At 27.1% G+C, this 57,671-nt stretch carries 56 protein-coding genes and 1 tRNA gene (2 of these 57 running past the window's edge); 36 read left to right on the top strand and 21 right to left on the bottom strand.

What is annotated here, in order from left to right:
* The 4 genes in view from ACH5BH_RS06765 to rsmA are tightly spaced (at most 23 nt apart) and all read right to left on the bottom strand, a layout consistent with a single transcriptional unit that may run on beyond the window.
* Positions 1–146, bottom strand: the beginning of a protein-coding gene (locus tag ACH5BH_RS06765) for a pseudouridine synthase (RefSeq protein WP_404304988.1). The gene continues 679 nt to the left of window position 1, outside the view; the window shows 146 of its 825 coding nt (coding positions 1–146); its start codon is at positions 144–146; its stop codon lies off the left edge, out of view.
* A complete protein-coding gene (locus ACH5BH_RS06760; protein ID WP_404304986.1) occupies positions 146–1,105 on the bottom strand; it encodes a KpsF/GutQ family sugar-phosphate isomerase in 960 nt (319 codons plus the stop codon). The genes ACH5BH_RS06765 and ACH5BH_RS06760 overlap by 1 nt, the downstream gene beginning before the upstream one ends.
* A 23-nt stretch (positions 1,106–1,128) precedes the next feature.
* Positions 1,129–3,045, bottom strand: a complete 1,917-nt coding sequence (locus ACH5BH_RS06755; protein ID WP_404304984.1) for an RNase J family beta-CASP ribonuclease — start codon at positions 3,043–3,045, stop codon at positions 1,129–1,131.
* Positions 3,032–3,826, bottom strand: a complete 795-nt coding sequence (rsmA, locus tag ACH5BH_RS06750) for a 16S rRNA (adenine(1518)-N(6)/adenine(1519)-N(6))-dimethyltransferase RsmA (RefSeq protein WP_423297853.1) — start codon at positions 3,824–3,826, stop codon at positions 3,032–3,034. The genes ACH5BH_RS06755 and rsmA overlap by 14 nt, the downstream gene beginning before the upstream one ends.
* Positions 3,827–3,899: 73 nt before the next feature.
* On the opposite strand from rsmA, the gene hisF reads away from it, so the two are divergent.
* From hisF to rbp, 6 genes are all read left to right on the top strand, one after another.
* Positions 3,900–4,661 (top strand): imidazole glycerol phosphate synthase subunit HisF, encoded by a 762-nt coding sequence (hisF, locus tag ACH5BH_RS06745; protein ID WP_404304980.1) that lies wholly within the window; start codon positions 3,900–3,902, stop codon positions 4,659–4,661.
* A gap of 2 nt (positions 4,662–4,663) precedes the next feature.
* A complete protein-coding gene (locus tag ACH5BH_RS06740; RefSeq protein WP_423297852.1) occupies positions 4,664–5,350 on the top strand; it encodes an SIMPL domain-containing protein in 687 nt (228 codons plus the stop codon).
* Complete coding sequence (locus ACH5BH_RS06735; protein ID WP_423297851.1) at positions 5,351–5,887, top strand: phosphorylase family protein; 537 nt, start codon at positions 5,351–5,353, stop codon at positions 5,885–5,887.
* Between the two features lie 12 nt (positions 5,888–5,899).
* Positions 5,900–6,982, top strand: coding sequence for a dual-specificity RNA methyltransferase RlmN (rlmN, locus tag ACH5BH_RS06730; RefSeq protein WP_423297850.1), 1,083 nt, complete (start codon positions 5,900–5,902; stop codon positions 6,980–6,982).
* Positions 6,983–7,082: 100 nt separating this feature from the next.
* Entirely contained in the window at positions 7,083–8,495 is a 1,413-nt protein-coding gene (gltX, locus tag ACH5BH_RS06725; RefSeq protein ID WP_423297849.1) for a glutamate--tRNA ligase, read from the top strand.
* Positions 8,496–8,559: 64 nt separating this feature from the next.
* On the top strand, positions 8,560–8,826 hold the full coding sequence (rbp, locus tag ACH5BH_RS06720; protein WP_404304970.1) for an RNA-binding regulator: 267 nt from the start codon (positions 8,560–8,562) through the stop codon (positions 8,824–8,826).
* A 59-nt stretch (positions 8,827–8,885) separates the two neighbouring features.
* Here the strand turns inward: rbp and ACH5BH_RS06715 are convergent, their stop codons facing one another.
* Positions 8,886–11,294: a methyl-accepting chemotaxis protein gene (locus ACH5BH_RS06715; RefSeq protein WP_423297848.1), complete on the bottom strand. Its 2,409-nt coding sequence runs from the start codon at positions 11,292–11,294 to the stop codon at positions 8,886–8,888.
* 194 nt (positions 11,295–11,488) lie between these two features.
* Here ACH5BH_RS06715 and ACH5BH_RS06710 point away from each other — a divergent pair, with 194 nt between their 5' ends.
* Entirely contained in the window at positions 11,489–11,689 is a 201-nt protein-coding gene (locus ACH5BH_RS06710) for a hypothetical protein (protein ID WP_423297847.1), read from the top strand.
* A gap of 75 nt (positions 11,690–11,764) precedes the next feature.
* Positions 11,765–13,942 carry a heavy metal translocating P-type ATPase gene (locus ACH5BH_RS06705; protein WP_423297846.1) on the top strand — a complete coding sequence of 726 codons (2,178 nt, stop codon included), beginning with the start codon at positions 11,765–11,767 and terminating at the stop codon, positions 13,940–13,942.
* 7 nt (positions 13,943–13,949) lie between these two features.
* Here ACH5BH_RS06705 and ACH5BH_RS06700 read toward each other — a convergent pair whose 3' ends face one another.
* Positions 13,950–14,618, bottom strand: coding sequence for a response regulator transcription factor (locus ACH5BH_RS06700; protein WP_404304962.1), 669 nt, complete (start codon positions 14,616–14,618; stop codon positions 13,950–13,952).
* A 250-nt stretch (positions 14,619–14,868) separates the two neighbouring features.
* Complete coding sequence (locus tag ACH5BH_RS06695; RefSeq protein WP_423297845.1) at positions 14,869–15,522, bottom strand: response regulator transcription factor; 654 nt, start codon at positions 15,520–15,522, stop codon at positions 14,869–14,871.
* Positions 15,523–15,654: 132 nt separating this feature from the next.
* Between ACH5BH_RS06695 and ACH5BH_RS06690 the strand changes: the two genes are divergently transcribed.
* The 11 genes from ACH5BH_RS06690 to ACH5BH_RS06640 all read left to right on the top strand — a co-directional run bounded on the left by ACH5BH_RS06690 (position 15,655) and on the right by ACH5BH_RS06640 (position 27,051).
* Complete coding sequence (locus ACH5BH_RS06690; protein ID WP_423297843.1) at positions 15,655–16,851, top strand: OprD family outer membrane porin; 1,197 nt, start codon at positions 15,655–15,657, stop codon at positions 16,849–16,851.
* A 72-nt stretch (positions 16,852–16,923) separates the two neighbouring features.
* A complete protein-coding gene (locus ACH5BH_RS06685) occupies positions 16,924–17,583 on the top strand; it encodes a response regulator transcription factor (RefSeq protein WP_423297842.1) in 660 nt (219 codons plus the stop codon).
* 49 nt (positions 17,584–17,632) lie between these two features.
* Positions 17,633–18,715 carry a sensor histidine kinase gene (locus ACH5BH_RS06680; protein WP_404304954.1) on the top strand — a complete coding sequence of 361 codons (1,083 nt, stop codon included), beginning with the start codon at positions 17,633–17,635 and terminating at the stop codon, positions 18,713–18,715.
* A 59-nt stretch (positions 18,716–18,774) separates the two neighbouring features.
* Entirely contained in the window at positions 18,775–19,158 is a 384-nt protein-coding gene (locus ACH5BH_RS06675; RefSeq protein ID WP_423297841.1) for a FixH family protein, read from the top strand.
* On the top strand, positions 19,158–20,354 hold the full coding sequence (locus ACH5BH_RS06670) for a TolC family protein (RefSeq protein WP_423297840.1): 1,197 nt from the start codon (positions 19,158–19,160) through the stop codon (positions 20,352–20,354). The genes ACH5BH_RS06675 and ACH5BH_RS06670 overlap by 1 nt, the downstream gene beginning before the upstream one ends.
* Positions 20,355–20,357: 3 nt before the next feature.
* Positions 20,358–21,377 carry an efflux RND transporter periplasmic adaptor subunit gene (locus tag ACH5BH_RS06665; RefSeq protein ID WP_423297839.1) on the top strand — a complete coding sequence of 340 codons (1,020 nt, stop codon included), beginning with the start codon at positions 20,358–20,360 and terminating at the stop codon, positions 21,375–21,377.
* 9 nt (positions 21,378–21,386) lie between these two features.
* Positions 21,387–24,503, top strand: coding sequence for an efflux RND transporter permease subunit (locus ACH5BH_RS06660; RefSeq protein WP_423297838.1), 3,117 nt, complete (start codon positions 21,387–21,389; stop codon positions 24,501–24,503).
* 97 nt (positions 24,504–24,600) lie between these two features.
* Positions 24,601–25,179 carry a YceI family protein gene (locus tag ACH5BH_RS06655; protein ID WP_423297837.1) on the top strand — a complete coding sequence of 193 codons (579 nt, stop codon included), beginning with the start codon at positions 24,601–24,603 and terminating at the stop codon, positions 25,177–25,179.
* Positions 25,180–25,208: 29 nt separating this feature from the next.
* Positions 25,209–25,535 (top strand): HvfA family oxazolone/thioamide-modified RiPP metallophore, encoded by a 327-nt coding sequence (locus ACH5BH_RS06650; protein WP_404304942.1) that lies wholly within the window; start codon positions 25,209–25,211, stop codon positions 25,533–25,535.
* A gap of 18 nt (positions 25,536–25,553) precedes the next feature.
* Positions 25,554–26,375: an MbnB/TglH/ChrH family RiPP precursor modification enzyme gene (locus ACH5BH_RS06645; RefSeq protein ID WP_404304940.1), complete on the top strand. Its 822-nt coding sequence runs from the start codon at positions 25,554–25,556 to the stop codon at positions 26,373–26,375.
* Entirely contained in the window at positions 26,368–27,051 is a 684-nt protein-coding gene (locus tag ACH5BH_RS06640) for an HvfC family peptide modification chaperone (protein WP_423297836.1), read from the top strand. Before ACH5BH_RS06645 ends, ACH5BH_RS06640 begins: the two co-directional genes overlap by 8 nt.
* A gap of 17 nt (positions 27,052–27,068) precedes the next feature.
* Here the strand turns inward: ACH5BH_RS06640 and ACH5BH_RS06635 are convergent, their stop codons facing one another.
* From ACH5BH_RS06635 to ACH5BH_RS06595, 9 genes are all read right to left on the bottom strand, one after another.
* Entirely contained in the window at positions 27,069–28,424 is a 1,356-nt protein-coding gene (locus ACH5BH_RS06635) for an MATE family efflux transporter (RefSeq protein WP_423297835.1), read from the bottom strand.
* A 102-nt stretch (positions 28,425–28,526) separates the two neighbouring features.
* Positions 28,527–29,789 (bottom strand): homoserine dehydrogenase, encoded by a 1,263-nt coding sequence (locus tag ACH5BH_RS06630; protein WP_404304934.1) that lies wholly within the window; start codon positions 29,787–29,789, stop codon positions 28,527–28,529.
* An 8-nt stretch (positions 29,790–29,797) separates the two neighbouring features.
* Positions 29,798–31,012, bottom strand: coding sequence for an LL-diaminopimelate aminotransferase (locus tag ACH5BH_RS06625; RefSeq protein WP_423297834.1), 1,215 nt, complete (start codon positions 31,010–31,012; stop codon positions 29,798–29,800).
* Positions 31,013–31,016: 4 nt separating this feature from the next.
* Positions 31,017–31,826 carry a hypothetical protein gene (locus ACH5BH_RS06620; RefSeq protein WP_423297833.1) on the bottom strand — a complete coding sequence of 270 codons (810 nt, stop codon included), beginning with the start codon at positions 31,824–31,826 and terminating at the stop codon, positions 31,017–31,019.
* 9 nt (positions 31,827–31,835) lie between these two features.
* Entirely contained in the window at positions 31,836–32,525 is a 690-nt protein-coding gene (gene rlmB, locus ACH5BH_RS06615; RefSeq protein ID WP_404304928.1) for a 23S rRNA (guanosine(2251)-2'-O)-methyltransferase RlmB, read from the bottom strand.
* Positions 32,526–32,562: 37 nt separating this feature from the next.
* The gene (rsmI, locus tag ACH5BH_RS06610) at positions 32,563–33,369 is read right to left on the bottom strand and encodes a 16S rRNA (cytidine(1402)-2'-O)-methyltransferase (protein ID WP_423297832.1); all 807 of its coding nucleotides are present in this window, start codon (positions 33,367–33,369) and stop codon (positions 32,563–32,565) included.
* A 5-nt stretch (positions 33,370–33,374) separates the two neighbouring features.
* The gene (rpmE, locus tag ACH5BH_RS06605; protein WP_423297831.1) at positions 33,375–33,572 is read right to left on the bottom strand and encodes a 50S ribosomal protein L31; all 198 of its coding nucleotides are present in this window, start codon (positions 33,570–33,572) and stop codon (positions 33,375–33,377) included.
* An 80-nt stretch (positions 33,573–33,652) separates the two neighbouring features.
* The gene (gene miaA, locus ACH5BH_RS06600; protein WP_423297830.1) at positions 33,653–34,528 is read right to left on the bottom strand and encodes a tRNA (adenosine(37)-N6)-dimethylallyltransferase MiaA; all 876 of its coding nucleotides are present in this window, start codon (positions 34,526–34,528) and stop codon (positions 33,653–33,655) included.
* Between the two features lie 31 nt (positions 34,529–34,559).
* Positions 34,560–34,757, bottom strand: a complete 198-nt coding sequence (locus ACH5BH_RS06595; protein ID WP_423297829.1) for a hypothetical protein — start codon at positions 34,755–34,757, stop codon at positions 34,560–34,562.
* A gap of 118 nt (positions 34,758–34,875) precedes the next feature.
* On the opposite strand from ACH5BH_RS06595, the gene mqnP reads away from it, so the two are divergent.
* The 3 genes from mqnP (at position 34,876) to ACH5BH_RS06580 (ending at position 36,744) form a co-directional block, all read left to right on the top strand.
* The gene (gene mqnP / locus ACH5BH_RS06590; protein ID WP_404304918.1) at positions 34,876–35,733 is read left to right on the top strand and encodes a menaquinone biosynthesis prenyltransferase MqnP; all 858 of its coding nucleotides are present in this window, start codon (positions 34,876–34,878) and stop codon (positions 35,731–35,733) included.
* Between the two features lie 80 nt (positions 35,734–35,813).
* Positions 35,814–36,617 carry a GGDEF domain-containing protein gene (locus ACH5BH_RS06585; protein WP_423297828.1) on the top strand — a complete coding sequence of 268 codons (804 nt, stop codon included), beginning with the start codon at positions 35,814–35,816 and terminating at the stop codon, positions 36,615–36,617.
* Positions 36,618–36,667: 50 nt separating this feature from the next.
* A tRNA-Arg gene (locus ACH5BH_RS06580) sits at positions 36,668–36,744 on the top strand.
* Between the two features lie 35 nt (positions 36,745–36,779).
* On the opposite strand, the gene ACH5BH_RS06575 is transcribed toward ACH5BH_RS06580, so the two are convergent.
* Entirely contained in the window at positions 36,780–37,421 is a 642-nt protein-coding gene (locus ACH5BH_RS06575) for a CBS domain-containing protein (RefSeq protein ID WP_423297827.1), read from the bottom strand.
* A 204-nt stretch (positions 37,422–37,625) separates the two neighbouring features.
* Between ACH5BH_RS06575 and ACH5BH_RS06570 the strand changes: the two genes are divergently transcribed.
* From ACH5BH_RS06570 to ACH5BH_RS06505, 14 genes are all read left to right on the top strand, one after another.
* On the top strand, positions 37,626–38,204 hold the full coding sequence (locus ACH5BH_RS06570) for a hypothetical protein (protein WP_404304912.1): 579 nt from the start codon (positions 37,626–37,628) through the stop codon (positions 38,202–38,204).
* A 64-nt stretch (positions 38,205–38,268) separates the two neighbouring features.
* Positions 38,269–38,904 (top strand): hypothetical protein, encoded by a 636-nt coding sequence (locus ACH5BH_RS06565; protein ID WP_423297826.1) that lies wholly within the window; start codon positions 38,269–38,271, stop codon positions 38,902–38,904.
* A 100-nt stretch (positions 38,905–39,004) separates the two neighbouring features.
* On the top strand, positions 39,005–39,727 hold the full coding sequence (locus tag ACH5BH_RS06560) for a hypothetical protein (protein WP_423297825.1): 723 nt from the start codon (positions 39,005–39,007) through the stop codon (positions 39,725–39,727).
* Positions 39,724–40,482 carry a hypothetical protein gene (locus ACH5BH_RS06555; RefSeq protein ID WP_423297824.1) on the top strand — a complete coding sequence of 253 codons (759 nt, stop codon included), beginning with the start codon at positions 39,724–39,726 and terminating at the stop codon, positions 40,480–40,482. The genes ACH5BH_RS06560 and ACH5BH_RS06555 overlap by 4 nt, the downstream gene beginning before the upstream one ends.
* The gene (locus ACH5BH_RS06550; RefSeq protein WP_423297823.1) at positions 40,482–41,198 is read left to right on the top strand and encodes a hypothetical protein; all 717 of its coding nucleotides are present in this window, start codon (positions 40,482–40,484) and stop codon (positions 41,196–41,198) included. The genes ACH5BH_RS06555 and ACH5BH_RS06550 overlap by 1 nt, the downstream gene beginning before the upstream one ends.
* 69 nt (positions 41,199–41,267) lie before the next feature.
* Entirely contained in the window at positions 41,268–44,480 is a 3,213-nt protein-coding gene (locus tag ACH5BH_RS06545; protein WP_423297822.1) for a hypothetical protein, read from the top strand.
* A gap of 9 nt (positions 44,481–44,489) precedes the next feature.
* A complete protein-coding gene (locus ACH5BH_RS06540; RefSeq protein WP_423297821.1) occupies positions 44,490–46,145 on the top strand; it encodes a hypothetical protein in 1,656 nt (551 codons plus the stop codon).
* Position 46,146: 1 nt separating this feature from the next.
* Positions 46,147–47,163, top strand: coding sequence for a hypothetical protein (locus ACH5BH_RS06535; RefSeq protein WP_423297820.1), 1,017 nt, complete (start codon positions 46,147–46,149; stop codon positions 47,161–47,163).
* 9 nt (positions 47,164–47,172) lie between these two features.
* Positions 47,173–48,894 (top strand): GspE/PulE family protein, encoded by a 1,722-nt coding sequence (locus ACH5BH_RS06530; RefSeq protein WP_423297819.1) that lies wholly within the window; start codon positions 47,173–47,175, stop codon positions 48,892–48,894.
* A complete protein-coding gene (locus tag ACH5BH_RS06525) occupies positions 48,882–49,634 on the top strand; it encodes a hypothetical protein (protein ID WP_423297818.1) in 753 nt (250 codons plus the stop codon). The genes ACH5BH_RS06530 and ACH5BH_RS06525 overlap by 13 nt, the downstream gene beginning before the upstream one ends.
* The gene (locus tag ACH5BH_RS06520) at positions 49,631–50,116 is read left to right on the top strand and encodes a hypothetical protein (RefSeq protein ID WP_423297817.1); all 486 of its coding nucleotides are present in this window, start codon (positions 49,631–49,633) and stop codon (positions 50,114–50,116) included. The genes ACH5BH_RS06525 and ACH5BH_RS06520 overlap by 4 nt, the downstream gene beginning before the upstream one ends.
* A 1-nt stretch (position 50,117) precedes the next feature.
* Positions 50,118–52,292, top strand: coding sequence for a hypothetical protein (locus ACH5BH_RS06515; RefSeq protein ID WP_423297816.1), 2,175 nt, complete (start codon positions 50,118–50,120; stop codon positions 52,290–52,292).
* A 16-nt stretch (positions 52,293–52,308) separates the two neighbouring features.
* Complete coding sequence (locus tag ACH5BH_RS06510; RefSeq protein WP_423297815.1) at positions 52,309–53,307, top strand: SH3 domain-containing protein; 999 nt, start codon at positions 52,309–52,311, stop codon at positions 53,305–53,307.
* Positions 53,308–53,316: 9 nt separating this feature from the next.
* Positions 53,317–54,402: a hypothetical protein gene (locus tag ACH5BH_RS06505; RefSeq protein ID WP_423297814.1), complete on the top strand. Its 1,086-nt coding sequence runs from the start codon at positions 53,317–53,319 to the stop codon at positions 54,400–54,402.
* 27 nt (positions 54,403–54,429) lie between these two features.
* Here ACH5BH_RS06505 and purT read toward each other — a convergent pair whose 3' ends face one another.
* The 4 genes in view from purT to coaE are tightly spaced (at most 3 nt apart) and all read right to left on the bottom strand, a layout consistent with a single transcriptional unit that may run on beyond the window.
* Complete coding sequence (gene purT, locus ACH5BH_RS06500) at positions 54,430–55,599, bottom strand: formate-dependent phosphoribosylglycinamide formyltransferase (RefSeq protein ID WP_423297813.1); 1,170 nt, start codon at positions 55,597–55,599, stop codon at positions 54,430–54,432.
* A complete protein-coding gene (locus ACH5BH_RS06495; RefSeq protein ID WP_423297812.1) occupies positions 55,596–56,345 on the bottom strand; it encodes a glucosaminidase domain-containing protein in 750 nt (249 codons plus the stop codon). The genes purT and ACH5BH_RS06495 overlap by 4 nt, the downstream gene beginning before the upstream one ends.
* A 3-nt stretch (positions 56,346–56,348) precedes the next feature.
* Complete coding sequence (gene dapF / locus ACH5BH_RS06490) at positions 56,349–57,089, bottom strand: diaminopimelate epimerase (RefSeq protein WP_423297811.1); 741 nt, start codon at positions 57,087–57,089, stop codon at positions 56,349–56,351.
* Positions 57,086–57,671: the 3' portion of a dephospho-CoA kinase gene (gene coaE, locus ACH5BH_RS06485; protein ID WP_423297810.1), read on the bottom strand. Its footprint extends 8 nt past the window's final position; only the last 586 of its 594 coding nucleotides appear in the window; its start codon lies off the right edge, out of view; its stop codon occupies positions 57,086–57,088. Before coaE ends, dapF begins: the two co-directional genes overlap by 4 nt.

Raw genomic sequence — 57,671 nt, 5'->3', positions numbered from 1 at the left:
TTCCCATTTACTTTTACTCTACCCTCTTCTATTAGCTTATCTGCTTCTCTTCTTGAGTAGTTACTATTATGAGATATGTATTTATTTAATCTTACTGGATCAGTAACTTCTTCTTTGTTACTAACCCAATTATTGTTTTCTTTCATTATTTTATTCCTGCTTCAATTAGGTCATGTATATGTAATACACCCACAAGCTCATCATCTTCTTGTGTAACTACTAATAATTGAATTTTATAATCTTCAATTATAGATAAGGCATCACTAGCTAATAAGTTTTTGTTTTTTAAAGTTTTTGGATTTAAAGTAGCTATTTTATCAACACTACAATCTAAACTAAAATCTTCATTCATTAAGGCTCTTCTTAAGTCACCATCACTTAAAAGACCAATAACTTTATTGTTTTCAGTGATAATTACATTTCCTAGTCTTCCTTCACTCATAACTACAATTGCATCTTTAAGTTTAGTTTCACGTGAAACTATAGGAAGACTATCTTTTCTTAGTAAATCATCGACTTTTACAAAAAGTTTTTTACCTAAACTTCCTCCTGGATGGAATGAAGCAAAGTCTTCTTTTTTAAAATCTCTTTTTTTCATAAGACACACAGCTAGTGCATCTCCCATTGCCATTGTTAATGTAGTAGAAGACATAGGAGCTGTATCTAATGGACAGCCCTCTTTATCCACTGAAATATTAATAAAAACATCAGAGTATTTAGCTAGAGTAGAGTTTTCATCTCTAGCCATTGAAATTAATGGAATATTAAATCTTTTTAAATGAGGAAGAATTTGAACTAATTCTTCACTTTCTCCACTATAAGAAATACCAAGAACAATATCATTCTCTCCTATCATTCCTAAATCCCCATGCATAGCTTCTGTTGGGTGTAAAAAGAATGATGAAGTCCCTGTACTAGCAAGTGTAGCAGCAATTTTTGAACCTACAAGGCCGGATTTTCCAACACCTGTAACTATTAATTTTCCTTTAGAGTTAATAATCATATCAACAGCTTTGTCTATATCAAAAGATAAACTATTCGCTGTTTTCTCTAATTCTCTTGCCTCAGTTAATAAAACATCTTTGATTATTTCATTAAAATTCATTTGCCCTACTCCTTTTAAGTAAATTATTGTACAAATACAGTTGGTACAATCATAGGATATTTTTTATATTTTCTAATACAGTGTTTTCTTACTACTTTTCTTAATTCATCTTCTAAAACTCTTGTATTTTTGAAAATTCCTGGTTTTGCATTTGTAAGGAAAGTTGTTAATAAGTCTTCAATTTCTTTTGCAAAGAATCTATCTTGTTTATCTGGTACTAAACCAAATGACGCAACTTTTGGTTTTTGTGCTAATGTTCTATCACTTTCATTTACCTGTGCTACAATCATTACAACACCTTCATTTGCCATTGTTTGTCTATCAATTACAATATCATCAGAGATTTTGTGGTTTAATTGATTATCGATATAAACCTTACCTGTTTTAACTGTTTTAACTTTTTTAAGATATTTTGGAGATACTTCAACTTGCTCACCATCACTCATGATATATAAGTTTCTTTCTAAAATACCACAATCAACACCTGTTTGACCATGTCTTAATGCATGATTGTATTCTCCATGAACTGGCATAAAGAATTTAGGTTTAACTAATCTTAACATTAATTTTTGTTCTTCTTGTGCTGCATGACCTGAAACATGAATATCAGCATAGTCTTGATATGCAACTTTTGCACCTGCTTTTAATAAGTGATTAATTATTCCAGATACGCTTCCTTCATTTCCAGGAATTGCTTTTGCAGATAAAATAATTTGATCAGTTGGTTTAATTTTGATATGTCTATGTTCATGAATAGCCATTCTATAAAGTGCTGACATTGATTCACCCTGAGAACCAGTAGTTACAATTAGTACTTCATCATCTTTATATTTATTAACCTCATGTGGATCAATAAATTGATCTTTTGGGAATTTAATATAACCTAAACTCATTGCTAAATCAAGATTTTTTTCCATTGATCTTCCAATAACACAGATTTTTCTGTTATATTTTAATCCCTTTTCAATAGCTTGAGCAACTCTATGAATATTTGATGAGAATGTAGACATAATAACTCTACCTTTTGCAGAAGCAAAAATTCTTTCAAATGTAGGCCCAACTGTTTTTTCAGTTTTTGTAAACCCTGGTGAATGAGAATTAGTTGAATCTGATGTTAATAATAAAACACCCTCTTCTCCATAATGAGCTAATCTATGTAAATCTGTTGGATATCCATCAATTGGAGTATGGTCGATTTTAAAATCACCCGTATGAATGATTGTTCCTGCTTCTGTTTTAACAGCAATAGCAGATGAATCAATAATTGAGTGAGTAATGTGCATCCATTCAACTTCAAAGTCCCCTATTTTGATAGGTGTTCTTTTTTGAATAGCTCTGAATAGTTTTCTATGTTCTCTCATTTTATGTTCATCAAATTTAGAACCAATCATTTCTAATGGTAAAGATGTACCATAAACAGGGAATTGCATTTCTTTAAATAAATAAGGCATTGCACCAATATGATCTTCATGTCCATGTGTGATAACAATACCAGCAATTTTATCTTTGATTTGTCTAATATAAGTAAAATCAGGAATTAAAATATCAACACCATGCATATCATCATCAGGGAAACTCATACCAACATCAACAATAATTGCAGACTTTTCAGTCTCCATTACCATCATGTTCCCACCAATTTCACCTAAACCACCAAGTGGCGTAATTCTAACTTTTGCATTAGTATTTAAGTTTAATTTATAGTGTGGATTTAATCTATCTTTATGAATTTTTTCATTTATTAAATGTGCTTTTTTAAGATCATTTATCCAACCTTGCCCTTTTAATGGTTGTTGTTTTGGCCTGGGTTTTCTTTTTTTATTTTGTGGATTTGGTTTTCTTTGTTCTTTTTTTTCTTGATTTTTAGGAGCAGATTTATTTTCTTCTTTTGCTACAACAGTCTCTTCTTGTTTAGTTTCTTCTTTCTTAGTCTCTTCCATTTTTAACCTTTGTATACATTTGGCTATACAAAGATGAACTTACTTCATGAGGTCTTATATTAGAATCTAATTCTAGCTCTTCATATATAGAAGATAGAGTTTGTTTATCAAATACTGATAATAGATTTTTTGAAAGTTTTTTTCTTGGTTGTGTAAAACAAGATTTTAAAAACTTTTTAAATTCTTTATCAATAGATTTACTCATATCTTTTTTTATATAAAGTATAGAAGACATAACTTTTGGTGGAGGATCAAATGATTCAGGAGGTACATCAAATAGTATCCTTGATTCACTTGATAAAAGCTCGCTTATAATCCCTAAAGATGAGTACTCTTTATCGTTTACTTTTGCTGTAAACTTTAAAGCAACCTCTTTTTGAATCATTACCATGATATGTTCACAGTTGTCATCTTCTAATGCTCTTAATATAATATTTGTTGCAATATAGTATGGTAAGTTTGCAATCATGTCATATTTACCATCAAACAGGGTTCCTTGCTTATCCCAAGCCTCTAAAACGTCAGTGTGGATCAGTTTTAGTTTCCCCTGCTCTATTTGCTCTTTAAATTTCGATTCTAAAATACCAATTAAATCGGTATCTACTTCATAAGCAGTTGTATCTTTGTACTTGACTAAGTATTTAGTCAAATCACCTAATCCAGGCCCAATTTCTACTACATGATTATTGTTATTGGGCATCGATTGGATGATCTTTCCTAAAATCGATGAATCTATTAAAAAATTTTGTCCGTATTTTTTCTTTGCTTTTACTTTTTCCATAATTGCGAAGAGTATATCTGTTTTTAACTTACAATTAGATAAGATAATTACTAGTTATAGTAAAGGAATTTATTTGAGTAATTTTGCAAAAAGAATAATACCATGTTTAGATGTTGATAACGGAAGAGTAGTAAAAGGTGTAAACTTTGTAGGTCTAAGAGATGCAGGAGATCCTGTAGAAGTAGCTAAAAGATACAACAATGAAGGTGCTGATGAAATAACATTTTTAGATATTACTGCAAGTCATGAAAATAGAGGAACTATAGTTGATATAGTAGAGCAAGTAGCAAAAGAGGTTTTTATTCCCTTAACTGTAGGTGGAGGAATTAGAAAACTAGATGATATTTATAAACTTTTAAATGTTGGTTGTGATAAAGTTTCAATTAACTCTTCGGCTGTTTCAAATCCTGACTTTATTAATGAAGGTGCAAAAAGATTCGGTTCTCAGTGTATTGTAGTTGCTATTGATGTTAAAAAAGTAGAAGATGGCTCTTACCATGTTTTTGTAAAAGGTGGTAGAGAAGATACTGGAATTGATGCATTACAATGGGCTAAAGAGGTTTATGATAGAGGTGCAGGTGAAATCCTATTAACTTCTATGGATACAGATGGAGCTAAAACAGGTTTTGAGCTTAATATCACACAACAAGTATCATCGCTAGTTGATATTCCTGTTATTGCAAGTGGTGGAGCTGGAACTATGGAACATATAAAAGAAGCCTTTGATTATGGAGCTAGTGCTGCTTTAGCTGCTTCTATTTTCCATTTTAAGGAGATTGATATTATGGATTTAAAAAGATATTTAAGAAATAACAATATACCCGTAAGGATTTAATTATGATTAAAAAAATTACAATGATGGCATTATTTGCCCTATTACCATTACAATTATTTGCATACGAAATTAGTTTTAATAAAAAGTTTTCAAAGGTTGTAACTCCTGATATTCTTAAAACATTTATTTCAATTAATGTTGAGAATGATGATGAAAACTATATAAATAGAAATATAGATAGATTTAACAATTTTATAAAAAATAACGATACTATTATTAAGAAAAATGGTTCATTTATTTTAAACCCAAAATATAGATATTATAAGAATAAGCAAGAGTTTATGGGATATGTAGGTACATTAAGATATGAGATTCAATCAAGTGATGCTAAAAAAATAAACAAATTTATAGATGATTTAATAGCTTTAAAGAAAAGAGTTGATGCTAGAGAAGTAAAAGTAAATATTTCAAACTTATCATGGAAAATAAGTGAAAACTTATATGAAAAATCTGTTGATTTATTAAGAATTGAAGTTATTACTTGGGCAAATAAATATAGTAAAAATTTAAGTACAAAACTTTTAAAGAATTGTGAAGTAAAAAACATAAATATAAACAATGTAGTAAGAAACAATTTTTTTAGAAGTGAAGCTATGTCAATGAATGCAAAAACAGTTTCTGATTTAGCTCCTGTAAATAGTGACAAAACTATATCTTTAAACCCAAATTTTTTAATGGAGTGTAAATAAATGATTGTTTGTGCTGGAAGAAATGAAGTATTTCCTTTTGCTACAACTATTGGAGTAGGGCTAATAGAATCAGCTATAAATCTAACAAGACAATGTTTATTTGATAAGCCTGAATATTTACTATTTGTAGGAAGTGCAGGTTCTTATGGTGAGCATAAAATATTTGATATTATTGAGTCAAAAAGAGCAGCTAATATAGAACTTAGTTTTTTAACAAATAGTTCATATACACCTTTAGATAATGTTTTAGAGTCTGAAAATAGATTTGCTAGAAATGATACTATTGTTAACTCATCAAACTATATATCAACAAATAGTGAACTTACAAAAAACTTTAAAGAGTATGGAATAGGTATTGAAAATATGGAATTCTTTTCTGTATTATCAGTGGCAAAACAGTTTGAAATTCCAGTTGCAGGAATTTTTGTAGTTACAAACTTCACAGATGAAAATGCTCATGAAGATTTTATGAAAAATCATAAAGTAGCAATGGAAAAATTAACTAATTATTTAGTAGAAAAACAAATTATAAAATAAAAAGTAGAAAATATGTCAAAATTTGCAGAACCATCAATATATGACTTTACTTTAGATGAATTAAAAGGCACTTTAAAGCCAGCATTTAGAGCAAAACAAGTATATAACTGGTTATATAAAAACTATGCTTCATCATATAATGAGATGAAAAATATTCCTAATGATTTAAAACAAACATTAGAAAATGAGTACCCAATAGATATTATGGAAATTGTGAAAAAAGAACAAAGTGGCGATGGAAGTATAAAATATCTATTTAAATTAAGAGATGGACATACAGTTGAGGCTGTATTGCTTTTAATGAAAAAGAAGAAAATTGATGAAGATGGAAATATTCAAAGAAGTGAACAATACACTGTTTGTATTTCTTCTCAAGTTGGTTGTAAAGTAGGGTGTACATTCTGTCTTACAGCAAAAGGTGGATTTGTAAGAAACCTTACAGTTGGGGAGTATATCGCTCAAATTGTAAATATTAAAAGAGATAATAATATTCCTGAAAACAAATCATTAAACATCGTATACATGGGAATGGGAGAACCTTTAGATAATTTCAATAATTTTACTAAAGCTGTTCAAATATTTTCAGATGAAGATGGTTTATCGATAAATAGAAGAAGACAAACTGTTTCAACATCAGGAGTTGCTTCAAAGATTGAAAAACTAGGTGAAAAAGATTTAGGAATTCAACTTGCTATTTCTTTACATGCTGTTGATGATGAATTAAGAAGTGAACTTATTCCTATGAATAAGGCTTATAATATTGCTTCAATTATAGATGCTGTTAAAAAATTTCCAGTTGATACAAGAAAGAAAGTTATGTTTGAATATCTTGTAATTAAAGGTAAAAATGACTCTATTGAGGCAGCTAGAAAACTTTTAAGCTTATTAAATGGTATTCATGCAAAAGTAAATTTAATTTACTTTAATCCATACCCAGGAACTACATATCAGCGACCAGAAGAAAAAGATATGATAAAATTCAAAGATTTTTTAAATGATAGAGGACTTATTTGTACGATTAGAGAATCTAAAGGACTTGATATATCAGCTGCCTGTGGTCAATTAAAAGAAAAGGAAGCAAATGGGAACACTTGAGATATCACTTTTAGCTTTTATTGTAGTAGTTGTAGTAGTATCAGCAATAGGTTTTTATATAAGTAATAAAGAAGATAAAGAAGAGGAGAATTAATTTAAAATGGCAATTACAAGATTTGCACCAAGCCCAACAGGATATTTACATATTGGAGGTTTAAGAACAGCTTTATATAGTTATTTATGGGCTAAGAAAACTGGTGGTGAGTTTAAATTAAGAATTGAAGATACAGATAATGCTAGAAATAATGAAGATGCTGTAAGAGCTATTTTAGAAGCATTTGAGTGGGTTGGAATGCCAAGTGACTGTGAAATAGAGTATCAATCAAAAAGAATAGATATTTATAAAAAATATATTGCTCAATTATTAGAAGAGGGTAAGGCTTATAAATGTTACATGAGTAGAGAAGAGCTTGATGCTTTAAGAGCCAAGCAAGAAGCCGCTAAAGAGAACTCAAGATATGATGGTACATGGAGACCAGAAGAGGGTAAAGTATTACCTCAAATTCCTGAAGGTGTTGATCCAGTTATTAGAATCAAAGCACCAACTGAGGGAACAATTGAGTTTGAAGATGGTGTAAAAGGGAAAATGAGTTTTGATGCTTCTCAAGTTGATGATTTTGTAATCGCAAGAGCAAATGGAATGCCTATTTATAACTTTGTTGTTGCTATTGATGATCATTTAATGGGAATGACTGATGTATTAAGAGGTGATGATCATTTATCAAATACTCCTAAACAAATAGTAATTTATAATGCTTTAGGTTTTGATGTACCAAAATTCTATCACATGCCAATGATTAATAATCCACAGGGTAAAAAACTATCTAAAAGAGATGGTGCAATGGATGTTATGCAATATAAGAAAGATGGATATTTACCAGAAGCATTACTTAACTTTTTAGTTAGACTTGGATGGTCTAATGGAGATCAAGAAATCTTCTCAATGGATGAAATGTTAGAGTTATTTGATCCAAATAATATTAATAAATCAGCATCAGCTTATAATGCAGAAAAATTATTATGGTTAAATGCTCACTATATTAAAAATGTATCAAATGAAAGATTAGCTAAAGAGCTTGAAGCTTTTGATTGTTATTTACATGGACATGATAAAAAAGAAATGCTATTAGATTTATCAAAAGAAAGAGCTCAAACACTAATAGAATTAAAAGAAGCTATTGAAAAAATTATTAATGTTCCTACATCTTATGAAGCTAAAGGTTCAAAGAAGTTTGTAAAAGAGGGAACTATAGAAATGTTAGAAAACTATTTATCTTTATTAGAAGAAAATAAAAATAGTTTACATCTTGCTCCTGATTATGAGCTTGTGACAAAGCCTTTTATTGAGGAAAAGGGCCTAAAATTCCCACAATTATTCCAACCAATTAGAATTGCATTAACAGGTGGAACACAAGCTCCTTCTGTATATGATATTATGGCAATTTTAGGATTAGATGAAGTAAAAGATAGAATAAATAACGCAATAGAAAAAAATTTTGGTAAAGAAGTTTAACTTCTCTTGATTATTATTTCATAATAAGGCATAATGTTTATACTTAAATAAAGGAAGAATTAAGATGAACATTTATGTTGGAAATTTGTCATATCAAATGGCAGATAAGGATTTAGAAGAAGTTTTTGCTAAATTTGGCGAAGTAAAAAGTGCAAAAGTTATCATGGATAGAGAAACTGGAAGATCAAAAGGTTTTGGTTTTGTTGAAATGCAAACAGCACAAGCTGGAAGTGATGCTATTGAAGCATTAAATGGAAATGATTGCCAAGGTAGAACTTTAAGAGTTAATGAAGCTAAACCAAGAGAAGAAAGACCTAGAAGACAATACTAGCCTTATTTTTCTTATCATAAAAAAAGCCTTAGATACAAAGTATCTAAGGCTTTTTTATTTTAGAAACTTTCCCATTCATCATCTGAACTATTTGTATTACTTTTTATTGGAGCACTACTTGAACTAGTTTTATTAATTTTAATTGGTTTTACTTCTTTTACTTCAATTTTAGAAGAGTCTAAAATAGGTTGTTTTACTTTAGCTTTTCCTTTACCTTCAAAGTTATTTTTATTTACGGCTTCTACTACTTCTTGGGCAATTGTATTTGTTTCTTGAGCAATAGAGTTTGTTTTATCTGCAATTGCTGCATTTTGTTGTGTAAATTGATCTAATTGACCTACAGCATCAGCAATTTGAGTCATACCAATTGTTTGCTCATTTGCTGCGTGAGTAACATCATCAATAAGTTTACTTGTTTCTACAATTTTTTCATCTAATTGATTAAAGCCTTCAATCATTTTACTACTGATGCTTTTACCTGTATTTGCTTTTACAGTTGCTGTTTCAACTAAATCTTTAATCTCTTTAGCAGCTTCTGCTGATCTACTTGCTAGGTTTCTTACTTCTTGAGCAACAACTGCAAATCCTTTACCAGCTTCTCCAGCAGTTGCAGCTTCTACAGCAGCATTTAAAGAAAGGATATTTGTTTGGAATGCTATTTGGTCAATAACTGAAATAGCATCATTAATAGCAAGAACTGTATCATTGATTTCATCCATTGATTTAACAGTTTCATTTGCTAAATTTTGACCTTCACTAGCTGAAGTTTTTGTTTCATTAGAAATACTTAGCATTTGCTGTGCTTTTTGATTTGTTTGTTCAATATTACTTGTTATTTCATCAATTGAAGCTGCTGTTTGTTCAAGTGAACTTGCTTGTGATGTTGCATTATTGCTTAATGTTCTTACATTTTGTGTTAATTCAGTTGAGCTATTTTGTAATGATATACCATCTTCTTCACTATCTTGTAGCATTCCTGTTATCATTCTGTTCATTTGAATGATTTCATTACCAATTTTTCCACAGCTTGAAGAATCAAGTCTTGCTGTAAAGTCTCTATTTGTATATTTACCTAATACTTCACTAATCTTATTTAAATCTTTACCAACTAAACTCTCTAATGTATCTAACATAGAGTTTAATAGTTGTTTTAATTCGTTTAAAGACTCTGTTGATGATGATTTAGATATTCTTTTTTCAAGGTAACCATCACTTACTCTATTTGCTACTTGTTTTACATCTTCAATTAGTGCATTATCTTGTTCTATACCTAATTTAATTTTTTCAACGTTTGTATTTATAGAGTTTGCCATTACTCCAAATTCATCATTTCCTGCAATTGAAATTGCTTTTGTATCTGATGATTCTTTATTTAGATATTTGAAGAAACCTTCAACTCCTATAGAAATTTCTTTTAAATTTAAGTTTAATTTTCTAACTGATAAATAAATTACTCCAGCTATTAATAAAAGACCTATAATACTTGCTATAATTGAGAAATTTCTTATGAAAATAGCATTTCCCATATACTCATCAACTGGAACCATAACAATAAAATTCCAGTATGTATCTGTACCTTTTAGCTCAAATGGAGTTGAATAATAAAATGATTCTTTTCCTGTGTTCTCTGATACTTTTGAGTAAGAATATGATTCACCATTTTTAGCATTTTTCATTAAATTTATATAATGAGGAGAGTTTTTAGTAATATCTAAAATATCTTTACCTAAATAGTCTTTGTTTTTATGTCCTAATACAGTTCCATAGTTATCAAGAATAAAAGTATATCCAGTATCAAATACTTTAATAGAATTTGCCATTTTAGCAAAAGTATCAAGTACAATATCTACACCAATAGAACCTATAAACTTTCCATTTTTATAAATAGGAAGTGCAATTGTTGTCATTAATACTTCTACGCCATCAACAGGATACATATATGGCTTTGTAATAAAAGTTTTACCTGATTCTCGTGGTCCTTTTATCCATTCTAAATCATCGCTATAAACTGAACCTGTATCAACTGCATAAGAATCTTTTGATCTAACTACATAAGGATTAAATTGACCTGTTTTATCATAACCTTCTTTTGTTTGACCTTCTGGTAAAACATCAAAGAATTGTCCTTTTTCTTTTACTTTAAACCAAATTCCAATAATACTTTCATTGTAATCTAAAATAGATTTGAAATACTCAATAGTTTCTTCTTCATGCATTCTTGTATCATGATTGATTGCTTGTTCAAATTTTGAAGCTAAACCTCTTGTAACAGTAATTGATTGCTCAATTTCACCTTTAATACCTTCTGCATGTTTACCTGACAGTTCTTGTAAGTATTTTTCTGCATCTTGTTGTGATGTTTTATATGAATAGCTTGATACAAAATACATTGTAATTGAAAAAACAAGTATTGTTGCACCTAAAACTTGAAGTAAAAGCTTTTTACCAAAGCTAGATTTCTTTTCCATATTAATCCTTTCTTACGTTATGTTAAATTATACCAATAAAAACCCTTATTTCTGTTATAAGAATTGTTATAAAACAAACAAATTTAAAAAAATAATTTATTTAATGTATTTAGTAATATAACAGATTTCAAATTACACGTTGCTTCCATCTTTGTTATTTATAATACGTTAAATCAAAAAACAAAGGACAAAAAATGAAAAAGTTAGTATTATCAGTTTTAGCTTTAGGTTTAGTAGCAGGAAGTTTATATGCAAATGATAGTCATAATATGAGCAAAGAAGAGTGTATAAATATGCATAAAGAATTTCATAAAAGTGAAAGTAAAAAGGTTGAAAAATCTTTAATTCCTCAAAGTGTATTAGATGCAATCTATCCAGAAGAGGATTTAGATTAATAAATTAATCATGTCTCAATTAAGAGACATGATTATAATGAAAGAATTAGATTTTGAAATTAATAAGGATATAACATGCCTAAAAAAAAAGTAAATTTGAATATTCTAGGAATGACATGTGCAAACTGTTCTAATGGAATAGAAAAATTTTTAAATAAACAAGAAGGTGTCATTTCTTCTAAGGTAAGTTTTGCTTCTTCCCAAGGTTACTTTGAAATTGATGAAAGTAAATTTGATGAAAATAAACTAATTAACTCAATAGAAAATCTTGGATATAAAGTAGAGAAAAATCTTCAAGCCTTAGAAAAAGAACAGTTAATGGCTTTTGAAAAATTAAAAAAACTCTTTTTTATATCTATATTTTTAACTATCATTATATTTATCATTGCTTTCTCAAGTTTATTTAGTGAATCTACAAATAATTATTTAATATTTTTAATAGCAACAATAGTTCAGTTTTATACAGGAGCTAGATTTTATAAACTCTCTTATAAGTCTGTAAAAAATGGTAACTATGATATGAATGTATTAGTAGCTTTAGGTACAAGTGCTGCTTATTTTTATTCGACATTTGTTGTGTTTTTTCCCTCTTTATTTCCTGAGAATTTAAGATTTTTATATTTTGATGGGGCTGCTGTAATTATTAGTTTTGTTTTATTGGGTAAATATTTAGAAGAAAACTCCAAACAAAAAGCTAGTACATTTTTAAAAAATTTGATGAAGTTAGCACCTCAATATGCAAATTTGGTGTTGGATGAAAAGGAAATAAAACAAGTTTTAATAAAAGAATTAAAAGTTAATGATATAGTCTTGGTAAAAACAGGAGAAAAAGTTCCTTGTGATGGTTTGATACTAGAAGGCTCTGCAAATATTGATGCTTCAATGATAACAGGAGAATCTTTACCTATTTATAAAGAAATAAATGATGAAGTATTAAGTGGTACTCTAAATACAGATGGTGTTTTAAAAGTAAAAGTATTAAAAGAATCAAATGATACAACTTTATCCAAAATTATTGATCTTTTAAAAAATGCACAAAGTAAACAAATACCAATAAGTAGATTTGCTGATAAAATTGCTAATGTTTTTGTTCCTTTAGTAATTATAACTTCTATTTTAACTTTTATTATATGGGCAATACTAGGAAATGTGCAAAATGCAATACTTGCGAGTATTAGTGTTTTAATTATATCTTGTCCTTGTGCTTTAGGACTAGCTACACCAATAGCAATAGTTAGTTCAGTTAGTAGAGGAGCAAAAGAAGGTATTTTAATCAAAAACCCAGAAATATTAGAGCAAATTAAAGAAATAAAATATGCAGTTTTTGATAAAACAGGAACATTAACAAAAGGAGAAATTTCAGTTGTTAATACTGATATAGAAGAAAAATATTTTAAACTATTAGGTTCTCTTGAAAAATATAGTGAACATCCTATTTCAAAAGCAGTTGTAAAGTATTTAGATAATCAAAAAATACCCTTAGATATAAAAATTGAAAATATTGAGGTTTTACCTGGAAAAGGAGTGAAAGCTTTTTATGAAAATGATGAAATCTTTATAGGAAATATAAAACTTTTAGAGCAAAATAATATTGAAATACATAAAAAACATAAAGAGTTTTATTTAGAAGAATTAGGAAAAGGTAATGGAGTTATTTTAGCTGCAATAAATAAACTTTCTATAGGGTCTTTTTCTTTAGCTGATGAACTAAAAGCAGGTGCAAAACAATTAATTATAAGTTTAAAAAATAAAGGAATTACTCCTGTATTATTAACAGGTGATAATAAAACTACAGCATTAAGTATTGCAAATAATTTAGGAATTGAAAAAGTTTATAGTGAAGTTATCCCTACTGAAAAGTATGAGATTATAGATGAGTTACAAAAAAATGCAATAGTAATGTTTGCTGGTGATGGTATAAATGATGCTGCCGCAATAAAAAAAGCTAATATAGGTATTACTTTAAAATCTGGTTCTGATATAAGTAAAGATGCAGGAGATATTATTTTAATCAACAATGAATTAAATTCAATAATAAAAAGTTTAAATTTATCTGTTGAAACTATGAAAATAGTTAAACAAAATTTATTTTGGGCATTTATTTACAATGCTGTTGGAATTCCACTTGCTGCAGGAGTTTTATATCCAGTATGGGGACTAATGTTAAGTCCTATGTACGCAGGAATTGCTATGAGTTTTAGTTCTGTTACAGTAGTATTAAACTCTCTAAGACTAAAACTTAAAAAAATATAAAAGTAGTTTAATCTACTTTTATATTTAATTTATATCCAATATTTTTTATTGTTGTAATACTATCTTTCTCTAGTTTTTTTCTTAAGTTCTTAATATAAGTTCTTATTGTAGTAGTTTCTGGTATTTCATCATAGAGCCATATATTAATGGAAATTTCATCAATTGATAAAGGTCTATTTTTATTTTTTAGCATATATTCAAATATTTTTGATTCAATATTTGATAAATTATATTCTGTAGAGTTTTTTATAATAGTTTTTGATTGGGAATTGTATTGAATATTTTCATCAATTTTGATTAAACCATAAGTATTTATTTGTCTTAATCTAGCTATATTTTCTATTCTTAATTGAAGTTCACTTAATTCAAAAGGTTTTTTTAGGTAGTCATCACATCCTAAACTAAAACCAATTTTTAAATCCTCGGGCAAGTTTCTTGAAGTAATAAAGATTATTGCTGTATTTATATTTTCTTTCTTTAATTCTTTTAATAAATCAAAGCCATTAATATTTGGTACATTAACATCAAATAAAAAAAGATCAAACTTTTCTTCATAAATCATTTCAAGAGCTTCTTGCCCATCATGAACTGAAACTACTTCATGATTTAAAGATATCAAAAACTCTTCAACAATTTCATTTAAAATCATATCGTCTTCTAAAAGTAAAATTTTCATTTTAGTTTTCTTGAATTAGTATTTTTTTAATTTTTTTATAACATGAGAACATAAGAACTCCTTATCTTATTTGATACTATTTTATATAAATCGTGTGGACTATGTGTGGAAAAAATAATGCCGAAGATAAGGTATAAGGTTCGCATTTTAAAAGATTTCGAAAATTTAGGAGTTTACTTCGGCATTATAATAAAGTCAAGAATTGACTTTTAAAAAGTATATATTTTTTAAATGTAGTTAACGTGTAGCTTTAAATTTTGAATATATATCCTAAACCTTTAGCAGTTTCAAGAAAATCATACTCAAGGTTTTTTCTAATATTTTTTATATATGTTCTAATTGTAGCAATTGAGGGAGTACTAGAGTAATCCCAAATATTGACTATTAATTCATTTATAGAGATAATTCTATTACTATTTGTTAAAAAATATTTAATTATCTCAGCTTCTTTTTTAGGAAGTTTTATTTTTTTCCCTTTTTTTTCTAAGCACATATTATAAAAATCAAATTTAATATTTTCATTTAAAATGAAAAATTTTGAAGATAAAAGGTTCTTTTGAATATATTCAATTCTAAGTTTTAATTCTTCTAATTTAAAAGGTTTTCTAAGAAAATCATTTGCACCAATTTTATATGCTTTTTCAAATTCTTTAAAGTCTGTAGAGGCACTTATAAAAATAATTGGTGTGTTAAACCCTTCATTTGAAAAATTTTCAAAAACTTTTAAACCATTTATATCAGGAACATTTATATCAAAGATTAATAAATCATATTTATTAAAAAAAAGTTCTTCTAAAGCCTCTTCCCCTGAATAAAAATGAGTTACACTATAAACTTGTTTTTCTAAATACTCTTTTAATAAATCAGCAAGAATAATATCATCTTCTAATAATAATATTTTCATTTTTATTCCTTTTTATATATTCATTGAATGATATATTTTAAATATGGAACCAAGGTGTAAAACTACATGCTAACTACATCTTTGTGAGTTAAACTACCAGTGTTTTGTAAATTAATAAAATTAGGAGAAGAAATGAAAAAGATAATGAAATTAAGTTTAATTACTGCAATGACAGTAGTTAGTTCAAGCTCACAGTTATTTGCAGCTGATTCAATTTCAGAAGCATTTTCAAATGGAAAATTAAAAGGAGAACTTAAGTCATATTATTTTGCACAAAATTTTGATGGTGCTAATAAAAATGATAGTTCAATTTGGGCAAATGGTGGATCTTTAAATTTTGTTACAGATTCATATAATGGATTAGTGTTAGGTGCTACTCTACAAACTTCTCATGTAACAAGTATAGATGATGAAGATGCTAAAACAGCAGGAAGTATGGACGCACAAGGATCTGTATTATCAGAGTCTTACTTACAATACACGTATAATAATACTACATTTAAAGGTGGTAGACAATTTGTAAAAACGCCTTTATTAGCAGGTTCAGGCTCAAGACTTATTAAAGAATCTTTTGAAGCATATTTATTAGTTAATAGTGATATTCCTGATACTACATTAGTAGCAGGATTAATTACAAAATATCAAACAAGAACTGATAAGTCTTCATATAGTGATAACTCTTTTGTTAACTTTGATTCAAATGGAACAGGTGAACCAGGTGATTTTTATAAAATTGGTAATGATGGTGTTAGAACAATTTATTTAAAGAACAATTCTATTTCAAATCTAACTATTCAAGCACAATATGCAGATGTAGTTGATGTAGCTGTAGGGATTTATGCAGATGCTAAATATGATTTAGGACCTGCTTATATTGCTGCTCAATATTATAATACAAATTATGATGCTGCATCATCTAATGATTCTTCAATGTATGGATTTAAAATTGGTGGTAATATTTCAGATGTTTCATTATTTGCAGGATATACTTCAACAGATGATGATAATGATGTAGTTAGAGGTATTGGACAAGGAGCTTATTCTCACTATACTGCTACAACTAAAACAGCTGGTTCTAAAGCATTTAAAGCAGGAGCAGATTCATGGCAAATTGGAGCTGCTTATAAGTTTGCAGATTTAAAAACAAAATTAAGATATTCTAGTTTTGATTTACCTTCAATTAATGCAGATTTAGATGAAACTACATTAAATTTAGAGTATAAATTTAATAGTTCATTAAAAGCTCAATTGGATTATTCGATTTTAGATTATGAAGATGATGCTAAAGATGCTACTGATTTAAGAACAAGATTAATTTATTCATTCTAAATTAAAAGAGATTACTTTAGTAATCTCTTTATATAATAATATTTATGTTATAATTTTTTCATAAGGAATTATATGAAAATATTATTATTAGAAGATGATTTATTACTAAATGAGATAATAGAAGAACATTTAGAAGAGAAAGGGCACGATGTAGACTGTGCTTATGATGGAAATGAAGCTTTAGAACTCATTTATTCTAAAAACTATGATATATTATTATTTGATGTTAATGTACCTTCTTTAAATGGTTTTGAATTATTAAAGCATTTAAGAGATGAAAATATAAATACTGCAACAATTTTTATCACATCTGCAAATTTATTGGAGGATGTGGAAGAAGGTTTTAAAACGGGTTGTGATGATTATATTAAAAAACCTTTTGAGCTAAAAGAGTTAGATTTAAGAATTAAAAATGTTTGCAGACTTCATAATATTTCTCCTAATAAACTTTTAAAAATTAGTGAAGATATAAAATTTGATGTAAATAATTTAGAAATAATAAAAGATAATGAAAAAATTCACATTAGACAAAAAGAGAGTGATGTGTTATTATACTTAATGAAAAGAAAAAATGTTACTGTAAGTGTAGATGAACTAAGTATGAATGTATGGGCTTATGAAGATAATCCAAGTCCTGCAACAATAAGAACATATATAAAAAATTTACGTAAAATTTTAAATGAGGATTTGATCTCAAATATTAGAGGAGTAGGCTATAGATTTAACAGCTAGTGAAAAGAGTACTTATTATAGATTTGTTGGTCTATTTTTAGGTTCTTCTTTGATTTTGATTTTATTTTTGGCTTTTTTTTATTTTCAGAATGAACAAAGACTTTATTTAGATTTAACAAAATCAAAAATGCAAAATAATTTATCAAAACTATCTTCTAAAATCACTTTAGCTCACATGTCAAATAGCAAGTTTGATACTTCTAATCTTTTAAAAAATAAAACTTATAAAATAGCTTTTTATGATAAAAACAAAAAAAAGCTTTTTGGTAATCTCAATACAAAATTAAATTTAGAAAAAAAAGTTATAGAAACAAAAAAAAGTTTAATTTTAGTTGATGATTCAACATTTGGACATTTAGGGGTCTATTTTTTAGCTATTGAAGATAATTCCTATCATGAAAAAATAGATAGTTTAAAACTAAATATTTTAGTATTTTTTTCTTTTATTTATTTGTTTATATGTCTCGTTGGTTTTTATCTTGGAAAGCTTTTTTTAAAACCAATAAAAGAAGAAAGAGTTAAGTTAAATAACTTTATAAAAGATACTACACATGAGTTAAATACTCCTATTAGTGCTATTATGATGTCTACTGAAAATAAAACTTTAAATGAAAAAAAGATTGAAAGAATAAGACTTAGTGCCCAAAGAGTATCTGAGATATATAAAGATTTAACATATATTTTTTTACAAAATAAAGATAAAAATAGAGATATAAAAAAACATAATCTAAAAGAGTTAATAGAAGAACAACTTGAGTATTTTATTCCATTATCAAGTAAGAAAAAAATTGAAATAAAAAAAGATATAAAAGATTTTTATTTTGAAATTGATAAAGATGATTTTATTAGAGTTGTAAATAATCTTATTTCAAATGCCATAAAATATAATAAAGTAAAAGGAAAGATTTATATTACTTTAGATGAAAATACTTTAACTATTAAAGATACAGGTATAGGAATAAAAAAAGAAAAAATAAATGATATTTTTAAAAGATACTATAGAGCAACCTCTCAACAAGGTGGTTTTGGTCTTGGATTAAATATAGTTAGCGATATTTGTAAATATTATAATATTAAAATAGATGTTTCCTCTCAAAATCAAGAATATACAATTTTTGAACTAAAGTTTTAACTCCACACAAACTCCATACAAAATAGCTAAGATTCTTAAAATAAAAATAGGAGTCTTAAATGAAATCAATTTTCAAAGTAATTGTAGCAATGTTATTTGCAGTAGGTATTTTAAATGCCCAACCTATTTCTCAAACAGGAGAAAAAGGTGGTTATACTATTAAACTTACGTCTGAAAAATCTTTAGTAGTTGGAGAAAATGATATTTTTGTTGAACTTTTTAAAGATGGACAAACAGTAACAAACGCAAAAGTAAAATCAAAGTTTTTTATGCCAGAAATGCCAGGTATGCCATATATGGAATATAAAGATAAAGCAAAACTAGTAAATGGTAAATATAAAATGATGATTAATTTTACTATGGGTGGAACTTGGCAGTATCAACTTAAATTTAAAACGAAAGAAGGAAAAGTTCATACTGTAAGAGGAAGCGTGAATATATAATGAAAAAGTTAGCTTTAACTCTAAGTCTTTGCACATCTTTAAGTTTTGCAGTAACAATTGATGAAATTGTATCAAATAGTTTACAAAATAGTAGTGATTTAAGAAGTTTAAATCACTCTATTAAAGTTGCGAATGAAAATATAAAACTTGCTTCAAAATGGAGTGATCCAGTACTTAGTTTTGGATTTAATGATATTCATTTTGATGAACCTTTTAAAAGAGATAAAGAAGCAATGCAGGCTACTTTTATTGGGCTTTCTCAAGTTGTTCCTACAAATGGGAAATTAGAAATAAAAGAAAAAATAGCTTTAAAAGATATGCAAATCAAAACTCTAGTACTAGAAAATAAAAAGTTAAAGTTAAAAGCAAAGATTTATGAGTTAGCTTACTCAATAGTAGTTTTAGAAAACAAACTAAAACTACTTGATGAGTATAAAAAAAATATCAAAACACTAGAGTCTTTATCTAAATCTCTTTATGAGTTTGGGAAAACTACACAAAATGAAGTAATAGACGCGAAGGTACTTTTTTTTAAAGTAGAGATTCAAAAACAAAAGTTAAAAAATCTAATTGATAATTTATATTTAAAGCTAGAGCAAATTTCTTATATGAAAATAGATGAAATTTCACAAAGTGATATAAACAAGTTAAAAAAGCTAGTTTTAAATATGAATAGTGATGAACATCCAATTTTAAAACAAGAGTATATAAAATCAAAAAAATATATATATCTTTCAAAGCTTGAAAAAGCAAAACAAATACCTGATATTAAAGTAAATGTCACTTATTTTAATAGAGATAGCAAGTTTGAAGATTATGCGAATATCTCTGTAAATATACCTTTAACTATAAATAATACTCAAAAATTGAACTCTTTAAAAGCAAAGTTTGAGTCAAATAAAATCACTTCAAAACTTGATGATACAAAAAGAGTTTTACAAACAGAACTTAAAACATACGTGAATAGTGCAAATAGTGCTTTTTTAAACTATAAACTTATAAAAAAGCAAATTTTACCACTTAAAAAAAAGATACAGAAAAACCTTGAAAACTATAATAGTTTTTCAAAGGTTAAGCCACAAGCTTTAATTAAAAATCTAAATGAATTAATTTCATTTGAGATAAAAGCCCTTGATGAAAAGTTTGAGTACTTTTCAAACTATGCTAAAACAAAATACTATACTTTAGAGGACTAATAAATGCAAAAATATTATATTAAAAGTGCGATTTTTTTATCACTATTTATTTTTACAAGTTTAAATGCAAAAATTATAGAAGTAGAACAGCTTTTCAATCGAAAAACAGTAAAAGTAAAACAAGAAGAGGTTTCAATAACAAAAAGCTTTTATGGAAAGATGGCAATTGATGAGTCAAAAGTAGTTGATGTGGTTACTAGATTTGATGGATTTGTTACAAATTTAAATGCAAATAAAACTTTTATGAAAGTAAATAAAAATGATGAACTTTTTCAAGTCTATTCAGACGAGATTTATTCAATTCAAAAAGAGTTACAAATCGCAAAAAGAGTTAATAAAAGCCTTTATTTAAGTACTATGGAGAGATTGAAAGCTTTAGATATAAATAAAAAAGAGTTGCAGAAAATAAAAAATGCAAAGCTTTCTTATGAAGGAATAAAAGTATATTCTCCTATGAATTCTATTGTTTTACAAAAAAATATAAATGACAAAGGTGCCATTAAAAAAGGTAACCTTTTAATGCAGTTGGCAAATATAGAAAAACTATGGTTTATAGCAAATATTTATCAAAAAGATTTAGGGTTTTTAAAAGATAAGATGGAAGCTTTAGTTTATGTAGATGGATTAACTACTCCTATTAAAACAAAACTTGATTATATTTATCCAAATGTTGATGAAAAAGATAAAAGTATTGATGTAAGATTTGTAGTTGATAATAAAGATTTAAAACTTTATCCAAATATGTTTGGAACAATAAAATTAAAATCTACACAAAAAAAAATGCTTACTCTTCCTAAAACAACAGTTTTATCAAAAGGAAGTGAATATTATGTATTTAAACCTATTTCAAAAAAAGAGTTTGAACCTGTAAAGGTTGAAGCAAAAAGACTCTCTTCTTATAAGTACGAAATACTTGATGGTTTAGAAGAAGGTGATGAAGTAATAAACAATGCATTATTCTTATTGGATTCAGATGCAATTACAAATGCACTTTATGACTCAGATACAGATGATGACTGGTAGGAATATATCATGGTTGAAAATATAATCTCATATAGTATAAAAAATAAATTTTTAATTTTATTTTCTGTAATAGTTCTAAGTTTTGCTTCATTTTGGGCAGTTAAAAATACATCTCTTGATGCAATTCCTGATTTGTCACCACCTCAGGTAATTGTACAAGTTAAATGGCCAGGACAAAGTCCAAAAACAATTGAAGAGCAAGTGTCATATCCTTTGATATCAAATCTTATGAGTTTACCAAATATTGAAACTGTAAGAGCTATGAGTTCTTTTCAAAATGCTTTGATTTATATCATTTTTAAAGATGGTACAGATTTATATGATTCAAGAAATAGAATTTTAGAGCAGTTATCACAGCTTCAAGGAACATTTCCTGATGGTGTAAATGTGGCTATTGGTCCAGATGCTACAGGTGTTGGGTGGGCTTATGAGTATGCTTTAAAATCAGATACTAAATCCCTTGATGAATTAAGAACCTTACAAGATTACTATTATAAATATGCACTTTTAGGTGTTGATGGTGTAAGTGAAGTAGCTTCAATTGGTGGTTTTATAAAAAATTATGAGATTACTTTAAACCAAGATAAGCTAGTACAATATGATTTAAGTATTGGCGAAGTAAAAAAAGCTCTAACTTCAAACAATGATGAAAAAGGTGGAAGAATAATTTTAGAGAATGGTTTTGAACAAATGATTCAAGCCAAAGGTTATTTGCAAAGTGTTGTTGATATTGAAAATATCACAATCAAAACTTTTAATGACACACCTTTAAAAATAAAAGATATAGCTGATGTAAATATAACTTCTTCAAATAGAAGAGGTATGGCTGATTTAAATGGGCAGGGTGATACAGTAGGTGGAATAGTTGTTGTAAGATATGGTGAAAACCCTTATGCTGTAATAAAAGCTGTAAAGAAAAAGCTAGAGACTTTAAAAGTAGAGGGTGTTGAAGTCGTTGAAACTTATGATAGAACATCACTTATTGATAAGGCTATTGATACTTTAAAAAATACACTTATTGAAGAGTCTATTATCGTTATTATTGTTAGTGCCTTATTTTTATTCCACTTTAGAAGTGCATTGATTATTATCATTACTTTACCTATTACTGTTTTAATTACTTTTTTACTAATGAAACTATTTGGAATGGGTTCAAATATTATGAGTTTAGGTGGTATTGCTATTGCTATTGGAGCGATGGTAGACGCAACAATAGTTATGGTAGAAAATGCTCACAAGTATCTACAAGGAAAAGAGGATATTTCTAATAAAGAGAGAGTAGAGATTATAATAAAATCAGCAAAACAAGTAGGGCGTCCAATCTTTTTTGCACTTATTTTAGTAGTAGTATCTTTCTTACCAATATTTGCTTTAACAGGACAAGAAGGAAGATTATTTACTCCACTTGCCTTTACAAAAACTTTTGCCATGATAGCAGGAGCTATTTTATCTATTACTTTAGTGCCTATTTTAATGGTGTTTTTAATAAAAGGAAAGATACTAAGTGAGAATAAAAACATTTTAAATAGATTTTTTACTCTTTTATATTCTCCTATCTTAAAAACATCTCTTAGAATGAGATATTTAATAGTTTTAGGTTTTATAGGAACACTAATAGCAGCATATCCAGTTTACAAAAAACAAAACTGGGAATTTATGCCAATGATGAATGAACAAACTTTTATGTATATGCCAGTAACTCCTTATGGAATAGGAGTTGATTTAGCAAGAGAACTTACAAATAAAACAGATAAGATTATCAAGTCTTTCCCTGAGGTTGATACAGTATTTGGAAAAGCAGGTCGAGCTGATAGTGCAACAGACCCAGCACCACTTGCTATGATTGAAACAATTATTACTTTTAAGCCTCAAGATCAATGGCGAGAGGGTATGACATACAAAAAGCTTATGCAAGAAATGGATGAAAAACTAAGAGTAGCAGGGCTTATTAATTCTTGGACATACCCTATTAGAGGAAGAATTGATATGCTTTTAACAGGTATTAGAACGCCTCTTGGAATTAAGCTTTATGGTAGTGGTCATGAGCAGTTAGAAGAAACAGCAGGATTAATAGAGCAAAAATTAAAAGCTTTTGATAAAACTTTATCTGTATCAACTGATAAAATTAATTCTGGATATTATTTAAATATTAATGTAAAAGAAGAGCTTTTATCAAGATATGGAATTACTAAAAATGATATTTTATCAACTATAAGTTTAGGGGTTGCAGGAAGTAAAATCTCAACTTTTATTGATGGTTTAGAGCGATACCCAATAAGTCTAAGATATGAAACAGCTCAAAGAGAAGATATTACAGCATTAAAAAATCTTCAAGTAAAAACAAAACTAGGTTTTCAACCTTTAGAGATGTTTGCAGAATTATATTATGAAGAAGGGCCATCTGTGATTAAATCAGAGAAGGCTTTAAATGTAAACTTTATTTATATCACGCCAAAAAATGGTATTTCATCAAAACAGTATAAAGATGAAGCTATTAGTATCTTAAAAGATATAAAGCTTCCTGAGGGGTATTATCTTGAGTGGGCAGGACAAAGTGAATATCTTGAGTCAGCTATGAAAAGACTTACTTATATTATTCCTTTAACATTTGTGATTATTTTTATTTTGATATATTTTGCATTAAGAAATATTACATACACAGTAATAATTTTCTTTACATTGCCATTTGCATTAACAGGTGGAATATTCTATTTGGATTACCTAAACTTTAATATCTCTATTGCTGTAATAGTTGGTTTTCTAGCTCTTTTAGGAGTTGCTGCTGAAACTTCTATTGTAATGCTTGTTTATTTACATGAAGCTATGAATGAGTTAGTTAAAAAGCAAGTTGAGTTTACAAAAGAGCATATATTTCATGGGATTTATAAAGGAGCAGTTTTAAGGCTAAGACCTAAACTTATGACATTATTTGCTATTTTGGGTGGACTTATTCCTATTATGTATATAGATGGAGTAGGAAGTGAAGTTATGCAAAGAATTGCAGCTCCTATGATAGGAGGTATGGTAAGTTCAGCTTTACTGACACTTATTATCATACCAGCAATATTTTATATATATGCTATTTATAAAGGTGAAAAACTAAAAAATATTACAGTAAATCATTAAATTTAATAAAAAGCTAGTTATTCTTAACATTAACTACACAAAAAACATATAAAATTCTCTTACGATAACAAATAAGGGTTAAATAAAAGGAGACAGAATGAAGTTTTTTAGTAAGCTTTTAGCAACAGCAGTTTTATCTACAGGTGTAGCTTTTGCAGCACCATATAGTTTAGATGGCTCTCATACAAGTGTAGGTTTTTCTGTAAAACACTTAATGATTACTAATGTTAAGGGTGATTTTAAGAAATACGATGCCGTAATAGATTTTGATAGTAAAACTAAAACTTTTAATACTTTTAAAGCAACAGTTGATACAGCATCTGTTGATACAGGAATAGTAAAAAGAGATAATCACTTAAAAAGTGAAGACTTTTTCTTATCAGAAAAATTTCCTAAAATGACTTTTGTGATGAAATCATATAAAGCTGATGGTGATGAAGGGGAAATGAAAGGAGACTTAACTATTAGAGGTATTACAAAACCAGTTACTTTAGAAGTTGATGATTTAGCAACAATCAAAGACTTTGAAGGAAATACAAGAGTTGGTTTCACTCTTGAGGGTAAAATCAATAGATTTGACTATGACTTAAAATGGAATAAAGCTTTAGAGCTTGGTGGTGTAGCAGTTGGTGAGAATGTAAAAATTCAAGTAGAAGTACAAGCAGTAGAAAAATAAAAAATTAAATTTAAATAAAAGGATAAGAGATGAGTAAAAAAATGACATTAGCAGGAATTATGCTAGGGGCAGCGTTAACAACAACAGCAGCATTTGCAGGAAATGGATCTTGTGGAGCTGGTAAATGTGGTGGTGAAACTAAGAAAATGGAGAAAAAAGGTTCATGCGGTGCTGGTAAGTGTGGTGGCGATATGAAAAAAGATAAAAAAGGTTCTTGTGGAGCTGGTAAATGTGGCGGTGACATGAAGAAAAAAGAAATGAAAAAAGGTTCATGCGGTGCTGGTAAATGTGGTGGTGACATGAAAAAAACTGAGAAAAAAGCAACTGGTGCTTGTGGCGCTGGTAAATGTGGATGAAACGGAGAAGATGATTAGATGATAAATTTAAAAGGCTGTGGCTTAGGACTTAGAAGCGATTTTCTGCTTGATTTAGAAGATACAAAATTTAGACCTGATTTTTGGGAGGTTACTCCTGAAAATTGGATGTTTATGCCAAAACTTTTTGAAAAAGCTTTCGAGCAAGCAGTTTTTGAAAGACCAACTATAGCCCATGGTTTATCACTATCAATTGGGTCTGTTGACAAACTTAATAAAAAGTTTGTTAAACAGATCAAAACTTTTTTAGATAGATACAATATCGAATACTATTCTGAACATCTAAGTTTTTCATCATTAGATAATAAACAATCTTATGAACTATTACCTGTTCCTATGACTAAAAAAATGATTGAAGTTATAAGTGATAGAGTTAAAGAGGTTGAGGATATTATTCAAAGAAATTTGATACTTGAAAATGCAACTTATTATTTAGTACCTTACAGTGAAATGGCAGAAGTTGATTTTATAAATGAAGTAATGGAAAAATCAGGTGCAAAAATGCTACTTGATGTAAATAATGTTTTTGTAAACTCTGTAAATCATGGTTTTAAAGCAAGAAGATTTATAGATCAAATAGATAAAAGTAAGGTTGCTTATATGCATACAGCAGGGCATTATTTTGATGAAGAAGCAAATATGAAAATAGATTCTCATGGAATGCCAATAGATAAAGGTGTATGGAAACTTTTAGAGTATACTTTAAAGCAAGTAGATGCTCCTGTGATGATTGAGAGGGATAATAATATTCCTCCTTTAGAGGAGTTAATAACTGAATATAAACAAATGAAAAAAATTTATAAAGAAGTTAGAAATGGCTAAATTAGAAAGAGATGTAGAAAATAGATTTTTTGATATCATTTCAAAACAACAAGAAAATCCAAGCTCAAATGCTTATGGGATTTACCAAAAATTGGTGTTTTATAGATATGAAGAAATTATAAATAATACCTTTCCTTTATTTATAAAATATGTATCTCCAAAAGAATTAGATGAGAGTATATTTTTATTTTTAAAAAATCCTCCCTCAACGCCTTTTGTTTGGCAAATAGCAGATGATTATAGAAAAATGGTGAAAAGAAAGAAGCTATTTCATAATAGAAAATTTTTATATGAGCTTTTATATTTTGATTGGATTGAATTAGAACTTCTAATGAAAGAGTATAAAACAAAAAAAATAAAAGAGTTTTCATGGGAGAATTCTTATACTCTAAAACAAAGTGCAAGAATTAAGAGATTTAAATATGATATTATAAATACAAACTATGAAGAAAAAAGAGAAAATTTTACAGTAATATATTATGACTTTTCAAGTGATGAGGTACTATTTAGAGAAATAAATGAGTTTCTATATGCTCTTATAAAAAATCTAAATAAAAAAGAATCAATTAAAAAAACACTTAAAAAACTTTGTAAACAAAATGATATTAACTTAAATGAAGCTATGGAAGTTTTAGAAGAACCTTTAAAAGAGCTAATTGGATTCAGAGTAATTTAAGTATTTAAATCATAGAACTATAAAGTTCTATGACAATGTTTTTTAAGAAGGTTGTTTGTATAAAAGTATGCAAATATTGCTGCTGAATTTATAACTATAAAGATACCTATCCAAAGTGATGCAAAGCTCATTTCAAAATATTTTACTATTAAGTAAGCAATTATAAATTTAGCAAAAATTTGTCTATATAAAGCTATATATAAAATCATTTTTGGTTTTTTTATTCCTTGAAGTGTAGATACACAAATAAATAAAACCACATAAGCATAGAAAATCCAAACTTCAATAAGTAAGTAATCTAAACCATAGTTTACAACTATCTCATTTGAGTCAAATTGTGAGATAATCAATCTTCCAAATATGCTTAAGAATACTATTCCAAAAGTTGAAATTATAAATCCATATTTTATAGCAACTTTTAAAGTCTCAATTACTCTATCATATTTTTTCGCACCATAATTGTTGGATACAAGAGTTAAAACAGCTGTATTAAGTCCTAGTGCTGGTAAAAGCATAAGTTGCTCTACTCTAAAACCTATACCATATCCTGCTACTGCTTCCATACCATAATGTGACACAAAATATGTAAGTATAAGTGAACCTATGGACATAATAAGCATATTTAAACTAGCAGGCAAACCTTGGTTTATAAAATCTTTATATACTTTTATATTTGGTAAAAAGTAATCAAGTCTATCATATCTTATAATATTTGTTTGATTTACTTTGTAAAGCATATAAAACATATTTATTATTTGGATTAAAACAGTAGCTATTGCTATACCTTGAAGTCCTAATGCTGGAATAAATAAAAATCCATAAATAAATAAAGGGTTTAGAACTAAGTTTGCAAAGAAACCAAAAATCAAAGTATTTCTATATGTTTTTGTATCACCTTTGGCTACAAGTATTGCATTTAAAGCAAAATTTACCATAAAGAAAATACTTCCATATAAAATAGGGTTTATGTATGTCATGGCATCTTGTAAATACTGTTCTTTTGCTCCAAGTAATATAAAAAGGCTTGGAGCAAAAATAATTCCCAAGATAGTTAAAAACACTCCAATTAAAGGAATAAATACTAAACCTTTTTGAGCATATAAAGAAGCTAATTTATATCTTTTTTTACCAAAGTGGTTTCCAATAAGTGCCGTTGTAGCAGATGAAAATCCATATCCAAAGCCAATAATAGTAAAAAATATCATAAACGATAAAGATAATGCAGCAACTGCTTGTGTTGAGATAAGACCAGCATAAAATGTATCAACTACATTATACATGGTATTAAAAAACATCCCTGTACTTGCTGGTATGGCAAGTTGTTTAATTAAAAAGGGAATTTTTTTTGTTGTTAATTCATTTGTTTGTTTCAAAATAGTATATCCTGTAAAATAGAATAAAATGGATTATAGTGTAAAAAGTTTAATTATAAAGAAAAAAAGAAGTAAATAATAAAATTTATAAAATAGAGGAGTTTAGTCCTCTATTCTAATCATCATAGGCTTTTTAGTAACCACACTAGTATCTTCCAATGTTTTAATGGCATCATTGATATTTTTTTCAACAGATGTATGCGTTGAAAGTAATATATGCGCTGTTTCATCGTCAATTGGTTTTTGAATCATTTTTTCAATAGAAATATTTTTATCTCCTAAAATATTTGCTATTTTTCCTAGAACTCCAGCTTTATCTTCAACCGTAAGTCTTAGGTAGTATTTTGTTTGGATATCATCTTTTTTCATTAAAGAAAGTTTTTCACTATTTGGAGTTTCAAATCCAAGCATTGGTGAACCTTTACCTCGTCTAGCAACATCAATGATATTAGCAATTACAGCAGAAGCAGTAGCATCACCACCAGCACCTGGACCATAATACATAGTCTCACCAACTCTATCTCCTATAACAGAAATACCATTCATTACTCCATCAACTTTAGCGATCATTTCATCATTTGGAATAAATACAGGATGAACTCTAAGTTCGATTTGGTTTCCTACTTTTTTAGCAATTGTTAAAAGTTTAATTGAATAGTTAAACTCCCCTGCAAACTCAATATCAGCAGGTTCAATATTTTCAATACCTTCAATTAAGATATCTTCTGGTTTAGCATCTATACCATAAGCAATTGATCCAAGAATTAGTAGTTTATGGGCTGCATCAAATCCTCCAACATCAAATGTTGGGTCAGCTTCTGCATAACCTAATTCTTGTGATTCTTTTAAGATAGTGTCATAATCAACACCTTCATTTATCATCTTAGTTAACATATAATTACAAGTACCATTCATGATACCTCTAATAGTATCAATATTATTAGCTGTTAAACCTTCTCTTAAGGCATTAATAATTGGAATACCTCCTGCAACAGCTGCTTCATATTCAAATGCAGTATCACCAGCTATTTCTTGTAATTCATATCTATGGTATGCTAATAATGCTTTATTAGCAGTAACCACAGCCTTACCTTTTTCAAGTGCTTTTTTTACAATCTCATAAGGTTTTTCAATTCCACCCATTAATTCAACAACAATATCAATTGATTCATCGTTTAATACTTCATCAACATTATCTGTTAATTTTATTGATACATCTCTATCTTTATTTAAGTTTGAAACTACACCTAGTACAGGTTCTATTTGTGTACCAGCTCTTGCAGTAATAATATCTTTATTGTCTCTTAAAATATTTGCAACACTAGCTCCAACAGTTCCTACACCGATAATTCCTACTTTTAACATTTTTATTCCTATTTTTCTAAAGTTTTTAAATAATTTTTTATATTTCTTGCAGCTTGTCTAATTCTTTTTTCATTTTCAATTAAAGCAATTCTTACATATTGGTCACCATATCTTCCAAAACCAATACCTGGACTTACTGCAACTTTTGCTTCTGTTAGAAGTTGTTTTGAGAACTCCATACTTCCTAAGTGCTGAGCACATTTTGGAATTTTTGCCCAAATAAACATTGAAGCATTTGGAGTATTCATTTCCCATCCTGCATCTGCAAAAGCTTCTAACATAACATCTCTTCTTTTATGATACTTTTCAATATGCTCTTCTACACAATCTTGTGGTCCATCAAGTGCTACAGTAGCTGCAACTTGAATTGGAGTAAACATACCATAATCAAGCCACGACTTGATTCTTTTTAATGCTCCTACAAGCTTTTCATTTCCTGTGATAAATCCAACTCTCCATCCTGCCATATTATAAGATTTAGATAAAGTAAATGATTCAACTGCTACATCTAAAGCACCTTTTGCTTGGAAAATTGATGGAGTTTTATAACCATCAAATGTGATATCTGCATAAGCAATATCAGAGATGATATAAAATCTTTCTTTTTTAGCTAAATCAACTAGTCTTTGGTAAAATTCAGGTGTAACTGTTGCACACGTTGGATTATGTGGGAAGTTTACAACCACAAATTTAGCTTTTGGTATTGACTCGTCTAAAGTTTTTTGTAATCTTTCAAAAAATAAATCTTCATCAACTTTATATTCATCATCAAAACTTAATTCAAATTTATGAATACCTGCACCTGCTAACATAAAAGCATAAGAATGAATAGGATATGTAGGGTCTGGTACAACAGCTGTATCTCCAACATTTACAATAGCTTGTACTAAATGCACATAACCTTCTTTAGATCCCATAGTTGCACAAGCATGTTTATCTGGGTCTAAACCTTCTACTCCATATTTTCTTTTATACCAATTACAAATAGCAAGTCTTAATTTATAAATACCTGCACTTGCACTATAACCATGATTTTTTGGTTTTTGTGCTGCTTCTGTTAATTTATCAGTGATATGTTTTGGTGCAGGTCCATCAGGATTTCCCATTGAAAAATCTATAATATCTTCACCATTTCTTCTTGCTTCCATTTTTATATTGTTTACCTCTGCAAACACATAATTAGGAAGTCTTTTCATTCTTTCAAACTCTATTTCAGGAAACACTTTTTTACTCCTTAGTTATACTAATCCCTCTTCTTAAATTTGTAAGGGAATATAAATCATCTATTTTGATATAGGATGTATCTGTTGGTACATCAACTTTAAAACTTCTTTTTTGACTATTTTCTTTAATAATTTCTATAATATTCATATTGTTATCATAAAAAGTAATATTAGGATGCCATCTATTACCTGTATGTGATTCTATATTTAAAGTAGAAGCATTGGCTATACTTATCATATAAGGTTTAATAGGTTTTTTTAAAATAACATCATTATTAATAGTTAAGTCTTCAACTTTTGCTAATTTACTATTTGTAAAATCAATTACATAAGTAAATTTAGAGCTACCCTCTTTAATTATATTTAGTATCTTGCTATTTGTTTTATCAAGAGACTGTGATAATCTAAGAGGGTTGATGGCGACATCAGTTTTTAATTTTATTTTCCATAGTAATTTATTTTTTTCGTATTTAGCTTCTTGTGTAAAATAATAATAGTGTCCCAATGATTTCAAGATATCTTTTACAATAAGTAGAGATTTTTTTTGTTCTCCTATAAGTTTGAACTCTATATCAATATATTTTGTAGAAGGGTATTTTAGTTTTAATAAATTGTTATTACTTAATTTTTGTGTTACTAAAGTATAGTTTAATTTACCATTTTGATAGTAAGCACTTTTTTTTGAAAAAATAAAATTTATTAAGTTTTTGTGAGTATTATAAGTATTTGAACCTAATAAATTTTCAATTTTCATATCTAAATTTGCACTTAATGTAATACTCAATGCAATTATTAAAACTAATTTTTTTATCATTTTTAATCTCTATTTTTTTAAGTTATAAATTAATATTCCTGCTGCAACTGATACATTCAATGAGTCAAAATCGTGTTCCATTCCAATAGATACTTTTAGATCAAGTTTCTTTTGGACTTTAGGAGATATTCCCTCTCCCTCACTTCCTAAAAATAAAGCTACCTTATCTGTTTTTTCGATTTTTCCATATTTTTTTAAATCAGTTCCATCCATTGTTGCACCAATTAGTGCAAAACCACATTGTTGAAGTTCATTTGCTAAATCAACACTTTTTGGATAAAGTGCAAAAGGTACATCTATTAGAGAACCTGCACTTGTTCTAAAGATTCCTGAGTTATTTAGGGTTCTTACGTTTGAGGCTACAATTCCTTCAACTCCAAGTGAATAAGCTGTTCTAACAATAGCTCCAATATTTCCCACATCAGTTAATCCATCTAATACTAAAATAAAGTTCATATTTTTGATATCTTTGATATCAGTATATTCAAACTCTTTTAGTTTTAAGAAGAAGCCTTGATGATTCCCACCTTTTGAAAGGCCTTGAGCTTTTTTATTATCAAGCTTGATAATCTTTTTACCAAGTTTTAAAAACTTAGAGAATAGCTTTTTATCTATCTCTTTAGAAAACATTACTTCTTCAATTAAATGGGGGTGTTTGTCTAGTACATAAAGTACAATTTGTTTACCGTATATTATCATGGCTAGATTTTATCTAAAAAATCTTGATAAACCTCTTTTACATTAGTTCTTGGTAAATTTCTTTAGTTTTTCTTCCTGTCATTTTTGCTAAAAGTTTAGCTTTTATTTTAGGTGCTATATCTAAATCTTCAATATCTTTTAGACTTAGAGCTTCTCCCGTTTTTGCTATAGGTTCTATCACTACTACCCATTCGCCTTTTATTTGAGTTTGTTTTAGCTGTTCAAATAAATTTAAAGCTGTATCTTTATATGAAGTTTGATAAAGTTTTGATATTTCTTTTACTAAAAATATTGTTCTATTTTCATCTTTTTTAGATAGTTCTTCTAATAGTTTTAGAAGTCTATGGGGTGATTCATAAAGTATTGCTAGTTTATCATCGTTTAAAATAGCATCTAGTTTTGAAGTTCTTTCACTTCCTTTATGGGCTAAAAAGCCATGAAATGCGAAAGTAGTATGTGTAAACCCACTCATTGCATAAGCAGTTAAAACTGCATTGGCTCCTGGTAATACATCATATTTTATGTCATTTTGTATACAAAAATCTACAAGTGTTGCTCCTGGGTCAGAAACACAAGGCATTCCAGCATCACTTACATAAACAACATTTTTAGCAAAAGTTTCTTTTGATAAAGTTTTTAATACTTGATTTTCATTATGTGAATGAAAAGATTGATAAAGTTTGTTTGAAAAGTCTAGGCTATTTTTTTCACCTAGTAAATTTAGAAGTTTTTTTGTGACTCTTGTATCTTCACAAAAAATTAGTTCCGCTTCCAATAGAACATTTAAAGCCCTTAAAGAAATATCTTCGAGGTTTCCTATTGGAGTTGGAACTAAAGTAAGCATAAATATTATTTGTTATATTTAGCTTTGAATTTCTCAACTCTACCAGCAGCATCAACAATTTTTTGCTCACCAGTAAAGAATGGGTGACAAGCGTTACAAATATCAATTCTCATAGTTTCAACATTTGATTTAGTTACAAATGAGTTACCACAAGCACAAGATACTGTACACTCTTTATAATCTGGGTGGATATCTTTTTTCACGCCATATTCCTTATATTAATTAATGTAAAATAAAAGATCAAATCTTATGTTGTCCTTTATTAAACTCTTGTAAAGCGGGATTATAGCGAAAAATACTTAATAATATCTGAATTTAAGTTTTCTATTATATTTGAAGTTTTATTTTCAAATTGTCCTTTGTTAAAAGTATTTTGTCTTTTTGCTAGCTTAGCTGTATTTAAAGATATTTTTTCTTCTAATTGTTCTTTATTTATTTTTCCATCAAGATATTCTAATGTTTCAATAATTCCAATTGAACTCATACAGTTTGGTTCTCTTGTATATTTATTTTCTAAGTAAATTACTTCATCAATTAAACCATCTTTTATCATTTGCTTTGTTCTGAGACTTATTCTTCTTCTAAGCTCATCTCTATCCCATAAAATCTCAAATATTTTAAGATTTGGAGCTATTGGTTTTTTGGGATTTTCTTTAAAGTATTGAGTTGGTGTTAATTTTGAGTCTTTATAAATAGCATAAGCTTTTTCTATTCTGTACTTGTCATTTTTCTCAATTTTTTGCATATATTCTTTGTCTAAAGAATAGAGTAAATCATAAGCTTCATCTACAGGTATATCAAGTTTTATTTTTGAATTTACACCAATAGACATACCTTCAATTAATGTTTTTAAATAAAAACTTGTTCCACCTACGATGATTAAATTTTTATTATTTTCTTGGGCATATTTTTTTGTTTTTTTATAAAGTTTTATAAATTCTATTACATCAAATTCTTCATTTGGATAAACTTCATCTATCCCGAAATGGATAATATTATCTCTTTCATTTTTTGTAGGTTTTGCAGAAGCAATATCAATTTCTTTGTAGACACTCAAAGAATCAAGTGATAATATAATAGAATCTGTTTTTTTAGCTATCTCAATTGATAAGCCAGTTTTTCCTGAGGCAGTTGAGCCAATAATTGCTATTTCTTTCATATTTTCATTCTAGCTAAGTTTTTGTGAAAGATTACTTTGAGGCTTCTTTACAAGCTTCTAGTTTTTTATTAAGCCTGTTTATTTCTTTTTCTTTTTCAATTAGTTGTGATAATAAGTCTGAAACATCTTCTTTACTTGAATCTAATACATCTGTTTGTGATTTTGTTACACAAGCCGTAAAATTTATAGAAATTAAAATAATTAAAATAGGTGTTAATAGTTTTTTCATTTTTCTTCTTTTTTCAATAATATAAAATTTTAATACCCTCATTATACTTATATTTTCTGAGTTTATTTTAAATAATATTTTAAACTTACATTTTTAATTAATTTGATAGAATTCTCTCATGGAAAAACTTATAAAAAAAATTAACGACTTCAATGAACTAGTGATGTTTAAACACTCAATTTTTTCACTACCATTTATATTTATAGCGATGGTTGTAGCAGCAAAAGGTTGGTTTGGCTTTAAACTTCTTATTTTAGGTATTTTAGCTGCTTTAACTGCAAGAAACTTTGCTATGGGCTTCAATAGATATATGGATAGAGATATAGACGCTTTAAACCCCAGAACAGAAAATAGACCAAATGTGGATGGAAGAATTTCTGTAAAATCTATGCTTATTTTTAATATAGCAAATGCTTTAGGTTTTATAGCTGTAGCTTATTTTGTAAATGATTTAGCTTTTTATTTATCAATTCCAATATTAATAATAATTGGTTCTTATTCATATTTTAAAAGATTTTCATATTTAGCTCACGTAATTTTAGGAATATCTTTAGCTTTAGCTCCCATAGCAGGAGTAGTTGCTGTAAGTGAAACTATACCTTTATGGACTATACTTTTAAGTATTGGGGTTATGTTTTGGGTAGCAGGGTTTGATTTACTTTATTCATTGCAAGATATGGAAGTAGATAAAAAATTAAAATTACACTCAATTCCTTCAAAGTTTGGTGCACAAAAAACTATGTTTATTTCAAGAGTGTTTCATATCTTAACAGTTATTTTCTGGTTACTATTTGTTATTACATCTCAAAGTGGTTTATTTGCTTATTTAGCAGTACTAATAAGTGCTATAATGCTTACTTATGAACACTATTTAGTGAATAAAGATTTTACTAAAATAGATAGAGCTTTTTTTACTGTAAATGGTTATTTAGGAATAGTATTTTTTATTTTCATCATAGTAGATAATCTTTTATAAGTTATATTATTTGTTATATAATATAAATTTTTGTATTATTTATGTATAATATTAAAAAATATTGTAAGGAATAAATATTTATGAGTGAAAAACTAAGAGAAGTAACATATCTAACTGTAAAAAATTTAAAAAATAATGACATAGTTCTTCCTGGGGATTATTCAAAAACATTTGCTCAATTTGCTAAAGAACTTAAAGTAGATATTGATAATAAAAATACAATATTACAAGAGTTACAATATGATACTAATATAGTAAATAAAATTGTAAAAAGTACAAATGAAAACCTTGATAATATAAAAGAATCTACAAAACAAGCTAAAGTTGCTATTGAAAATAAAGATGGAGAAGCTTTAAATTCAATCACAAATGAATTAAGTCAAATGCAAAAGCAAATACAGTTTTTACAAAAGGAGCTTTTTTCAGATAGTTTAACATCAGCATATAATAGAAAATGGTTTATGGATTATTTTTTAGAAAATGAAAACTTTAAAGAGTCAGGGAAACTTTGCTTTATTGATTTAAATAAATTTAAAATTATAAATGATACTTATGGACATCTTTTAGGAGATCAAGTTTTAAAATATCTAGTAAAATTTCTTTTAAATGAATTAAATCATAAAGGTGTAGATGTTGTTAGGTATGCAGGTGATGAATTTATGGTACTATTTACAGGTGATAGTTTAAACTCTTTAGACATAAATAAAACTATGAAAGAAACTCAAGAAAAATTATCAAAACAAAAACTAAAATCTGCAAAAGTTCAAAGCTTACAATTTTCTTTTTCTTATGGAATAGTTGATTTTAAAAAAGGTGATAATATATCAAATATATTAGAGCAAGCAGATGAACTAATGTATGAAAATAAACAAAAAAATAGGTAGCTTAAATTTTTTAAGTTTACCTATGTTAATATTCCAATCTTAAAACATAAGCGTCTGTGGCTCAACTGGATAGAGCGCCGGGTTTCGGCCCCGGGGGTTGTGGGTTCGAATCCTACCAGGCGTGCCATTTAAAACAAATACATATTTAATCAAAATATTATATCATCCCCACAATTGTAAAGATGGGATATTTGAAACAGCTTTTATAATATCTGTTTTTGATACTATTCCTACTAGTACATCATCTTCATTTACAACAGGTATAGCATCTAATTTAAAATCAATCATTACTTTAGAAACTCTTCTTATATCTGATATTGGATCGGTTGCGATTAGTTCATTATTTTGAATATCTATAATTCTTTTTTGTAAAATTATTCTTGCTTCATCAGGTTCTTGCATTATTTCATTTAAGATGATTTTTTTATTTATTAATCCATATATTTTTTTTTCATCATTTACTACTGGTATTTGACTTACTTTGTTTTCTTTTAATACTTTATAAGCTTCATCTAGTGTGGCTTTATTTTTTATATAAATACAGTTTTCTGTCATAATATCTTTTACGTGATAAACTGGTTCATTTGTATCTATATTTGCCATTTTTTTATAGCTATTTATTGCTTGTAAGTTTGGATTTTCTTGAGAGTTTTTTTTATTTTTTGAATCCATATATTCTTGAAAAAGTGTATCATCATCAGGTTTTAATCTAACTTCTCCTGGTGCATCTGTATTTTTCAATTCATATAAATTGTCTGCTGTACTTCTAAAACCAACACTTCCGCTATTATAGATTGCAAACATAATATGTCCTTTGTTTTTTATATCTTAATATTTATTATTTAATAAAAGGTTAACTTAATAAATTATAAATAAATTTATTTAAAAATTATTGATTTGTTATTTTTAATAATTTTTAGTAAATTAAAATTATTTTTTTTAAAAAATTATACATTTTTAAAAAATATATAGTATAATAAAGTGAAATGCAAGTAATAAGGAACTCTTATGCCATATTTAGTAGCGTCTATTTTAGCTGTTTCATCTGCTATGATTATTATGCTTACTAGATATGAAGCTGATGATAGTACTATCCAAGCTGAACTTAAAAGAGTAGAATCTATGTTTAGTTTGATTGATGGTTTTGTAAATGTTTATATTGAATCTGGTGAGAGTGTGACTACTGCAAATTTTGAAGCGTTAGATGAAGATGATATCTTATATGATAGTATTGAAACTAATCCAAATCCTTCAACAGGGGCTGGTGTAAATACTACAATTACTTTTCAAAATAGTGGCGTTACTTGGAGGATTGTACCTTCATCAGAGGTAAATAATGGAGCTTCATTAACTCCAAGTATTACTTTTGATACTAGCTCTTATATATTATTTATGAACTTTACAAGTGATTCAACTTTGATGTCAAAAAATAGATTTTCTGAAAGTTTTATAGGGAGAGAGTATTGTGAAAACAATCTTTTTGGAACATTTAGAAATGATTTTGTATCGTATAATAGTACAACAAAAGAAATAGCTGACACAGGTAATAATAGTGATGGTATTTTAGCTTGTATTATTTATAAGTAGAGCTTGAGTTTATATTATTTAAGGGCGGTAGGTAGGTAATGAAAATTAAAAATAAAGGATTAAAATGCCACAACTGATAGCAATGGTAATCGTAGTAGTTGGAGCAATGATTTATATGTTCCAAACATTCGGGGGAACTGGTGATAAGATTGAGGGAATTGCCCAAAAGACAAGTATTATTACTGAAATAGCAAATATTAAACAAGGTTTACAATTAGCTGCAAGAGATAGAGTAATAACAAAAACAACTACATTAACTGATTTAGCAAAACTAGGTTATTTTGCTGATCAGATAAATAATGAAATTGGTGATAACACTGGCGCTGGTAATGCATCAGGACAACTTAATACTTATAGTGCTATTTCATTTGGTGGTGAAGCAAGTCCTTCAATGTTAATTAATTTAATAGTAAATCCCACTAAGGCTTCTGCAACTGATAAAATAACAAAAAGACCTGGAATTAGAGTTGTTTTATTAAATGAGTTAGCAGATAATTCAACATTTTTAGAGTCTCAAGTAGCAGAAGATCTAAAAGCAGTAGCATCTATTGATAGAATAACAAAAGATGCTAAGCCAGTAGAATTAGATGAGGATGGTAACGTTCCAACAGCAAACTCTGTAACTTCAGGTGATAATGCAACAGATGGAACTTTTACTATTTATTACAAAGATATTCCTGCTACAGTAAATCAAGAGTAAAAACCAAAGGCTTAGACCTTTGGTTTTAAGCTCTAAAAAACTAAATCAGAGTATTAATAAATACTTTGTTTTAGTTCTTTAACATAAGAAAGGATAAAAGATGATAGGAAATATATGGGTATCCTCAGCTATTGCTATTACTCTTGTGTTTACTGCATCTGTTTCTTATAAAGCTTATGAAGATATTCAAAATGCTAAAAATATTCAACAAAGTTTTGAACTAATTACAGAAATAAAAGAACTTATTTCCAAGCAGTACAATAAAGACCCAAGTCAAATTACTAGGGATGAGATTATAGCTTTCTTACCAAAAGGTAAAAACTGGGAAAAAATTCTTTTAAGCAATAGAAGAAGTGGTAATATTCATAATGATTCTTTATTAAATGAAAATGCAGAATTTATCATAGATGAAAATGAAAAGATAAAACTTCTTGCTTTAAAAGCGAAGCTTAAAGAGTATGGTATGCAAACAAGCACTACTCAAAATGGAACAGAAATAAACTTTCAAATTGGTATGACAAATAAAAACTCTTTACATGAAGATGAAATAGTTCAAAATAGAGTAGAAAAGACTATAGAGTTAATATCTCTTGCTATGCAAAATTCAAATAGTAAATCTTCTATTGTAGAGATGATAGAGAATAATACTCCTTATAGTGTTATTTATCAAGATATGAAAAACTTAGATAGTGAAAGCTTGACTCAATCACAATTGAAAGAAAGAAAAGAGGCTTACTTTAAAAATAGAATAAAACAAAAACTTCTATCTAGTAAAAACTCAAGAGATATGAAAATATATAATGAATTAAAGGATGAATTATGATAAAAATCTATATGTTTATATCTATTTTTATTTGTTCTTCTTTAGTTGCTAATACAAATGAAGTGGATACAAGAACTTTTGATTTTGAGCAAAGACAAGAAGTTTTACAAGAGCTTAAAAATGTTATTCAACAAGAAGAGTCTATTGCTAAAGCTTATGAAGTTTATTTATTGGAAAACTATAAAAGGCCCGCTTCTTTTACTGATTTGAGTTCAGTTTTAGGGATAAGTTTGAACTCAATGATTTTGGAAAACAACTCAGATTATTTTAAAAATATAGTATTAGATGGAGCAAAAAAAAGTATAAATTATAGATTGACAAGTCTTATTGAAAAAGATACTTTTTTAAAAAATATGTATGAGAGTGATACTTTTAGAAAAAAAACTTTTTTATATAATAATAAAATTCAAATAATACTTGAATCAAATCTTGCTAAAAATATTTATAATCTTATAAATACACAAAATAAAAATTTGATTTCATGTGATAATCCTCTTTCTGGTAAATATTGTATAAAAAAAGATTTAACGGGTGTTAATAAAGATCATATTTATATCTATGAAACAAGTTTAAAAAATAGACTTTTGATGTACTATTATCCTAAAAATTATGAAAAAGGGCCTATTGTAATAATAGATGATATTTCTTTTTATGATAATATTGAATTTAAAGAACTTCCTCTTGGAGTGGTATTGTATGATTTTGAAGGGGAAAAATATCTTAAAACTAAAAGTACAATAAGAAAGGTAAAATAATGAAAATAGTATATTTACTTATTATCTTTTGTACTTTTAGTTTTTCAAATGAAAAATATATAGAGCAACGAAATGTTTTATATACTCAAAACTTGGTAAATCTTGAGGAAAAATTAGCAAAAGAGTATGAAAGATATCTTTTGACTAATTTTAAGATTCCAACAATGAGTGATTTAGTCAATGATAAATTTCTAGGGACAAATTTTTCTGATAAAAATCTTATGGGTGAACAAATTGATTTTAAAGATGCAAAAAATTTAAAATTAAAATTTGGGATAAGTAGAAAAGCCGAAGATTATATGGTAGAAATTTATAAAAGAGATTTATATCGTGATAGAACTTCTGTTTATATGGATGGTACAAATACAAGTATTGATTTATCAAAATCTTATGTAGAAATTATTCTAAAAGATGAAAAAGCAAAAACTATTCATAGTATTTTAAAAGATGGTTATATTATAAAGAAAAATTGTCAAGGTACTAATAAAACAAATGTGTTTTGTAGTATAAATGAACACTCAATTAGATGGTATTTCAATGATTCTAGTTGGATAGAATATAATAAAAAACTTTTTACAAAGGGAAATATAACTATAAAAAATGTAGGGAAAACAAACTCAAAACTAAATAACTTAAAGGTTGGTGTATTTGTTTTTGAGGAAAATGGTTCTAAGTATATTAAGTTAGCAAATAATCAAATTATGAAGGTGGAATAAATCAAAGCTTTAGTTTTAGTATTAGTTCTTTTTAGCATTGTTTTTTCAAGTAATGAAAAACAATCCGTAATGAATGCCGTAAAAAAAGTTATTCAAAAAGAAGAATATATTGCTCTTGCTATTAATAAATACATTTTACATACAGGAAAAATTCCTAAAAATGAAAACACAGGAGTATTAGACTGGAGTTTATTGTTAAATAAAGATTATTTAGGTTTAAAATTTGATAAAAACAATCCTCTAACAAATGCAGATATTGATGTAAAATTTGATGAAAATAATAACTGTTTTATTAAAGGTGCATTAGTAGATAATAAAAATTATAATAAGAATAATAGATACTTTTATAATTTTTATACAAATAGAATTTTTAGAGTAAATACACAAGCTCCTAAAAATAGTACTAAAATGGAAATTCTAAAAGGTTCACAAGTTTTATATGATAAAGCACAAAAACAAATTGTAAATTTATTAAATGATAATCAATTAGTAGTTTTAGATAATAAAAAATGTCCTGAGGGTAAAAACTACTATGAATTAAAAGGAAGTAGTCTTGTTTATAAATATTGTGAAAGTATAAATAATCATTTTGAAGTATATCAAGAAGAGCCAGTTTATGTTGAGGATGTGAATAATTTACTTCATATAAAAGCAAAAATTGGAGACAAAGCTTATGCTTTAAAAAATGGACAATGGTTTGAGTATTATTATCAAGGTGATGTTGAAATACCATGGGTTCCTGTAGCAACAGGTAGTGCTTTAAATAATCAAAGTGAAGATGAAGATATTGAAGATAGAATTATTTCTTATATACCAAACTCTAAAGATTTAGTTATTAGAAGAGATGGTGGATGTATGTTAGCAAATGGTGATATCTTTTGTTGGGGGAACAATGATTATAAAAAAGTAGGGATTAATTCTTTTGGTCAAATAGATAAAACTTTAAGTCCTGATTATGTAAATACACCTGTTATGTTAAAAGTTCAAATTGACGATGAACAAAAAATTGGTGGTGAATCAAGAAGAGATAAAAAATGGTATAACAATCCTTATCGAATAAAATTTGAGAAAATGTCTTTAAACAGTACTAATGTATGTGCAATCTCTCCAATTTTTGATTTTTTTCAAACAGGTATTACTAAAAAGTTTGGTGGAGATTTATATTGTAATGGTTTAATAAACTCTACTTATTATGAAGACATGCAAACTCAAATAAATTCAAGTTCAATCTTAAAAAGAAATAAGTTCTTCGCAAGAGGGAAAGATGATAAACTAAATAATTCAAATGAAATATATCTAAAAGATTTAGTAATGGTTGAAGATATCATCGCTGTGCTATCTGATGAGGGAGAAATTTATACAATAGGGAAAAACTATAATAAGGCTTTAGGTATTAACAAAAATGATACTTTTTATACTTCTTTAACTCCTATTAAAGTTTTAGCTGATGGGGTAGTTTTTGAAAAAGTTTTTGCATTAAGAGATACAAGAACTTTTGGTGCAATAGATACAAATAAAAACTTTTGGATATGGGGTGAAAGAAATGGAACTAATTATAGTAAACCAACTAGAATTTCATCTAAGAAGTTTAATCCTGATGCTATTTTTGTAAATACAAATGAGTTTGTTTTAAAAGGATTAGATAACTATTTTTATAGAACTACAAATGGACTTGATATAAGAAAAATTTCTTCAAGTACTATACCAGAAGATGCAATAAGTGTTTCTTATTATAAAGAAAATACGGGTAAAGAATCTATTCTTTATATCAATAAAGAACTTGAATTAAAAGGAGATTCTTCACTTTTAACATGTAAAAAACCAAATGGCACTAACTGTGTGACATCAGATAAGTTATTTGAAAAAGCAATTAATAAATTAAATACAAAAGAAAATATAATAAATAATAAAAAATATGCAAATTTTTCAAATGTATCAATTTTTAAGTTAGATCACAATATAAAAGAAATAAACGAAGATTATGAAGATGATACTATAGGATGGAATAGAAAAAGCGTTCATAATGGTGGAGAGGAAGCTACAAGATTTTTAGGAAGATATGCATATCCAAGTTATAATAGTAGTTTCTTATATAAGATTTTTGATTTTGGGACATCATTAAAAAATGAAAATGTAACTATTAAGCTTGATTTTTATGAAATTGACTCTTGGGATAGAGAATATTTTAGAGTATATGCAAATGATGTAAAAGTATTTGAAAAAAGATATAGAATAGATTTAGATGATACTTTTGATGATGGTGGTATTAAAATAAACGTTGATGGACAAAGTGGTTGGTGGGGACCTGCAGAAAAACATGCAATTTTAGTTAATACAAAACTTGATTCAAATGGTAAAATAAAACTTGCATTTGCTAGTACTTTAAATGGTGGTTCTCATGAAGAGTCTTGGGGGATTGATAATTTACAAATTTTAAGAAGTTCTGATGGTAAAGTATTAGCAAAAGAAGATTATGAAGATGATACAATTGGATGGAGTAATAAAAGTAGAACAAGAATTTTAGATAATGGGGATACTACACAAATACCAGCAACTACATTTTTAGGTAGATTTCCAATCGCTTATTCTAATAAAAGTCCTTTTATTTTAACTAAGACTTTTAGCTTTCCAGGATATGCAAATTATGAAGTAGAAATAGAGTTTGATTTTTATGAAATTGATACTTGGGATGGAGAAAGATTTGAGTTTTTCGCAAATGGAGAGTTATTGGCAAAAGATCACTTTGTAATGGATTTTCAACAATATTTAAAAGATAGTAATATTACGGGTATAGATTTACAAGATAATATTAGACCTGAAACAGGTTATGCCGAAGATCAAATGTATAGATATAAATTAAAAGCAAAACTTGATTCGCGTGGTAAGCTAGTGTTAAAGTTTAAAACAAGTCTTGAATTTACAGATCCTTTATATGCGAACTATTGGTCTAAGTTCTTTGAAGACGTAAATAACGAATCTTGGGGTATAGATAATTTAAAAATCAAGTTAAAAGAAACAGACAAAAAGTTTGTATGTGCTATGACTGGTTTAGGAAGTGCTTCTCAGATGTATTGTTGGGGAAATACGGCTAGAAGTGTTCCTCTTGTAAATACTTCTTTGTATAATGTGAATAAAATAGATACAGTTAATAAACTATTTATTACACAGAATAATGAAAAAAAAGAACAAATGTCATACGATGAATATTTTAATGACGGAAAGTTGTTCTTAAAATATCCTACATATATAGGTGGCTTTGATTATGAATTTTATTTTAAGTAAGGGAATTAGATGTTGAAAAAATTAAAGATTATAAGTATTTTTTTATTGAGTATATTATTTGGAACAGGTTGTTCTCAAAATTATCATAATGAGATGATGACACGTGCTAAAAAAAGTGTAAATAAAAAAAGTTTGATAAATATAAAAGAGTCTTATTCCCAATCTTTAGTTAATGAAAAAACAAATAAAAGAGATTATATAGATATCTCAAATGAGAAGTCATTATCAGCTGTTTTAAAAGAGTTAGAGCTTATAGATGGAAACTTTTACTTTTTAAAAAGTAGTGATTTATTGATTCCAAAAAGTAGAATGAAAATTCATAATATGTCAGAATTAAACCAATACTTAAATGCTGTCTTAGATAAAGAGTTATTTATTAAAAAAAGTGGCTCTATATATTTAGTGAAGTTATTAAGTAAGAGTGAAGCAAAAAGACAATCAATCGATAGAATTGCTTTTAAATTAGATGGAGAGATCTCCGTTGAAGAGTTAATGAAACTTATTACATCAGAATCTGGGTATGAAATATCAATTGGTTCTTATATTGAAGATACTCAAAAATTCCAAGATAGTATTATTTCAGTAAATACGAAAAATTTGATAGATGCAATAGACTCTATTGCTAATTCAAAAAATGTTTATGTTGATATAGATTATGATAAAGAAGTAATCAATATAAAAAGATATAAAGATGTTGTTGTTGAATTAAATATTCCTGTACTTAATCTAAAAACAACAAATGAAACATCGACAAAAGAAACATCAGGTGAAAGTACTATAGAAAATAGTTCTCAAATTGTTTTATATGATGAACTAAATAAAATGCTTGAAAATATAATCTCAAATGATGAAATTTCAACTTACCATATTGACAAAGCAAGTGGATTGATTTTCTTAAAGTCTACAAAATCTGTAGAAAATGCTGTAAGAACAATTGTAAAAGCTTATGAAGAGAGCTTTTCTAAAGAAACTACAATAGAGTTTGAAAGAATTGAGTTAGTCTTAAATAAAGGTAGAGAGTACGGAATAGGAACATTATCTTCAAATAGACAAACAAATGCAAATGCAGGGGTTGTAAAAACTATAAATGATGGAGGAACTTTTTCCTTTGTAAGTGATAATGCAAATAGACTTTTAAATTTAACTGGAACAGCAAATAATGAAGTAGGGAAAATCTTAAATTATAGTAAAAATGTTATTGTTCTAAAAAACAATATTCCTTCTGTTCAGTCAATTAGTCAAAATACTGATTATATAGAAAAGATTGAAACAACAAAAGATGAGAATGGAAATATTACTTCTGAGGCTACTGTAAATACTATAAAAGATGGTACATCTATTACAGCAATGGCAAAAATTTTAAGGGATAAGATTTTCTTAAATATAACTCCAAATATTAAAAAACTTATAAAAATTGATTCTAAAAAGATTGGAGATGCAGATATTCAACTTCCTCAATATAAAGATCAAAGTTATAATATTTCAAGAGAAGTTTCTTTAGGTGAAACAGTAGTTGTTGGTTCTATAATTGTTCATGATGATACAAAAGATTATCAAGGTGTTATTCCTTTAGAAGGATTTGCTGTAGGTGGTACAGATTCAAAAAAATATGTAAGAAGAGAAATTGTTTATATTGTTACGGTAAAAGATATAAAAGGTTTTTAATATGAGTATGTTTAAAGATCCTTATGAACAATTTCTTCTTGATTATTTAGTGACAAAGCTGGAAAATGGTTCTAATACAAGAAAAGCTTTGCTTTTATATAAAGAGCAAATTACAAGAGAAACAAACTTTAAAAAAAGACTTGAAGCTGCAATAAGAGATATGGAGTTAGGAAAACATAAACTTGAAGCAATTCTTTATAGAAATAAGTTTTTAAACTCTTTTCAATATAGTTTAGTAGTTAATAGTACTAATACTATTGATGGATTGAAATTAGTTTTGTCCTTTAAGAAAGCTAATTCAAATCTTTTAGTAAAAATGATAAATCCTATTTTTGTGCCAATGGGAATAATAATCTCAACTTTTTATGGCTTAGGTTTATATATAGATATGCTTCAAAAAGAGTTAGTTAATTTAAGAAAGTTAAATCCAGATGTAGAACAATTTTTAGGGATACCTGGTTATTTTACCCATGAAATAGCTTATATGGGCTTAGGTATATCAATTTTTATTACTTTATTTATTTTAATAGGATATGTTTATACTGAAAAGCTTAGACCTGCATGGTTATATAAAGTATTTAAAACACAAGCTTTTTCAGATGGTAGATTTATGTTTAGGATTTTAAATGGTATGTTAAGTGCTGGTATTTCTTTTCATAAGACTTCTTTAATTTTATCAAAAGATTATTTTAAAATTGGTCATAGACCATTTTTTAGAGAATTAGCAGATGTAATACAAAAAAATAAAAAACTTTATACAGTTTTTGAAAAATATAATTTTCCTACTATTATAACAGCAGATATAAAACTATCAGAGTTAAGTAAAACTAGTTATTCAGCTGTATCAAAAGCTTTATATCAAACTTGTGATACTATGTATGAAAAGAATATTGCTTATATGGTTCTTCAATGGAGATTCTTTTTTTGGTTAATAGCTATGCTTGTAACGGTTGTTATAGGTTCAGATATTATTAATTTAGTTATTAGTACGTTTACTTTTAAAACTTTATATCAATAAGAGTTTATGATGAAGAATATAATAAAAGATTTTTTTAAAAAGAGTACTAAAAAGATATCTTTGATATCTTTAACTAACTTACTGGGAACAGAAACAAAAATAAGTAAAAGTTTACTTCCAGAAGATAATCAAAATAGTAAATATAATATAAAACAAAATATACAAAATTTTAAAGAAAAAACAAATAAGTATATAAGTAAAAAAAATAAAGATGAAAGAAATTTATCAGAAACCATAGAAAACATGATAAAGAATAAGTATAAGCTTATTGGTGGATATGGAGATTTAATAGCAGATGAAAATAAATACAAAGAGTTTGTAGAGAGTTTAGGATATGAATATTATCCTTCTTATGCACAATTATCAGAAAAATATCAAGATACATCATATCAGTTAAATGAAGAAAAACTTGAACTTTGTACAAATATGTATATTATCACTTTAGAAGATAAAAAGAATAAAAATAAAGTTTTAGGTATTAGGGATGTAGTAAACTTAGAATTTGATATTTTAAGTAAGTTTTATTTTACAAAGATTGTTATTTTAGGAGAGGGGGTTTTATCTTCTGTATTTGGTGAAGATAGAGAGATTGTTTTTACTTCTCAAGATGATGTAGATAATGATGATGAAATTAATAAATATTTTGAAAAGATGATGGGACAAGCTATTTTATTAGGTGCTTCGGATATACATATTCAAAAAAATACAAGATCAGCTTCTTTATGGTTTAGAATTGATGGTATAAAACAAGATATGGGTACTATGCCAATTGCATTAGCAAAAACTTTAAAGAGAAGACTGGTTACTATGGCTGATCAAGAGGATTCAGATTATGAATCAATTAATGGTATGATAAATTATGAATATGGTAAAAAGAATATAAAATTCAGACTAGGTCTTATCAACTCAAAAATGAACTTTTCACTTGTAATGAGAATGATTGGAGGAAAAGGTGTTGTTTCTCATAATCTAAGAGGTTTAAATTATCCAGAAGAAACAGTGAATATTTTAAATAATTTAACAAAATATGCAAATGGTATGATTTTGATCACAGGACAAGTAGGTTCTGGTAAAACACACTTAATGTATGCTCTTTTACAAAAACTTGCACAACAGCAACAATATATAGTTACAATTGAAGACCCTGTGGAGTATGTAGATGATTCTTTTTTCCAAATTGATTTATCAGAGTTTGCTAGTGCGAGTGAAGAATTTAAGTATGGTTACCCGGAAGCTGTTGTTGATATCTTAAGACAAGATTCAAATATTATTCTTATTGGAGAAACAAGAGAACCAGAAACAGCATATCAATTGGTAAATGCTTCAAATTTAGGACAATTAGTATTCTCTACGATGCATACAAACTCAGCTCCTGCAACTGTATCAAGAATGACTAGTTCTTTAGGTATAAATGAAGGAGATATTGTAGATAACTTAAGAGGTATTGTATCTCAAAGATTAGTTAGAAAGCTTTGTGATTTTTGTAAAAAACCTGATGGAGAGGGTGGATATAAAAATGTTGGTTGTGAAGAGTGTAATAACACAGGATTTAAAGATAGAGTTCCTATCGCTGAGGTAGTAAGATTCAAAGTTGGATATGGAGGTGACTTTGATAATCCTGCTGAATATATGACTGTTGAGAAAGCTTGTATGGCTCAATATAATGAGGGATTAATTACAAAAGAAGATGCAACGGCAATTATAAGAGGTGAAGAGTTATGGTACGATTAGTTATAACTGATTTTTCATCAAGACAAGAGAATGAAGATTTTTATATTAATGATGAATTTGATGTTTTACAAAATATGTTCACATATAGTTCTTTTAAAAAGCATAGTGTTCTTTTATCAAAATATGAAACTAGTAATGAGGTATTTTCTTTAAATCTTTTATCTAAAAAATATTTAGATTATAATCAGATTTTGGTACATATAGCAGATGAAGAGTATTATATTCTTTTTAATCATAAGACAGTTTATACAGCAAAAATTAATCCAAATTTTATTACAGATGATATTACAAAATCAATTTTAATTACAAAACATATAGCAATGCTATCAAGTGGTGGGGATATTGAAAATATATATTATGTTTTAAATTCAAAATATGATAGTGCAATTGAAAATATATTTATACAGAATACTAAGCTAGATAACGGAGAGATAATTGCAAAAAAATTAGGAGATGTAGAGAAGTTAGTAGATGAACTTTCTCCTTTGGATACTTTAAATACTTATACTTTAAAAAGTTCATATATGATAGGCTTAATAATATTTATAGTTTCAATTGTCTTTTTTGCATTGCCTGCTTTTGAGAAAAAATATATTAAAAAAAGCTCTTTATCTTCTTTAGAAAATAATATAAAAGTACAAAAAAGATCTATTTTAAGACAGAAAATACTCTTAAGAACAGCAAAAAGAAAACAAAATGAATTAGTACAGTGTGTAACTAAGAAAGGAGTTTTAAAATGATTAGTTTTAGTAATAAAGAAATAAAAGCTTTTTCAAAAATTGCTATACTTATTCTTTTTATTTATATTGTTTCTTTCTTAGCTATTAAAGCAACTTCATATTATCAAACACAGATGAAGAAAGAACGTTTGACTTTGGAGTTAAGAGATAAAAAAATAGAATTTACTAAGCTTAAAAATGAAGTTAAAAAAGTAAAAGAACAAACTCAAAAAATAAAAGATAGCTATATTTCTCAAGATGAACTTTCTAAAAGAGTTACAAAAATATTTGAAAGAATGTCTATATTTGACTATAATTTAAAATACCTTAGCTCTAAAAAATTATGTATTGATAGATATATAATAATTGCACAATTAACAGCTACTAGTGACAAAGGAACAGAAGCTGGTGAGGGAATATTATCATATTTAGGGAAAATAAAAAAAAGTGAAACTAGTGATACTTTATATTATATAGATTATGTAGCAAGCCCAAAGGATTAAAATGAGAATATTTATTTTATTAATCATTTCTATAAATATTTTAACTGCTAATGCATATATAGATAATATAACTTTTCAAAAAATTAAAAAGCTGGTTCAAAAAGAAGAGCTAATAGCAAAAGCTTATAAAAACTATATTTATAAATATGGTAAAACACCTACTAATATGAAGGATTTAAAAGACAAATCAGAAATTTTACCTGCTGGTTTTACTACTTTAAATTATTTTAATAAACCAATAACTTTAACAAATATAGAAAATACGAAAATAGAAGTTAAACTAAATAGTGATTTACCTAAAGTTTTAAAAGAAAAAATAAATGTTTATGAGTATTATTATTCAAATAAGAATAGAGTTTATACTATTGCCCCAATTACAAGTCATAATAAAAGTATAAAAATCAAGTTATCAGAAGAAGATAAATATATTATAGAGTTTCAAGATCAGATTACTACAGATAAAACAGAGGCGAGAAATAAATATTATTTAGATGAACATGGAGTTTTACATTGGTATGATAATAGTAATAATTATAAGTTCTCTTATGGGAAAAATCTGATTCTTGATTCTAGTGTAAATATTTTTGATGAAATAACAGGTTTATATGATTCATCATTTAAATCTTTATTTCAATCTAAAAAAGTTCTTTATACAGGACTGCAAATATTTCATACAAAAGAAAATAAAGTTTTAGAATATTTAAACCTAGGAGAAAAAGGTAAAATAATAAAAGTAGGAGAAACTAGAAGAAGTTTAGGTGAAACTATATTGAAGTTTACAAGACGGGCAGGAGGAATGATTGTAAATGGAGATATTTATACTTGGGGAAATAATGCAAAGCAAGTTGTGGGAGTTGGTAAAAATACATATACTACAAAAAATGGTGAAATAGGAAAAGGTTATCCTGTAATTAATACTTTAGTTAAAGCTAAAGCAGTTACTTATGAAAATGATATTGATAGTAAACAATACTTTTCTTCTCCTTTAAGACCAAAATTCATTGAATTTACTTCTGATGTCTGGCATAGTACTTGTGGTGTTTCAATAAAAGGTGAATTGTATTGTGGTGGAACTGATGGAAATAATAACATTGAATTTGAAGGGAAAAGTAGTTCTTCTGAACTTTTATATAGAAGTAAATTTTTTAACGGTACGGATTTTAAAATAAAAAAAGTATTTTCTTTGTTGGCAACATATATTGCTTTAGGAAAACCAGCAAATGATAATCAATCTGGATATCTTATTTATTATTGGGGTGGTAATAATAAAAGAGGATATGGAGCAACAGGTTCTAATGTAGAGAAAAAGATAAATACTCCAACAAATGTGAGTAATATTAGATTTAAAGATTTAACTTATACTTTATCAGTATTTTATCGAAGGATTGCAGCTCTTACTCCTACTGGAGATATATATACATGGGGTTTAGATGATAATATCACATCTTTAAGTTGTATGCAAAATACTTCACTTGGAAATAAGAATTTTTGTAAACCAATAAAAGTAAATTCAGATGTAAATTTTGTTTCTTTATTAGGTGGACAAAGAGGTTTTCTTGCAAAAGATGATGAAGGGCAATTTTATAGAATAAGTCAAAAGAAAATAGGCACAAATGTTGGATTAGCAAAAGTTGATAAAATTAATGATCTTATTAAAAACTACAGTGATTATGACTTAGAAAATGATAGTGAAATCTTATCAGCTGATTTATCAAGTAAACTTAATAGTGGTGGAACTCTTGAATATGGAGAAGGAATAGTTTGGGTTAATAAAAAAAATGAACTAAAAGGTGATTATTTTACCTCTGATAATAAAGATGATGACTTTTTTAAAGAAGCAATAAAGAAAATAAAATGGAAAATAATTCGAGTTGTTGAAGATCAAAATGGTATGTGTGGTATTGATACAAATAATCAAATGTATTGTTGGGGAGATATGACATTTTTTGGTGGAGGAAATAATGCTGGGAATACTTTCATGTTACCAATGTTTACAGCAAATTTACATGACGAAAATAAAGATTTTCTTATGGCAGAAGGGGGAGATACTTTTGAAGGTAGTAAAAATGTAACAAATATGACTTCTGGTGATTGGGAAAAAGGTGAAAAGAAAGAGTATTTTATAAAATATCCTACTTACTTTGGGGGATTTAATTATGAGTTTGAATTTAAATAGAAATTAAAGGGAAATGATGAACAAAAATTTATTATATATATTATGCGTATTTATTTTTTTAAATAATAATCTTAATGCAGAAGATAAACTTGATCTTTTAGATAAACAGTCAAAAGAGTTCTTTAAAGCAATAACTGGTTTAGAAAAAGATTATTTAGAAAAACAAATTGTAGATATAAAAAAGAAAGCAGATAAAAAGGTAAAAAAATCAATTCCTGCTTTATCTAATCAAAATGCAAATTCATTAAATAATAATCAAATTATTGTTGAAAATCAAGTTTCTCAAGAAGAGTATGCAAAAAATGTTTTTCAATATGAAAATGAAATGGCACGTTTGACAACGGATTTTACTAGAACTAAAAAATTAAAAGATATAAAAATTAAAAGTATGTATAGTTTCAATTCAAATAAATATGTTGTCTTAAAACTTGTAGAAGATGAAAAAGAAGCTGAAAAAAATAAAGAAGCAAGTTTAAAAATTGAAGGAAGATATAAAAAAGGAGATGATCTTTTAACTCATAAAATAGTTGATATTAATACACAGACAAAAACAGTAACACTTTATAAAAAACTTGATGAGGATTACGGTTATTATATAATACTTAGTAATTATGGTATTTCTGTAAGTGACTTAAAAAAAGTTGAAAAAAAACAAAAAGAAGTTTTAAAGAATCAGAAAAAAGAAATCACTAAATCTTTAATAGACAAAGAAACAAAAGACTTTATAAAGTTTAAAGAAGTATCTACTAAAAAGGAAATAAAAAATATAAACGATTGTTTATTTAGAGTAAAGACTAATAGTTTAAATGTTAGAAATGATACTAGTACAGACGCAACAATAGTTAGAGTTTTAAGAAAAAATGATGAATTCACAATTCAAAGTAAAAAAGGTGATTGGGTTAAGATTAATACTCTTTATAAAAATAAATCTGGTGATGTAATGATTTTAGAAGATGAAAATAATTGGGTAAAAGTTTTAGGTAAACTTGTTGATTTTGATAATAGATGCTTATAAGGTAATATTTTGAATGATAAACTTAATGATATCAATATATCAATAAAAAAAATGCTTAAAAATGTAAAAAATGAAGTAGAAAAAATAAACTCTTTTTATTCTTCATTATTTATATTTGAAAATATGTTTACTACTGAAAGTAGTGGAAAAACTAGGCTTAATAGAAAGTTTTATAACAAAGTACATGGAGAAATAAAAAATAATATCTATCAAATCAACAGTATATTATCTGTTGTATTAGAAGAAATACGAGATACTATTGTTAAAGTATTAGATGAAAATGGTTTTAAAGATATCGTTTTAGATAAAGAGCTTGTATATGATGATGCAAGTTTTTATGAGTTATTTAAAATGGATTTAGAGTTGGTAAATTTAGAAGAAAATGAAAAAGTACAATTAATAGATAGTTTAGATAGCTTAACAGAATATAAAAATAAAATACATAATATAAGATATTTTATTTCTATGTTTGATACTTCTTATTTAAATAAGTACTTAAATAAATTAGGAATGGACGATTTAATTAATAATAAGTTCATTTTTGAATTAATTGATAGTTATGGTTTACAATTTGAAGGACTAAAAAGATTTGATGATATTTTAGAGAATTTTTATAACTTTGATAAAGAGACTAAAGACTTTAGTTTATTTAGTTCCCCAATAGAACTTGTACAAAGAAGAATAGATAATTATGTTTACGATAATGTAAGATATAAAATCCTTTTAGAATATGATAATCAAATAAAAAAATTAAAAAAACCTATAGAATTAAGTATTGCATATTTAGAAAATATAATTGTTAACTTTATTGAACAATCTTGCTTAGATTTAATAAAAAAAGAACTTAAAAGAGGAAAGATATCTAAAATTATTGAAATAAAAATCATTCAAACTCATACAAGTGTACAATTGGCTGTAAGGAATAATGGTTTTGAAGAAAAAGATATACATACAATGTATTTAGGTTCTGCTAATTCTGTAAATAATTATATAGTTAAGTCAAGAAACCTTGCTAGAATGATGGGAGGAACAGTAGATATTTCCACTCTAGAAAATACAGGAATGCAATATATATTTGATTTAAAAATCAAATAACCAAAAGCCTAAGCTTTTAGTTATTATTTAACTATCGAAAAAATTTCCAATAATCTCTTTTGATTTTTGTAAAGCTTTATCTGATGAGTCTTTATCATAAGTTAAAGCAACTGCCATTCTTCTTCCTTCATGTGATTGAGGTTTCCCAAATACTCTAATAATTGATTCTTTTGTAAAAGATGAATCAAAAATATCAATTTTAGGGTTAAAACTATCAGCCTTTGCTTTATATGCTGCACTTGCTCCACAACCATAATCAATGTAATCTAAAGGAAGATCTAATACAGCTCTTACATGAAGTGCAAACTCACTAGCACTTTGAGTAATCATAGTAACCATTCCTGTATCATGTGGTCTTGGACTTACTTCTGAGAAGTAAACTTCGTCACCTTTTACAAAAAGTTCAACACCAAAAATACCTCTACCACCTAAACCATCAGTGATTTTCTTAGCTATTTCTTTAGATTTTTCTTTTGCAGTTTCACTCATATTCATTGGTTGCCATGAGAAAATGTAGTCACCATCTTGTTGGATATGACCTATTGGTTCACAAAATACTGTTTGTTTTTCATTTCTAGCTGTAAGTAATGTAATCTCATAATCAAATGTAATAAACTCTTCAACGATTAATTCACTAGCATCACCTCTAGCTTCTTTTGCTAATTCCCAAGAGTTTTCAATATCATCAATAGATTTTGCAATACTTTGTCCATGACCAGATGAAGACATTACAGGTTTGATTACACAAGGGAAACCAATTTTAACAGCAGCCTCTTTTAATCCATCTAAAGTTGTTACAAACTCATATTTTGAAGTAGGAAGTCCAAGCTCTACTGCTGCAAACTCTCTAATGTTTTTCCTATTCATTGTTTTATTAACTGCATCAGCATTTGGGATTACATTAAAACCTTCTTTTTCAGCCTCAAAAAGTGCTTCAATACTTAAAGCTTCAACCTCAGGTAAAATATAATCAGGTCTTTCTCTTCTGATAATATCTAAAACTTCATTTTTATCTTTCATATTTATTGTGTAAGCTTTATTTGCCACAAGTTGTGCAGGTGCATTGTTATATGAATCAACGGCAATTGTTTCAATCCCTAATCTTTGTGCTTCAATAACAACTTCTTTTCCTAACTCTCCACTTCCTAATAACATGATTTTTATAGAATCAGACTTTAGAGGTGCTGTAAATATCATTTTTCTTCCTTTATTTTTTTATAGAATTTTTCATCATATTTGATTAAATTGTTTTTACTTATTACATTGTTTAAAATATCTAAATAGTTATGTCCTATTCCTGAATAATTGAGCATAGTTTGAGATAACTGTTTTCCTTGTGGAATTATACCTTTTTGTCTTTGTTCATATCTTTTATCTTGAAAGAGTTTATAAGCTCTATTTCTATTAAGATTTAGCATATATGCACTAATTGAATCTTGTATAGTTTTAAAAATTCTAATAAAATGAGTTGCATCTTCATCTCTATGAAGAGGCATCATTCCTATCTTTGCATTATAAGTCCAATGCCCAAATACATTATTGGCTTCTTTTATAAATCTACTTTTGCCCCAGCCACTTTCAACAGCAGCTTGTGCTAATGCCATAGAAGGAGGAACTATATCAATTTTTCTTAGATAATTTTCAAGTGAATATAGGTTTTTAATTCGATATTTTCTCTTTATTTCAAGAAGCTTTTTAAAAGATGGTGATTTAAAGTTTATATTTAAAATATTAGTTTTTAAATAGTTTTTTACAAAAGCACGCTCTTGTAAAATAGCAATATTTTCATTTTCAATTAGTTTATAAAAGTATTCAAAAAAGTATTTTTTTGACTCTTTTGTTGAAGATATTTTATAATACTCTTTTGGTAAGGCACCACTTAATATAGTGGTGGTTACCAACCCTAAAGTTATAAGTAATTTTTTTATTGTTAGTAGTTTCATATATTAAACTGTTGTAGTAAATACTTTTTTTACAGCACCTTTAAAATAGATTTTTTCATCTATTTTAGAGATTGTAAGCTCTTCATTACTTTTTGGATAAACAAATGTCTTTTGCTCAACTAAATCTAGATCATTTGCTCTTAAAAAACACGCAACCATTCCAGTACCGCAAGCAAGTGTTTCACCCTCAACACCTCTTTCATAAGTCCTAACTTTTAAAGTTCCATTATTTTCAACTTTAGCAAAATTTACATTTGCATTATGTTCATATCGCATTTTTGCACATAAGTCATGATTGTATTCTCTCAAATCATCAACTAAGGTTACTAAATGAGGAACTCCCGTATCAATTAAATACCAAGTATATCCTTCTTGTTCAAAAGCTTCTTTAATGATGATAGGTTTAGTCATTTGAGTTTCAACAATATCTTTATTTACATTTGACTCTATTAAACCAGCTTGTGTTAAAAATTTCATTGAAGAATTTGCTAAACCATTGTTATAAGCATAGTGTGCAACTGCTCTTGTAGCATTTCCACACATACTAGCTTCACTTCCATCGCTATTATAAAAAAGCCATTTAAAATCAGCTTCACTACTTGGAACAAGTGCCACAAAACCATCAGCTCCAATTCCTTCATTTCTATTACAGTATTTTATAGCTTCTTTTGAGTAGTCTTTTTCTACAAAAGTGTGAAAAATTACAAAGTCATTTCCACTTGCACTATATTTAGTGTATGTCATATTATCTCCTCCATAATTCTTTCTACTTCTCTTTGAAGATTTTTTAAATCTTTTGAGTTATCTATTACCATGTCAGCTAACTCTTTTTTCTTTTCAATATCCCATTGATTTGAGATTTTTAAAATAGCTTCTTCTTCATTGATATTATCTCTTTTCATTAATCTTTGAATTTGTATATCTCTTGGAGTATATATAACTAAAGATCTAGGAATTGGATAGTGCATTTTCTCAAAAAATAAAGGTATATCAATAAAATAAGGTTTATTTTGACTTTCAAAAAGTCTTGATGACTTAATAATCTCTTCTTTGATAAGTGGATGAAGTAAGGCTTCAAGTTTTAACTTATTTTCTTCATTACTAAAGATTATTTTACCTAACTCTTTTCTGATTACTTTATTATCACTATCTACATATTGAGATCCAAACATTTCTGCAATTTTAGCACTATTCTCATCTAAGAGTTTATGAGCTATTTTATCTGCATCAATAATTAAGAAACCATGTAGTTTAAAAAGGTTACAAACTGTACTTTTCCCAGTGGAAATTCCGCCTGTCAAGGCTATTGCATTTTTAAATAAATCA

Origin of the sequence: Arcobacter rhizosphaerae, assembly GCF_049472155.1 — a bacterium.
GTDB lineage: Bacteria > Campylobacterota > Campylobacteria > Campylobacterales > Arcobacteraceae > Arcobacter_B.
Note: the sequence above shows the minus strand (reverse complement) of the source record. Positions and strands in the feature narration are given on the sequence as shown.

Bases quoted from the DNA above. Each gene is read 5' to 3' on its own strand.
- ACH5BH_RS06760 (WP_404304986.1), bottom strand. From the start codon at position 1,105: ATGAATTTTAATGAAATAATCAAAGATGTTTTATTAACTGAGGCAAGA.
- ACH5BH_RS06755 (WP_404304984.1), bottom strand. From the start codon at position 3,045: ATGGAAGAGACTAAGAAAGAAGAAACTAAACAAGAAGAGACTGTTGTA.
- rsmA (WP_423297853.1), bottom strand. From the start codon at position 3,826: ATGGAAAAAGTAAAAGCAAAGAAAAAATACGGACAAAATTTTTTAATA.
- ACH5BH_RS06740 (WP_423297852.1), top strand. From the start codon at position 4,664: ATGATTAAAAAAATTACAATGATGGCATTATTTGCCCTATTACCATTA.
- ACH5BH_RS06735 (WP_423297851.1), top strand. From the start codon at position 5,351: ATGATTGTTTGTGCTGGAAGAAATGAAGTATTTCCTTTTGCTACAACT.
- rlmN (WP_423297850.1), top strand. From the start codon at position 5,900: ATGTCAAAATTTGCAGAACCATCAATATATGACTTTACTTTAGATGAA.
- gltX (WP_423297849.1), top strand. From the start codon at position 7,083: ATGGCAATTACAAGATTTGCACCAAGCCCAACAGGATATTTACATATT.
- rbp (WP_404304970.1), top strand. From the start codon at position 8,560: ATGAACATTTATGTTGGAAATTTGTCATATCAAATGGCAGATAAGGAT.
- ACH5BH_RS06715 (WP_423297848.1), bottom strand. From the start codon at position 11,294: ATGGAAAAGAAATCTAGCTTTGGTAAAAAGCTTTTACTTCAAGTTTTA.
- ACH5BH_RS06710 (WP_423297847.1), top strand. From the start codon at position 11,489: ATGAAAAAGTTAGTATTATCAGTTTTAGCTTTAGGTTTAGTAGCAGGA.
- ACH5BH_RS06705 (WP_423297846.1), top strand. From the start codon at position 11,765: ATGCCTAAAAAAAAAGTAAATTTGAATATTCTAGGAATGACATGTGCA.
- ACH5BH_RS06700 (WP_404304962.1), bottom strand. From the start codon at position 14,618: ATGAAAATTTTACTTTTAGAAGACGATATGATTTTAAATGAAATTGTT.
- ACH5BH_RS06695 (WP_423297845.1), bottom strand. From the start codon at position 15,522: ATGAAAATATTATTATTAGAAGATGATATTATTCTTGCTGATTTATTA.
- ACH5BH_RS06690 (WP_423297843.1), top strand. From the start codon at position 15,655: ATGAAAAAGATAATGAAATTAAGTTTAATTACTGCAATGACAGTAGTT.
- ACH5BH_RS06685 (WP_423297842.1), top strand. From the start codon at position 16,924: ATGAAAATATTATTATTAGAAGATGATTTATTACTAAATGAGATAATA.
- ACH5BH_RS06675 (WP_423297841.1), top strand. From the start codon at position 18,775: ATGAAATCAATTTTCAAAGTAATTGTAGCAATGTTATTTGCAGTAGGT.
- ACH5BH_RS06670 (WP_423297840.1), top strand. From the start codon at position 19,158: ATGAAAAAGTTAGCTTTAACTCTAAGTCTTTGCACATCTTTAAGTTTT.
- ACH5BH_RS06665 (WP_423297839.1), top strand. From the start codon at position 20,358: ATGCAAAAATATTATATTAAAAGTGCGATTTTTTTATCACTATTTATT.
- ACH5BH_RS06660 (WP_423297838.1), top strand. From the start codon at position 21,387: ATGGTTGAAAATATAATCTCATATAGTATAAAAAATAAATTTTTAATT.
- ACH5BH_RS06655 (WP_423297837.1), top strand. From the start codon at position 24,601: ATGAAGTTTTTTAGTAAGCTTTTAGCAACAGCAGTTTTATCTACAGGT.
- ACH5BH_RS06650 (WP_404304942.1), top strand. From the start codon at position 25,209: ATGAGTAAAAAAATGACATTAGCAGGAATTATGCTAGGGGCAGCGTTA.
- ACH5BH_RS06645 (WP_404304940.1), top strand. From the start codon at position 25,554: ATGATAAATTTAAAAGGCTGTGGCTTAGGACTTAGAAGCGATTTTCTG.
- ACH5BH_RS06640 (WP_423297836.1), top strand. From the start codon at position 26,368: ATGGCTAAATTAGAAAGAGATGTAGAAAATAGATTTTTTGATATCATT.
- ACH5BH_RS06630 (WP_404304934.1), bottom strand. From the start codon at position 29,789: ATGTTAAAAGTAGGAATTATCGGTGTAGGAACTGTTGGAGCTAGTGTT.
- ACH5BH_RS06620 (WP_423297833.1), bottom strand. From the start codon at position 31,826: ATGATAAAAAAATTAGTTTTAATAATTGCATTGAGTATTACATTAAGT.
- rlmB (WP_404304928.1), bottom strand. From the start codon at position 32,525: ATGATAATATACGGTAAACAAATTGTACTTTATGTACTAGACAAACAC.
- rsmI (WP_423297832.1), bottom strand. From the start codon at position 33,369: ATGCTTACTTTAGTTCCAACTCCAATAGGAAACCTCGAAGATATTTCT.
- miaA (WP_423297830.1), bottom strand. From the start codon at position 34,528: ATGAAAGAAATAGCAATTATTGGCTCAACTGCCTCAGGAAAAACTGGC.
- ACH5BH_RS06595 (WP_423297829.1), bottom strand. From the start codon at position 34,757: ATGAAAAAACTATTAACACCTATTTTAATTATTTTAATTTCTATAAAT.
- mqnP (WP_404304918.1), top strand. From the start codon at position 34,876: ATGGAAAAACTTATAAAAAAAATTAACGACTTCAATGAACTAGTGATG.
- ACH5BH_RS06585 (WP_423297828.1), top strand. From the start codon at position 35,814: ATGAGTGAAAAACTAAGAGAAGTAACATATCTAACTGTAAAAAATTTA.
- ACH5BH_RS06575 (WP_423297827.1), bottom strand. From the start codon at position 37,421: ATGTTTGCAATCTATAATAGCGGAAGTGTTGGTTTTAGAAGTACAGCA.
- ACH5BH_RS06570 (WP_404304912.1), top strand. From the start codon at position 37,626: ATGCCATATTTAGTAGCGTCTATTTTAGCTGTTTCATCTGCTATGATT.
- ACH5BH_RS06565 (WP_423297826.1), top strand. From the start codon at position 38,269: ATGCCACAACTGATAGCAATGGTAATCGTAGTAGTTGGAGCAATGATT.
- ACH5BH_RS06560 (WP_423297825.1), top strand. From the start codon at position 39,005: ATGATAGGAAATATATGGGTATCCTCAGCTATTGCTATTACTCTTGTG.
- ACH5BH_RS06555 (WP_423297824.1), top strand. From the start codon at position 39,724: ATGATAAAAATCTATATGTTTATATCTATTTTTATTTGTTCTTCTTTA.
- ACH5BH_RS06550 (WP_423297823.1), top strand. From the start codon at position 40,482: ATGAAAATAGTATATTTACTTATTATCTTTTGTACTTTTAGTTTTTCA.
- ACH5BH_RS06545 (WP_423297822.1), top strand. From the start codon at position 41,268: ATGAATGCCGTAAAAAAAGTTATTCAAAAAGAAGAATATATTGCTCTT.
- ACH5BH_RS06540 (WP_423297821.1), top strand. From the start codon at position 44,490: ATGTTGAAAAAATTAAAGATTATAAGTATTTTTTTATTGAGTATATTA.
- ACH5BH_RS06535 (WP_423297820.1), top strand. From the start codon at position 46,147: ATGAGTATGTTTAAAGATCCTTATGAACAATTTCTTCTTGATTATTTA.
- ACH5BH_RS06530 (WP_423297819.1), top strand. From the start codon at position 47,173: ATGAAGAATATAATAAAAGATTTTTTTAAAAAGAGTACTAAAAAGATA.
- ACH5BH_RS06525 (WP_423297818.1), top strand. From the start codon at position 48,882: ATGGTACGATTAGTTATAACTGATTTTTCATCAAGACAAGAGAATGAA.
- ACH5BH_RS06520 (WP_423297817.1), top strand. From the start codon at position 49,631: ATGATTAGTTTTAGTAATAAAGAAATAAAAGCTTTTTCAAAAATTGCT.
- ACH5BH_RS06515 (WP_423297816.1), top strand. From the start codon at position 50,118: ATGAGAATATTTATTTTATTAATCATTTCTATAAATATTTTAACTGCT.
- ACH5BH_RS06510 (WP_423297815.1), top strand. From the start codon at position 52,309: ATGAACAAAAATTTATTATATATATTATGCGTATTTATTTTTTTAAAT.
- purT (WP_423297813.1), bottom strand. From the start codon at position 55,599: ATGATATTTACAGCACCTCTAAAGTCTGATTCTATAAAAATCATGTTA.
- ACH5BH_RS06495 (WP_423297812.1), bottom strand. From the start codon at position 56,345: ATGAAACTACTAACAATAAAAAAATTACTTATAACTTTAGGGTTGGTA.
- dapF (WP_423297811.1), bottom strand. From the start codon at position 57,089: ATGACATACACTAAATATAGTGCAAGTGGAAATGACTTTGTAATTTTT.